Source organism: Paraburkholderia strydomiana (genome assembly GCF_046030495.1).
Lineage (GTDB): Bacteria > Pseudomonadota > Gammaproteobacteria > Burkholderiales > Burkholderiaceae > Paraburkholderia > Paraburkholderia strydomiana_A.
In genome coordinates, this window is sequence record NZ_JAQQCJ010000006.1 from 56,680 (window position 1) to 113,141 (window position 56,462).

Below are 56,462 nucleotides of genomic sequence, written 5' to 3' on the forward strand. Positions count from 1 at the left end.
CCGAAACAACGGAAACGGGACGCGCACCTGGGCGTGCACAGATACAGTTTGGACCGCGGACGTGCCGCATTGCAAATACGACCTTGGTCCGATTGCGCGCCGCATGCCCGCGACGCCATCATGAGAGCGAACCTGCCATTGCTGCACGCACACCACCTCGCGCCCGACTCTGACAGGACCGCAATGATCGGGGCCGGCTAGCACGTCACGATCGCGTTGATGTTCGCGCGAACCGGCAACCGGCGATCTGCATTGGCGTGAGCTCACGCAAGGAGTCACCGTGACAACATGGACAAAGTACTGCCTGATCGCCGCTCTGGCAGGGTCGATGACGCTCGACGGCATGGCGCAGGGCAAACCCATTGCCTATCCCGCCAAGGGACAAAGCCCGCAAAAGCAGCAGCAGGATGACGGCGCATGTTATTCGTGGGCAAAGAGCAATACCGGCGTGGACCCGGCCACGATGGCCAACGCCCCGCCCCCGCCCTCCGGACCCGCCGTGGGCGGCGGTGAGCGCGTTCAGGGCGCCGCGCGTGGCGCAGCCGGAGGCGCGGTGATCGGCGCGATCGCGGGCGACGCGGGTAAAGGCGCGGCGATCGGCGCGACGACCGGAACGGTGGTCGGCGGATCGCGGGCGCGCCAGAACCGGCGTGCGGCCGCGGCCTCGTCGCAATCCCAGACACAGGGTGCCATGGACGCTTTCAATCGCGCCTATGCCGCGTGTATGGAAGGTCGCGGCTACACGATCAAATGAAGCATAGCGGCCAGCCAGGCCGCGAGACAACGCGCACCCAGGCGTTCAAGGAGAGCAGCATGAGAAGCAGCAAAATCATTGTCACGGCCGCGCTCGTGTCTTTCGCGACTGCAGGTTTCGCGCAGACGGAACCGAAAGTGGGCGTCAAGAGCGCCCCCGGCCAGGTCACCGTGACAGGCACGGTGAAGACGACGTCGACGGTGGTGGGTATCGAGCCGGCCACACGAACCGTGTGGCTGAAGAACGCCAAAGGGAAAGTCGTCCAGGTCGTGGTCGGTGAGGAAGCCCGCAACTTCGATCAGTTGAAGGTTGGCGACGTCGTCAACGCGGAGTATTCGGAGGCTATGACGATCACGCTCAAGAAGGGTGGCGCGCCTCTTGGCGCCAGTGAAAATCAGAGCATGGAGCGCACGCCGATGGGCGCCAAACCTGGCGGCACGGCCAGCCGGGAGGTGACGATCCTGGCCAATGTCACCGCCGTCAATCACCAGAGCGGCGTCGTGACGTTGAAGGGTCCGCAAGGCAATTCGGTGGATCTCGTCGTGCAGGACCCCGAACAGCTCAAGCTGATCAAAAAAGGCGATCAGATGGAAGTGCTTTACACCGAGGCCGTGGCCATTTCCGTCGAACCTAAGGCCAAATAGCCGCGCAGGTGGCGCAGGGAGAACGCCGGCCCAATCATCGTCCTCGCCGGGGCGTGCGTCGCATGCGTGCCGATCGAGTGCCGCTCGCCCGGCTTGTCTTCGACGGTTGCGCTCGATCGTGCCGTGCCGCACGCAAGGCGAGCGCTCAGCCCGGCCGTTTCGGCGAGATCTGTGTGCATGAGTTCCTTGCGCCGTTCCTCTGGATCCGAACAGACGATGGATGACCTCGCCCAACCCGTCCCGCAATCGCAGCCGCAACCGCCGCCACCGCACCAGCCCGTCCGACCCACCGTCGATCTAGCCCGGATCGTGCTGGCGGTCAGCGCGCTTGTCCTGCTCGTCGGCGGCAGCCTCTACATCGTGCATCCGTTCGTGCCCGCGTTGATCTGGGGCGGCACGATCGTCGTCACGACCTGGCCGCTCATGCTCGCGATCCAGCAGCGGCTCGGCGGCCGACGCGGCCTCGCCGTCGCCGTGATGCTGTTGCTGGAGATCGTGGTGATCTGCATCCCGACCTACGCTGCCGTGTCGACGCTTGCCGATCATTCGACCGAGATCATGAAGTTCGTCGAAGGCCTGCCCAACTATGCGCTGCCCTCGCCCCCTCGCTGGCTCTCCAGCGTGCCGCTGACCGACCGTTTCACGCAGGAATGGCAACGCCTGTCCGATGCGGGACCGGGCGGCATCCTCGCCAAAGTGGAGCCGTACGCCGCCGTCGTCGCGAAATGGCTGCTGGTTCAGATGGGTCTGGTGGGCGCGTTTGCCGTGCACCTGATCCTGATGCTCATCGTGTGCGGACTGCTCTACGGCAAAGGCGAGGCCACGGTCGGCCTCGTGACCGCATTGGCGTTGCGCGTCGCGCCGGGCAACGGCGCCAACATCGTGCACCTGACGGGTCAGTCGATCCGCGCGATCGCACTCGGTGTGGTGGTCACGGCGCTCGTCCAGGCTTCGCTCGGCGCCGCGGGAATCTGGCTGGCGGGCGTTCCATTCGCCGGTGTGCTGAGCGCGTTGATGCTCGTGATGTGCCTCGTACAACTGGGTCCGCTGCTGCCGATGCTAGGCTGCGTGATCTGGCTGTTCATGCATGATTCGCAGTTGAGCGCGATCGTGCTGCTGGTCTGGACCGTCTGCGTCTCGACGCTCGACAACGTCCTGCGGCCGATCCTCATCCGCCGCGCCGTGGCGCTGCCGCTGGTGCTCATTCTCTCGGGCGTGCTGGGCGGGCTGATTGCCATCGGCGCGGTCGGCCTGTTCATTGGCCCGGTCATTCTCGCCGTTACCTACCATCTGCTGCTGGCGTGGATCGACCAGCCGAACCGGGCGGCGGTGCAGGACAATGCGGCTGGTGTCATCCTGCACAGAAGCGATTGACGCGAGACCGCGCGCGGCTGAATCAACGCAGCGGCATCAGCGCTCATGAACATCTCACGGAAAATCAACTGCCGTGAGCCGGATGCGCTCGCCATGCCGTGGCCGTATGGCCCGGCACACTGCCCCGCGAATTCTGGCGTGTCCCATACCGAACGCCAGCAGGATCTGCCTGGGCGACGGGTCGACGCTCCCGAGCACCTCATGCGCGACGGCGGCCTCCAGCGAAAAAGCGCAATAGCCCCAACCGATGCCGTAGGCGGAAAAACATAGCGTATCGTCGCGGTCGAAGAACGGACGGCCGATTCGAATGAACGTCGAGCCTGGCGCATGATCGCTTACGACGATGCTCACGATGCATTCTCCACAGGGTGCGAACGGCGCTCCGTCAAATCAGCAGGCGCCCGGCTTCCTTCAGCATGTCTCGCGCGGGCAGAAGATCACCACGTTTGAAGCGCACCATCGAAAAGGCGCGCATCGCATGGGGACTCGCCGGCAGGTGCACCATCTGGAACTCTACTTCCCGCGCCGGGCGGGTGTCGCCGTCCTTGACGACGACGTTCATACGGTCCAGCAGAAACGTTTTCTGCTGCACGTACACATGTTGCTCCGGCGAGGACAGGACGTTGCACACCATCTCCAGCGCACGCTCCAGGGCCTCGGTTTTCAGGCCCAGATTCGCCAGTGCCCGATCGTTCTCGTCGATCTGCGACTGTAGTCGCGCCACTTCCGCGAAGCTGCGCGATGCGTCGCCTCCCATCAACGAACGCACCCCCGTGCCCTGCCGTTCGAGGATCGTCAGGCGCGTCCTCAGCAGCGCCCGTTCGTGCTCCAGCGAATCGCGCCGCAGCGTGTCCGCCTCGATCGCGCCGAGTCCTTCGAGCGCGAGCTGATCGACGACCCGCAAAATGATTTCCTCCCGCAACGCTGCTTCCGACAGGGCGCACACACGCACCTGGTGGTCGCTGAAGTTGACTGTCGTCTGGGCTACGTCGGTACGTGTCGTGGCGCCATATTGCGCAACGCCGAGAATGTTCCGCTCGTTGAAGGCCATCCCGAGTACGGCGAAGACCTCGGCCGCCGCGGGATGATCGTTGAAGCACTGGCGTAACGGTTCGGCGTGGCTGAAAACCGGCGCGACATCTTCAGCCGTGGCAAAGAACGCATGAATGTACGGGTCCGTCGCCCATGCCGCCGCGCTGGCTTCGCGCGCGGCCGGCGCCTGCGCGACGAGGCCGCGCAGATAGCCGAGCGTGTGCTGCACGGCGGGCGCCATACGCGCCTCGTAATCGCTCGCGAGACGCAATTGCGGGCTGAGCCGGACGATCCGCTCGACGATCTGCTTCGTCTGCTGGGAATCGCCTGCCTCAGACGCGCCGCGCCTGCCCGACCACCACGACAGCAGACCCATGCCCGGCTCCCGGCGGTCTATGATTCGTCGCGCTCCGGAAGCAGCAGCGCCGTGATCGTGCGGCCCTTCCAGAACAGGTTGTGAACGCGCGGCTGCAGGTTTCGCAACCCATCCGCCGTGACGTCGTCGAAAACCACCAGCGCGGCGGGCCTGGAGCCCGCGCCTGGAATACGCCGGATCGTACTGAATTGAGGGAATCCGTACCGTGTCAGGAACTCGCCGATTTCTTCATCGGAGACACTTTCCTCCACGTTGCCAAGCATCAGTTCTGCCATGATGGCTGCTCCTCGACTGTTACCTTGCCGCGGCGCCGCGGCACGATCCCGACGCAAGCCGCGTCACCGAGCCGGACCCGCTTGCAGCGCCGCCGCGATATCGCGGCTGACCGACGCCAGCGCGCGATCGTGAGCCGCCACCATCGGTTCGAAGCCCGGACCGGACACCGCCTCGCGCGCGACGGAGCGGCCCGTGACGGCGCGGCCTTTCGCGGGCGGGCGCACGGCCCACAGCACGTCGACGGTGACGTCCCGCCCCGGCGCGGACTCGAAGCGCATGACGTCGATGCGCACATGCCAGACACCCAGCGGATCGTGCGTCGTGTCGTACACCGAAATCTGCGGTGAATTCAGCAGCACGGCCAGGTCGGCGGCAATCACACGGCCAATGTCGCCGCTCAACGGTTGCGCCCAGCGGGCGAATTCGTTGACCTCGACCGTATTATCGCCGAGTTGCGTCACGATCTGCGGCCGATCCACGATGTCCGGTATTGTGACAGGACCGATCACCACGGCGATCGACCGGGTCGCGCCCGAGCTGGCGAGCGACCGGTCGGGGCTGAGCGTGTAGAAACTGGCCGAGGGCGACTTGCATCCGCCGAGCCCGCCGACGACGAGCGCAATTAACAGGCATGGGAAACATGCCGCCGCGTACCTCATGGTTTGTCCTCCGACTTGCCGCGCACGAGCGCTTCCGGATGCCGCGACAGATAGTCGGCCAGCGTACGCAGCGTCGCGGCGGTGCGGGTCAATTCGTGCATCGCCTCTTCCGTCGATTGCTGCAGCGACGAATCCGGCTGCAGGGCGGTATTCGCGGAGTCGAGCGTGGATTGCGCCGACGCGAGCGTGTCACGAGCCTTCGGCACGACTTCGTTATTGAGCTGCGAGATCATCGTGTTGGTCGAGCGCAGCATCGTGCGCGTGTCGTTGCCGATCGCTTCGAACGGAATATTGTTGAGCTTGGCCAGCAGGCGCGTGACGGAGTCCTGCAGCGACTGAAGCGTACGCGGTATCGCGGGCAATTCCGGCGGCGTCTTGCTCCAGTCTATCGTCGCCTTGGGGGCATCCGGGAAATGATCCAGCGCGACGTAAAGCTGGCCGGTCAGCGGATTGCCGCTTCTGAGCTGGAACCGGAAGCCGTGTTCGACCAGATAGTTCGCAACCCCGCGCGGGTCGTCACTGATCCGTCCTCCGGTGCGGTCGCCCTGGTAGCGCGACGTAAAGCGCTCCGGATAGATCTGTATTTCGACAGGAATGCTGAAGCGATTGTTCGCGGGGTCGAAGCGCGTATAAATGGCCGTCACTTCGCCGATCACGACGCCGCGGAAATCGACCGGCGCGCCAACGGTCAAACCGCGCACCGAGTCTATGAAGTTCACGATGTATTTGTCGACGATCCGGTCGTGCTGTCTCATCGCGTCGGCGCGCGTGGCGTACAGTTCGAACCGTGTGTCGGCCGGGGCGTCGGCCTCTTCCTGCGATCCCGGCGGCGACTCGAAAGCCACGCCGCCGATGATGATGGAGACGATCGACTGCGTTTCGATCCGCACACCGTTGGTATCGAACGCCATGTCGACCCCGCTTGCGTGCCAGAAGCGCGTGTCGGTCTTCACGAAGCGGTCGTAAGGCGCATTGACGAACACCTTCAGCGTGACGCCGCGGCCATCCGGGTCCAACTGGTAGGAGGCAATCTGACCGACGCGAAGTCGGCGGAAATAGACGGGCGTGCCCACATCGAGCGAGCCGAGACCGCTGCCCTTCAACGTGAATTCGCGCCCCGGCACGTCGCTCGCGAATACCGGGGGCTCTTCGAGTCCGGCGAAACTACGCCGCGCTTTCGTCGCATTGCCGACATCGACATCGATATACGATCCGGAGAGCAGCGTGCCGAGCCCCGAGACGGTGCCGCCCGAAATACGCGGGCGCACCACCCAGAACCGCGTGTTGTCGACCATCAGGCTCGCCGCGTCGCGCGCGACCTCCGCCACTGCCACCACGTTCTTGTGATCCGGCGACAGGCTCACCGCGTCGACCACGCCGATATCGACGTCCTTGAACTTGAGTTTCGTCTTCCCTGCTTCAAGACCCTCGCCGGTCTTGAAGCTGATGGATATCTTCTCGCCGCGTTCCAGCACCGCCTTGGTGGCAAGCCATCCGCCGATCAGCACCGCCACGATCGGCACGAGCCACACCAGCTGCATGCGCCAGCGTGAGCGCGGCACCGGCTCCGCCGCGGGCAGATCAGGAACGTCGGACTCGTCATTTGACCCGGCCATGATCCCTCTCCGCTGCATCCCAGATGAGACGTGGATCGAAAGCCATCGATGCGAGCAGTGTCAACACGACGACCGCCCCGAACGCGATCGAGGCCGGGCCCGCCTCGATCGTCGCCAACGCGTGGAATTGCACCAGCGCGACGAGCATCGTGATCACGTAGATATCGAGCATGGACCAGCGCCCGACCAGTTCGATCGCGCGATAGATCCGGGTGCGCTGCACGGGAAGCCATTGCGAGTGAAGCTGGGTCGACACCGCGAGATACGCGAGGCCCAGAATCTTGAGCATCGGCACCACGATGCTCGCGATGAACACCAGCACGGCGAGCGGCCATGATCCGGAGACCCACAGATAGACCACCCCGCTCATGATCGTGTCTTTCTGTGCGCCGAAGAGCGAACTCGTGTTCATCACGGGCAGCACGTTGGCGGGGATATACAGCACCATGGCGGCGGTCAGAAACGCCCAGGTCCGCGACAGACTCGCGGGCTTGCGCCGATGCAAATGCGCTTTGCAGCGTGGACACGCGTGCACACCCGAGCGCGCCGGATCGCGCAACAGGAGCCCGCACTCCTCGCACAGCACGAGCCCATAGGCGGATGCCGTCACCGCGCTGCGCCGCAGCTTCAGAGGCCGCGGCCGCCACGCGCCGTTGCCGTTTTTGCCGGCGCAGATGCGCGACCATATCTCGTGCGGATCGAACGCCGCCGATGCCGCGGCGAGCAGCAGCATCAGCACGACGAACGACCATAAGGCCGTGCCCGGCACCACCTTCGCGATGTGCGCGAGCTTGACGAGCGCGACCAGCAGACCGAGGATCAGCACCTCCGTCATGCCCCACGGCCGCGACAGTTGAAACAGCCGGAATCCCTCGACCGCGCGCCACGGCACGCGCCCGAAATGCAGGGGGACGAGCAGCCACAGCATCGCCAGGGTCTGCAATACCGGCATCAGCATGGTCGTCATGAGGACCAGCACCGCGAGCGGCCAGGTGCCGTGCGTGTAAAGCATGCGGACCGAGCCGGCCAGCGTGGTTTGAACGAGATTGCCGTTGATCGACAAACCGACGATCGGAAAGACGTTCGAGATGACGAGCAGCACGGCCGACGCGAGGGTAAAGGCGAGTGCATATTCGGGGCCGTTCGTGCGGCTCCTGCCGAGCTCGGCCCGGCAGCGGCGGCAACGCAAGGTGCTGCCGGGCGTGAGCGGCGTTCCGAGCTGAAGCAGGTCGCACTCCTCGCAGGCGATGACCTCCCGCTGGTTCGTCTCGCTCATCTCGCCTCCAGAGCGACCGGCAGGTCGCGCGCCGGAGCCGCGCCGCGCGCGACGGGCGCTTCGGCGGGCGCAGGGGCGGCGGGGGCGCTATCCGGCGGCGTGGCCGATGCGGGCTGCGGATACGACAGTTTTTCGGCGGCGAGCACCCAGCCGCCGCCCATCGCCTTATAGAGGTTGACGAACGACGTCAGCTCCGCGCCCTGCGTCTGCGTATAGTTCAGCTGTGCGTTGAACAGGCTTCGCTCGGCGTCGAGCACTTCGATGTAACTCGTATAACCGCCTTCGTAACGCAGACTCGCGAGCCGCGCGTAGGTGCGCAGCGCTTCGACCTGGTTGCCCACCACGGCCAGCTGCTCATGCGTCTTCTGCACGGAGATGAGCGCGTCCTCGACTTCCTGGAACGCCACCTGAATCGACTTCTCGTACGCGAACAGCGCTTCCTGCTGGCGCGCCTCGGCCTGGTGCACCTGGCCCGAGATATTGCCCGCCGTGAAGATCGGCTGCGCCACGCTGCCGGCAAACGACCACACCCGCGCCGGCCCGGTAAAGAGATTCGAGAACTGCGAGCTGACCGTGCCGAACATCCCCGTCAGCGAGATGGACGGAAAGTAAAGCGCCTTGGCCGCGCCGATCAGCGCGTTTTCCGACACCAGGGTCTGCTCGGCCTGCAACAGATCCGGACGGCGTTCGAGCAGGTCGGAGGGCAGTCCGTCCGGAATCGGTGGCGTGCCCAGCGTCGACAGTTCGCGGCCGCGCAGAATCGCGCCCGGATTTTTGCCGATCAGCACGGACAGCGCGTTTTCCTGCTGACCGATCTGCATTTCGATCTGCGGGATGGTGGCTCTCGCCGCCTCGTACTCGGACTGGCTTTGCGCCAGCTCCATTTGCGACACCTCGCCGCCCTTGAAGCGCAACGTGAAGACCCGCACCGACTCGTCGCGGCTTTGCACGGTTTCCTTCGCGATCTCGAGTTGCCGGTCGAGATTGCGCAGGTTGATGTACGCGGAGGCCACGGAGCCGACCAGCGTCAGAATGGTGGCCCGTCGGCCCTCCTCGCTCGCCAGTAGATTGGCGCGGGCCGCCTCGGTCTGCCGGCGAACCTTGCCGAACAGATCGATTTCCCACGCAACCGACACCGTCGCGTCGAACTGGTTGTAGATGGGACTGACACCGTTCGGAATCGGTATGCCGGCCGCCGCCGACGCACGCTGGCGCGACGCATCCGCGCCCGCGCCGATCTGCGGAAAGAGCCCGGAGCGCGTCGTCACGAACTGGCCGCGAAACTCGTCGACCCGGGCCGCGGCGATCTTCACGTCGCGGTTCTCCTGCAGCGCGGTGGCAATCAACTGGTCGAGCACGGGGTCCTGAAACTGCTCCCACCATGCGACGTTGGCAATCTCGGCGGCCTCGCCCTGCGCGAAGCGATACGTCGCAGGCACGTCGACCTTGGGCCGCGCATAGTCGGGGCCGAGCAGGCACCCGCTCAGCGCAAGAAGCGCAGCGCAAGCCGACAAACGCGCGAGTAGCGTCCCGTCCATGTCAGTTGCTCTCTTGCGACGGCGCTTGCGGCGGCAAGCCGGGCTCCGCCGCTGTCGCGCCCGGCCCCGCTCCGGCCGCGCCCTTGTCCGGCGTCGGCTTGCCGCCGCGCGAGCGCGACGACATCGTTTCGAGCAGGTAATAGAACATCGGAATGAAGAACACGGCGATGGCCGTCGCGCCGATCATCCCGCCGATCACCCCGGTGCCGATCGAATGGCGGCTGTTGGCCGACGCGCCCGTCGCGATGGCAAGCGGCACGCAGCCGAGAATGAACGCGAGAGACGTCATCACGATCGGACGCAAGCGCTCTTCCGCGGCCGTCATGGTCGCGTCGAACACCGACGCGCCGGTCTCCCGGTTCAGCACCGCGAATTCGAAGATCAGGATCGCGTTCTTGGCGGCGAGCGCCACCAGCATCGTCAGCCCGATCTGGAAGTAGACGTCGTTGCTCAGGCCGCGCAGCAGAACGGCGAGCAATGCGCCGAATAGCGCGAACGGAACCGCCATCAGCACGCCGACCGGCAAGCTCCATTTCTCGTACTGCGCGGCGAGGATGAGGAACACCATCACGAGGCCGAACACGAAGACGAGCCCCGACGTGCCGCCCGATTGCCGTTCCTCGAAGGCCTCTCCGCTCCATGCCACGTTATAGCCGGGCGGCATCTGCGCCGCCAGTTCCTCCAGCGTCGAGATCACCTGCCCGGAGCTGAAGCCGGGCGCGGCATTCGCCGTGATCTTGATCGCCGGGAAGTTGTTGAAGCGCGTGACCAGATCGGGCCCGACGACGAACCGGTAGGTCGCCACCGACGTGACCGGCAGCATCGTGCCGGACTTGCTGCGCACGTAGATCTGATCGAGGTCGGCGGGCTTCAACCGGTACGACGGTTCGGCCTGCAGGATCACCTGCCAGAGCCGGCTCGAACGGTTGAACTGCGACACGTACAGCGAGCCGAACATCGTCTGCATGGTGCTATACGCGTCTTCGACCGGCACGCCGAGCGTCTCGGACTTGTCGCGGTCCACCTCGACCAGCAATTGCCGCGACGACGCGTTGAACGTATTGGTCACGCCGGTCAGCTCCGGACGCTGCCGCGCCTTCTGTACGAATGCTTGCGCCACCTCTGCAAGCTGCGCGATGCTCGAATCGCCGGTGCTCTGAATCCACATTTCGGTGCCGCCGGTCGTGCCGAGGCCCGGAATCGACGGCGGGTTGACCGGGATCACCACGCCTTCCTTCACGTCCGCGAAGTGGCGGTACGCATCGAGCAGCACCGTGCGCGCGTTCTGCGTCCTGATGTTCGCCGACGTGTAACGATCTTCGAAACTCTTCAGGCCGACGAAGAACGTCCCCGAATTGTTTTTGTTCTGGCTGTCGAGCAGGCTGAACCCATCGACCACCGTGATACTGCCGACCGCCTCCTGTTTCATGAAGTAGTCGGTCACCTTCTGCGACACCTCTCCGGTCCGATCGAGGCTCGCCGCGTCCGGCATGATTATCGCGCCGAGCAGATAGCCCTGGTCCTCCGGCGGCAGGAAGGCCGACGGAATCGAGCGCACCATGAGTACCGCGAGGACGATCATGCCTACGAAAAACAGCAGCCCGAAAATGAACCGCTTGATCACCAGCTTGACCGCGCGCGAGTAGCCCGCCGTCATTCGGGCGAACTGCTTGTCGAACCAGCGGAAAAAGCCCTTTTTCTCGTGATGGGTGCTCTTCAGCAGCAAGGCGGCGAGCGCCGGCGACAAGGTCAGCGCCACGATGCCGGACAGCACGACCGAGATCGCGATCGTAATGGCGAACTGCTTGTACATTTGCCCCGTGATGCCGCCGAGGAACGCCACCGGCACGAACACCGCGCACAGCACCAGCACGATCGCGATGACCGGTCCCGCCACCTCGTCCATCGCCTTTTTGGCGGCGTCCTTTGGATTGAGCTTGTACACCGTCATGTTTCGTTCGACGTTCTCGATCACGACGATCGCATCGTCCACGACGATCCCGATCGCGAGCACCATCCCGAACAGGGTCAGCATGTTGATCGAGAAGCCCAGCAGCAGCATGAACATGCAGGTGCCGACAATCGACACCGGCACCGCGACGATCGGGATCAGCGTCGCGCGCAGGCTTTGCAGGAATATGAACACGACGATGACGACGAGCACCAACGCTTCGAAGAAGGTGTGAATCACGTCGGAGATCGAGGCCCGGGTGAACTCGGTCGTATCCATGGCGATTTCATAGGTCAGCCCTTCCGGAAACGACTTGTTCAACTCCGCCAGCGTCGCGCGAACCTTCTTCGAGACTTCGAGCGCATTGGCGCCCGGCTGCTGATAAACGGCGAGAACGGTCGCGGGCTTGCCCTGGAACCGGCTGCGAATGGAGTAATCCTTTTGCCCCAGCTCGGCCCGCCCGATGTCCTTGATCCGCACGATCGCCGCCCCGCCGCTCGCCGCGCGCACGATGATGTTTTCGAATTCCGACGGCTCGGCGAGACGGCCGGTCGTCGTGACGGCGAATGACTGTTCGACGGATTTTCCCGTCGGCGACTGGCCGATGCTGCCTACCGCGAACTGCTGGTTCTGATTGGCGACCACCCGCTGCACGTCGGCGGCCGTCACGCCCAGTTGCGCCATCCGGTCGGGTTTCAGCCAGATCCGCATCGCGTAGTCCGGATTGCCGAAAATGCTGGACTGGTTTGCACCCGGAACCCGCTTGATCGCATCGAGTACGTAGATGTTGGTGAAGTTCGCAATGTAGACCGAGTCGTACCGGTCCGTTGGCGAATAGACCGCGATCACCATCATGAAAGCGGACGACTTCTTCTGCACCTGGATGCCCTGCGCCTGCACCGACTGCGGCAACTGCGGCAGCGCGAGGTTCACGCGGTTCTGCACGTCGACCTGAGCCAGTTCCGGGTTCGTGCCGATCTCGAAGTACGCGTTGATGGTCAGGTTGCCGGTGGATGAACTCGACGAGTTCATATAGATCATGTTGTCCGCGCCATTGACCTGCTGCTCGATCGGCGCGGCGACATTGTTCGCCACGACCTCCGCATTGGCGCCCGGATAGGTCGCGGAGATAGTGATCTGCGGCGGCGTGATGTCCGGATATTGCGCGACCGGCAACGAGAACATCGCCAGTGCGCCGCCCAGCGTAATGACGATCGAAATGACCGACGCGAAAATCGGACGATCGATACAGTAGTGCGAAATGCTCATATCGGCGGCCCTTTCATTGGGTCGTACCGCTGTGGGTTCCTTGCGCCGTCCCCGAAGCCTGCGCGGAAGGCGGCGGCGCGGCACTCTCGGACGCGGCCGCCGCGGCGGGCGCGGCACCTGGCACCGGGCCCTGGACGATCTTGAGCTGCTGCCCCGCCGAGACGCGCAGCGCGCCATCCACCACGATGCGCTCGCCCGGTTTGAGCCCTTCCGATATGAACCAGTCCTCGCCCTGCCAATCGCCCACTTCGACGACTCGCTGGTGCGCCTTCGACTCGTTGTCGACGACCCACACGAAGTGGCTCTTCGAGCCTTGCAGCACGGAGCGTTGCGGCACGAGAATCGAGTTGGGCCGGATGGCCCCCGCGACGCGGGCCTTGACGAACTGACCGGGGCGCAACGTCCCCTTCGGATTGGCGAAAACCGCCCGCACGAGGAACGTCCCCGTTTCGGTGTTGAAGGCGGGATTGGCAAAGTCGATCCGACCCGACTGCGAGAACACCGTGCCGTCGGCCAGAATGATCTGCACCACGAAATCGTTGTCCTGGGGGAATTTCAGTTGACCCGCGGCAATCTGGTCGCGGTACTTCAGCATCATGTTTTCGGAGATGCTGAAGTTCACCCACATCGGGTCGAGTTGATAGACGTAGGTCAGCAAGCTGTTGGAGGTGGCCGTGACATAGCTGCCGTCCTGCTGACGCGCAAAGCTCGACAGCCCCGTGAGCGGCGACTTGATCGTCGTGTAACTGAGATTGAGCAGCGCCGTCTGGACCTCTCCCTGCGCGGCGATGACCGCTGCGGCGGACTGTTTTTCGTTGCCGATCGCGTCGTCGAGGTCTTTCTTGCTCAACGCGTTCTGGGCGGCCAGCGGTTCCACGCGCGCGAGATTCGCCCGGGCGACCTGCAGCCGTGCCTGCTGCTGCGCCAGTTGCCCTTTGGCCGTTTGCAGCGCGGCCTCGAACGGCTTGCTGTCCATCTGGAACATCGTCTGACCCGTCTTGACCACCTGCCCTTCGACATACATGCGCTTGTCGAGAAAGCCATCCACCCGGGCGCGAATCTCCACCTCGCGAGAACTCTGGGTTTGAGCGGTAAATTCGAAGTCGACTGGCGTATCGCGCTGGACCACGGTCGTGACGGTCACTTCCGGCGCGGCGGCCGCTGGCGCAGCCGGCTGCTTCCTGCAGGCGACCAGCAGGGTCATGGCCGCCGCCAGAAACAGCAGCGCGCGCCCTGAACGATGGAAACGGCCGGACAGCTCCGCGGGTTCGCGGAGATGCCGCCGCGGCGCGGAGTGGAGGACGGAGACGGTTTTCATTGAGCGACCCGCCTGATCACAAGACCGTACAGTTGCCGAACAGCACCATGGCGTCCTGGCTATTGACGATCGTCAACGTCATCGATCCGTCTGTCGAATCGACGACGAGCGTCCACCCGAAGCCCATCTCCGTGCCGTCCATGATGATCTGGTTGGCGTCCTTGCTGGCGACATGCATGGGCGTCGTTCGCGCGGGTCCGGTGATCACCTTCTTGTCGAAATCGAGCGACAGAAACCGCGGGGCGCCGATGTCGTCCGGCAACGAACGGGTGCAGGCGATGCCCGGATCGCACGCGTGCGCGTCGATCGTCGCGCACAGGAGCGGCTTGCTGCCGTCGAAGCCGGCGGCCCACGTATCGAGTGCGACGACGCTGAGCAGAATCGTGAGTAAAACGGACCCGGATTTCATCGCGTACTCCCGCGTTTTCTTTGAAGGCTGCGCGCGCAGTCAACCCGCGCACGCGCCGTCACCCAGCGAACGCGTCGGGTCAGGTAGCCGCGCATCCACTTCGAAGCGGCCGGCCGCCCGGTTGACGCGCGGACTTAGGTCAGTTTGGTTGTAGCCATACCGGGAGACAATGGGACTTTGGTCTCATATCGCCAGGTGGGGTGAGCGTGCTTCAGGGGCGCAACGGACCGTTTATCGCCAGTTCCACCGCCTTGAGCAGAATCGCCGCATTGAAAGGCTTGCGCAGATACGCTGCGGCGCCCGCCGCCAGCGCCGCCTGTCGAACGACGAGTTCGTCGTGTGCCGTGATCATGATGATCGGCAATCCCAGCGGCGCGAGTTGACGCTGAACTTCCAGGCCGCCGGTTCCCGGCATCTGGATGTCCAGAATGACACACGCAGGCCGATATGACGGAATCGCCGACAGCGTATTCAACAGTTCGTCGCCACTTGAGAATGTCTCCGCCTCGATCCCTGCGGAGTGCAGCAGACGCTTGATGGCCCGGCAAACCGATTCGTCATCGTCGACCACAGCAACGATTTGGTTGGGGTTGACCATATGGCGACGCGAACACGCTGTCGCTCCATGAATAGATCATTGGAGCTTCAGACTAACGGCAGACGGGGAAATGAGATATAGGACTTTGGTCCACTAGCGGCAGCGTGCGGCGGAACCGGGGACGATAGACGTTCCCCGGCCCCTGATCGGACCATGCAGGACTACTTGTCGTCGGCCGGGTACAGGCCGGCTTTTTCCGCGAGCCGAACGAGTTCGACGATCGATCTGGCCTTCATCTTCTCCATCACGCGAGCCCGATGAATCTTGATCGTCTTTTCGGCCGCGCCAAGGTCGCTGGCGACCTGCTTGTTCAGGCGCCCCGTCAGGACGAGCGTCATGACCTCGCGCTCGCGGCGCGTGAGATGGTTGACCCGCTCCTGAAGCTCCGCGGTTTCGTTTCTTTTCGCAAACTCGATGCAGGCCCGTTCGAGCGCGCGATCGATCGCGGCCAGCAGCAGCGATTCGCACACCGGCTTGGGCAGAAAGTCGAGCGCGCCGCCCTTCATGGCTTCGACGCTCGTGCTGACGTCGCCCCGCCCTGTCAAAAAGACGATGGGGAGCAACTGCTTGAGACTGCGCTGCACGTCGAGCCCGGTCATCCCCGGCATCTGCAGATCGAGAATGAGGCAGGCGGGCGTGCTGGCCAGATCGGCTCTGTCCAGAAAAGCCTCCGGACTCTCGAAGGATTCGACGTGATAACCCGACGCGCGCAACAGTCGGGCAAGCGCGCACCGGACCCGCTCGTCATCGTCGACGATGAAAACGCGGGTGGCGGGTTGACTCGCGACTGGCGGAGGCGGCCCTATCGCAGGTCCGCGCCCCGTGGCAGCGTTATGTGAAAGGATGCTCCCTTGCCCTTGTTGTTCTCCGCCCATAACCGGCCTCCGTGCGCCGTCACGATCGTGCGGCTAATAGACAGACCCAGTCCGAGTCCTTGAGGTTTGGTCGTGAAAAATGGCCTGAATATTTTGCTCATCTTGTCGGCGGTCAATCCCTGACCCCGGTCTTTCACCGTAATCCGCACGCCTGCGCCGGATTCTTCCCGCACGGTCGTTTCGACCAGGCGGTCCTTCGGACCGCATTCCTTGACCGCGTCGAAGGCATTCAGCAGCAGATTCAGTACGACCTGCTGCAGTTGAACCTTGTCGCCGAACACCATCGACAGATTCTCGGCAATGTCGAACGTCGTGCTGACCTCGCGCGCCATCGCATCGCTGTGCACGAGCAGCGCGATGTCGCGCACCACGCCGCCGACGTCCACCGGTTGCAACTCCATGTCGCCCTTTCGCACCATCGTGCGGATCTTCTTGATCACTTCGCTCGCGCGACAGCTATCCAGAACGATGTCGTCCACCGCCTCGCGCAGGTCAGCCGTATTGGCCTTATCGGATTCGATGAATTTCTGCGCGGCTTGCGCGTTGCTCAGGATGGCCGTAAGCGGCTGGTTCAGCTCGTGGGCAAGAGAACTCGCCAGTTCTCCCAACGAAGCCACGCGCGCCAGATGCGTCAGCTCCTTGCGGTTGCGATCGACTTCGCGGCATGCATTGCGACTCGATATCGCGATGATCTGCACCTGCTCATTGCCTGCGCTGTAATTCGTCGTATTGGTTTCCACGTGGAAACCTTCGCCGTCGCTGCGCCGCGCGAAGCGCATCCGCGTGGTTTTTCCATGACTCGTGCTGCTTGCGACGTCGTCACCCGCACCCGTCGAATGGCCATCGCGCAGACCACGGATCGGGAACAGCATCTCGCTCGATGCGCCGATCAATTGTTCTCTCGTGTAGCCGAATAGTTCGATCGTGCTGGCGTTCGCAAAAGTGATCTGATTTTGCGGGTCGACCGTGAGGATCGGGACCGGCAACATGTCGAGCGCATCGCGCCACGGAATTCGCTGCTCCAGCATCGCGCGCTTCACGCGCCCGCCACCGCCCAGCCAGGACACGCATGCGCCCGCGTAGCCCCGCCATCGCGACCTGGAACCGGCAAGCTCACGCTCGTCAGCCGCGACGGGCAGCCTGAATCGATTCGTAGCGTCGCGAATGAAAGCGGCCGATCCGGCTTCAGGCGATCCCATACGAGGATCGCCCCCCTCACGAATCGAACCGGTGTTGGGAACTAAGGCGTGTGCATCCCGATGGGAGCATGAGGAAGGACGGCGCTGTTGCACATAGAAGGTCATCGCAAATCCAACCACGCCTTGCATCAGGTCCTTGCCATGCGCGATCAGGTTGATCATCGGGTAGCTCCGTCACCGGTGCTTAGTGCATGTATGGAGTCAGTCAACACCACCGCAACGCTTGGTCTGCCGGATTACACCACTTATGCCGATTCCGTAGCCGATTACGTCTACACCAGTAACTTGGAAACAGTATAGAACCATCAAGCGTCGATTTCATGAGAAAAAGATGCAATTTTTCCCGACTGACGTGCCCACTGTAAGCGAAGGCGTCTGGTACTTTCTGACATATATCAGCTGTTGTCGGAATAATGGCACATATGACTTCGTACCTGGTTAATAATTATCCATACGCTTTTCCAGAAGTTAGATATAACCTGACGACGGCGTCTTTTTTAATATGCAACAGGCATTCGTTCGATGGCGGGGCGCTGAACACCGCATGCAGCATGGTTTTCGAGCGCGACAGAACTTCTATGCAAGCCCTCCGGTGAAATGATTTTTGTCGCGGCTTTCGCTCGTACGAAGCGCGTCTCCCGCTTTCCGCGACATGCTTTTCCCCAACGAATATCATGCCGAAAATTTATAACGACACAATCCACTCGTGGTTAACCCGCTTACCAAAACCGCGATATTTAGAGGACGTTTAATTTGTATTCGGCATTTCTCGATGCGGCTCTTATCATCATGCAGCGGATTTTTAAAATGCATCCCGATCCGGCACTATAATCCACAGCGATGTACTGCGAATCCAGTCAGGAACGCCAATGAATAGGGGCGCCGTTAGCGGCGAAGACATGGCCTGAACTGCGTCGCGAATGACGAGTCATTGCGCTGGCCCGCTGGATAGAGATGACCGCCGCCCCGCCGGGTCGCGGCGAGCCCGGGCCTATGCGCGGGAAGGACAACGATCAGGAGAACGGTGAAATGGCATCGCCGAAGGCCGTCATTCGTCGGCCACGGCTTCGATTCGCCCATCCCGGATCGCGCCGACGAACGCGCGATAGTCGGCCCGGTTCTGTGCGCTGTATTCGGTCGCGAACTCGCTGATGGCGTCATCCAGCGTTCGGCCGGAACCGATGTACCCCGAGATCATGGCTGCGTCGCCGGAGCGGGCGTGCGCGCGTGCCAGCGCATGGGCGCACATTCTCGCGTACTGCCGCAACATCCCCGCGTCCCAGTCCTCGATGAGCGCCGACATCTTCATGTCGCGCAGTTGACGCACATAGAAATCGCGGCCGTTCTTGCCGCGCGTCCATCCGAGGAACATGTCGCTCGCGGTCTGCATGATCCGTTGACCCACTATCACGCGCTGACCATGATTCGTATGCAGGCTTTTGCCGGCATACGGTTCGAGTACCGACGCGCGCGCCTCCTTCACTTGCAGGAAGAGCGGGTCGTTATCCGCCGCCATGAAGAGCCCGACGCTGCACATGGTGCCGACGCTGCCCACGCCGACGACCTTGAGCACCAGATCGAGAAAGTGGAACCGGTCGAACAGAAGCCGGATGTGCTCGGGTAGCGTCTCGCGATAGGACGCGATGGCATCGGCATAGCCGGAATCGAGTCCGGGAGCGAGCTCAGCGTCGGGATGATAGATCAGCGGCGGCTCGTCCTTGATTCTGGGCCGCGCCCCGTCCAGTGCAACCAGCTTCGGATAGAAATAGTCCGGCACCGTCTTCTGTCTCTCGGCTTCGATCCGCTCGGCGAGGCGCTTTCGCACCTGTTCGACGATCTGCGGATCGCCCGTGCGGTCGCTGTATTTCTGCAAGTCGATCCGGTCGTACCAGACATCGAGCGCTCGCATCGACGCGTAGTCGATCATCCGTTCACGATAGGTGCCGACGAGATCGCGCGCCAAACGCGCTTCGTCGCTGCGCGGCAGTCCGAGATGCTGCGCGGCAATCACGGCGCTCGCGGCAAGCCGCTTGAGGTCCCACTCGAAAGGCGCCGGCAGCGTCTCGTCGAGATCGTTGATGTCGAAGATGATATTGCGCTCGGGCGTCGCGAAGCCGCCGAAATTCATCAGATGCGCATCGCCGCACGCCTGCACGCGGATGCCGCTCGTCGGCGTGCCCGCCAGATCGGCGGCCATCAGCACGGCGGAACCGCGATAAAACGCGAACGGAGACGCCGACATGCGCGCGAAGCGGATCGGTATCAACGCCGGAATGCGGCCCTCGTTGGACTTGATGAGCAAGTCGACCGGATCCTGACGATCCGCGGGCGCCCGCCAGCCCGCCTGCGACACGCGTGGCACCGTGTCGCGCAGGAGCCGGCCATCGCGGGCCCGTTCATCGGCGGTCAGATACGTGCCCGCGCTCTGCGACGCCGCGATCATACGCGGAGAGTTGACGGCCTTGCGCATGGTTATTCCCCGTTGTCCGGCTCACGCCCAGCCACGTCATCCATCACGACGCTTTGCGACATCGACTGCAGCGCCTTGCGGTCTGTTCTGACCGACGTCGCCACATGGAGCCAGGCAAACGCCGACTCCGGCAGCGCACCGACGCGCCGGCCGTACCCCACCCCCGCCGCCCGCGATAGTGGGTTCGCCACGCGATTGCACGACCGTCCGTCGGCTACCGTGCCTGATTCAGCGTGGCGGAACAGTCCCGCACGTTTCCCGCTCGCTTGCCCGCTTACAGGTCGAGCCGGTTCACCTTCGTTCCGGAGAGCGAAAGATCCGCCATCAGACCGGCATTGGTCAATACGAGCGCCACGACCTGCGAATTCACGGATGACGTGTCCAGCGCACCGTTGGCGCCGGTTCTCGCGACCGAGACGCCCGCATCGGCGCCGGCGGACCAGCCGTTCGAACTGCGGAACTTGTCCAGCGCATCCTTCGTCATGAAGAGGAAGACAATCGCGGTCGACTGAACGCCGGCCTGAAATCCAAATGATGCGGCGGTCGTACTGTAGTAACCGACGGTCGCACCGCCGACACGCAACGCACCATCGCCGTGAGAGCCACCCACGATGAAGGCCGCCTTCTTCACATCCGGGAAAACCAGAACCCCCTGGGCCTTCGCCATGAGTTCATTCGAACCCTTGACCGCCGTGCCCAGCCGCGACAACGTGCCGTTCACGGCTGCATCGATCTGCTGCCGCTTCGACTCGGCGGTCTCGGGACTCTTGTCGCCACCCGATGTCGTGGTGCAACCCGTCAACGCCAAACTCGCGGCAGCGCCTGAAATCGCGATTGTTTGCACAAAGTTCCGTCTGTTCATTATCGAGCTCCGTTGTGGTTACAGTGCGAATCGCCGGCCCCGGTGTCTGGCCGCTTCGGTCCCTTGCTCTATCGCAATCCGGCAGTTGGCTGCCATGCAGCCTGGCTTGCCGGTCCATCACGCGCCACGGGGGCTGGTGCGCGACACAACCGTGAGGTCCTTACCGCATCTCCCCCTTCTGTCCGCGCAGCACAGACGTCCGGATTGCGCCGGACATATCGAGCCGCCATGCCTTCGGCGACCCAGAACCGCGACTGCAACGCCTCCGCTTACATGATGTCACGGCGCGGCATTTGGGAAATCGGACCTTGGTCTTACAGGGGGCGCCCTGGATGCGCCGCGTGAGCGCTGGAGGGACCGATCGCCCGACGGCACCCATGTCGCCCCAGGCTTCGTGAATGCGCCATCCGCAATCGCCGCCTGTCCATCAACCACCCAGTGCAATGATCGCCATGGTCAGCACGACGCCGAGCGCCGCCATCGCCAGTCCCGCTCTCCATCCGCCGAAGCCGGCGTGGTAGCCCAGCGCCATCCCGCTGCCGAATAGCATGGCAATCGTCAGCACGCGCGAAACGATCAACGCCGTCGAGACGTCCGCGAACAGTACGAACGGCAATGCCACCGGGAAAGTCGATAACACCACGATCACGAAGATGCCTGCCGCGCCGACGACGTCATCGCGCAAAAAGCGCGGACGGCTCGGCAAATCGGGGATGGTGGCAATACGCGCCCGGATCGGTTCCAGCTCCGTATCGGCGATCAGCGGTGAGATCCACGCCGGCAATGCCTTGCGAAGCGCACGAACGCCCGCGGCCGCGTCCTGCTCATGTTTGATGGTCAGCGCGAGGGTCAGCCGGCGGCCGCGGTTCGTCAGCGTGCGGACGAGAAACATCACCGCGTCGGCCAGACCCCACGCGAGGTTGCAGCCGAGTGCCGTGTAGAACATTTTGCGCCCGGCGCCTTCGCCGGCCGTCGCGGCCGACACGGCCCCGACGAACGTGAGCGCCATGAAGAGACCAAAACACAATTCCGATACCCGATCGACGGTATCCAGAATCGGCTCGCGAGCGCCGATGTCCTGCCGATCCATTAGACCAGTAAAGCCCATGAAATCTCCCGCCGAGGTTAGCGTGTGATCGCTCTCACTACCCGGCCGCACGCGCCGATGGCATTCGACACCACTCAGCATACGGCTCGCGAACAGGCGCCGATATTGGACCAAGGTCGTATGGCCTTCCTGCGCGCCGCGCTCTACATTGCAAGAAGATCGTTCGGTAACGACTCAGCTCACGTATGCGCGGAGATAGGGGAATGGCGAAGACCCAGGCGAAAGCAGACTCGTCCGTCGAGGGCAAGTCACTCTCATATAAGGAGTATCGGAAGGCGTTGTTCGATCTGCACGTCGAACTCGTCAAGCTCCAGGAATGGGTGGTGCAAACGGGCAGCAAGGTCTGCATTGTTTTCGAAGGGCGCGATGGCGCGGGCAAGGGTGGCGCCATCAAGGCGCTCACCGAGCGCGTGAGCCCGCGCGTGTTTCGCGTCATCGCACTGCCCGCCCCCACCGAGCGAGAAAAGAGCCAGATGTACGTGCAACGCTATCTGCCGCACTTGCCGGCCGCCGGGGAAGTCGTGATCTTCGACCGAAGCTGGTACAACCGCGCGGGCGTCGAGCGAGTGATGGGCTTCTGTTCCGACGCGGATGCGGTGGCCTTCCTCAAGGCGCTGCCGCTGGTCGAGCGGGCGATCGTCGAGTCCGGGGTGATTCTCCTCAAATACTGGCTGGAGGTCAGTCCCGAAGAACAGACCCGCCGCCTCCAGGCCCGCATCCACGACGGGCGTAAGGTCTGGAAGCTCACGGATATGGACTTGAAATCGTATAGCCGATGGTATGACTACTCGCGTGCGCGCGACGCGATGTTCGAAGCGACGGACACCGGGATTGCTTCGTGGCGTGTGGCGAATTCGAACGACAAGCGGCGGGTGCGACTGAACATCATCAGCGATGTGCTGAGCAGGATTCCTTATGAAACGATACCGCGCAAGAAAGTGACGCTACCCAAAAGGCAGAAACCCGACGGCTATAAGGAACCGGACTATCCGTTCAAATACGTCGCCGAGCGATTCTGAGTTTAGTGGGATCGCGGTGGCGCATATCAGGGTCTCCTGGCCCTGCGTTCGCTCGTGTAAGGCCTGTTTTCGTCAGGGCCAGCGGAGTCAATGCGGCGAGATCCATTCTGCATTTGCGAACGGATGCCGCCCGTTCACATGCCGTGCACCTGAGAGTAACCTCGTGCGTTCGGATCATTCGTGTATGCGGAACCAAGCCGTTCCCGATGCATCGCTACCGCCTCGCCAAGCCTCTTGCAGAGCTGATCCGCGTTGCTGATGCCCGGCAAACGCCTCAAGGGATGAGCGGCGTCGGTGGTCGTCAGGATGACCGTGCCGATGCCGAACGGGCGCTGCCACCATGGGTGGATCGAGGTGATGCACTGAATCCGGGAAAGTTCGAGAGTCGACACACGGCGATGCAGAATGCCCTGCGTCCAGGAAATTCGGGCGGTATCGATGACGATTCGGGTGAACGCGGTCTTGACGAACGGCACAGCGACACCGATCAAAACCGCGCCGGCCTGTGCAAGCAGCACATTCCACTGAAACGGGAAAGAGTTCGACGTGCAGAGATGCACACCGCCAATCATTGCCATGACAACGCCCCCCTTCAGGAGCGCTGGAAGATTGCAGGCCTGCGACGGCGCGCCGCTGAAAATCACCTGATTAGCCATCGCGTATATCCCTTTTTCTGACCGACGGCTCCAGTCGTCCGTCGAAAAAGGCGGCGCCGCCTGATTGGGCTGCGCGTCGGCGAACTGACTGTTGACCGGCGACAATGCCATGACCGTTACGCCAAGCACACTTACATGGGGCGATTGTAACGCAGTGCTCGTTGCAGACCGGCCCACGGCCTCTTTCGGTGCGAGGAACTGTCGTTAGGCGGCCCGTTGCGAAAGGCTGCTGGAGAGCGACCTGCGGCGGTCGTTATCCGGCAAAGTGCGGCAGCGAGAAGCGCCTTAAGGGCGGCATCGCGGCACGAATGCATAAGAGGGGAAATTTGTCGGCGTTGATGTCTCGCTGCAACGAGCGGGATATTCGACTGGCCCGATCCGCGTCCAGAGAACGGGAAATAGCAAAGCATCTATCCCACAGCCGCCCGAGAACGAAAGACGAGCCACCATTGCCGGGCACGCTTTCACCGTATGGCCGCCTTAGCGAGACCTGCGGCCATTGCGGCCATTGCGGTCGGATGCGTGTACGTCGCAAGAGGGCCGAGTGTGCCTCCTTGCGCGTCCATACGCGATCGCCCCATCGCCAATAGTGCTTTCCTGCATATCGTAGAATTACGATATATACTTCGTCCTGTAGCGATGCAGATGCGTCGACGCCATCCGGCGTCCCGGCTGCCTGTTGTCGAATAGCTTGAACGAAACCCAGATGAAACCCGATATCGACGCGATCCACAAAGCGCTTGCCAACCCGGTCCGCCGGGAGATTCTCGGCTGGCTGCGGGAGCCGCACGCGCATTTCGCCGATCAGGAGTTGCCGCTCGATCACGGCGTATGCGCGGGCAAGATCGACGCGCGCTGCGGCCTGTCGCAGTCCACCGTGTCGGCGCACCTCGCGGCCTTGCAGCGCGCGGGGCTCGTCACATCGAAACGGGTCGGTCAATGGGTCTTTTTCAAGCGCAACGAGCCCGTCATCCAGGCGTTCCTCGATCATATGAACTCCCGGCTCTGAACGCTTCGCTCGCGTCGCCGCGCTACCTTCATCACGCAGTTTTTTCAGGCTCGGGCCGCGCCCGTCGCCAAAGGTGAACTCTTATGCCGACTCTTTTCGATCCGCTGCAAATTGGCGACATCACGTTGTCGAACCGCATCATCATGGCGCCGCTGACGCGTCAACGCGCCGAAGAAATCCGCGTGCCGAACGCGCTGATGGCGCGCTACTACGCCGAGCGCGCGACGGCCGGCCTGATCATCAGCGAAGCCACGTCGGTCACGCCGCAAGGTGTCGGCTACGCGGAAACGCCGGGTATCTGGTCGCAGGAACAGGTTGAAGGCTGGAAGCTCGTCACGAACGCCGTGCACGCCGCGGGCGGCAAGATCTTCCTGCAACTGTGGCACGTGGGCCGCATCTCGGACCCGCTGTTCCTGAACGGCGAATTGCCGGTTGCGCCGAGCGCGATCGCGGCACAAGGTCATGTGAGCCTGGTGCGTCCGGAACGTCCGTACGTGACGCCGCGCGCGCTGGAACTCGCTGAAATCGCCGGCGTGGTCGAAGCGTTCCGCCAGGGCGCGGAAAACGCGAAAGCGGCGGGTTTTGACGGCGTCGAAGTGCATGGCGCGAACGGCTATCTGCTCGACCAGTTCCTGCAGGACAGCACGAACAAGCGCACCGATGCCTATGGCGGCCCGATCGAAAACCGCGCGCGTCTGCTGCTCGAAGTGACCGACGCGTGTATCGACGTGTGGGGCGCGAACCGCGTCGGCGTGCATCTCGCACCGCGCCGCGACTCGCACGCGATGGGCGATTCCGACCCGGCCGGCACCTTCGGCTATGTGGCCCGCGAACTCGGCAAGCGCAAGATCGCGTTCGTTGCCGCCCGTGAATCGCTCGGCGACGACCGCCTCGGCCCGCAGTTGAAGAAGGCATTCGGCGGCCCGTACATTGCGAACGAGAAGTTCACGAAGGAGACCGCGCAGCAGGTGCTCGACGCGGGCGAAGCGGACGCGGTGGCATGGGGTCAACTGTTCATCGCCAATCCGGATCTGGTGCGCCGGTTCGAGACGAATGCGCCGTTGAACAAGCCGAATCCGGCGACCTACTATGCGCGCGGCGAAACCGGCTACGTGGATTATCCGGCGCTGGAAACGGTGGAATAAGCGGCCGCGTGTGAATCGCGGGACGCTGTAAAAAACGCGCGGCGGGCGATGAGCGAACGATGCTCGGCTCATCGCCCGCCGCATTTTTTTGCGCGTGATCCGTTCACAACGTTCGCACGTTCACTGCAATCCGTGCGCGCCGAAATCCCGCACGTCACTCAAGATCACGCCGCATGAACACGCGCTTCGATTCGTCGAGTCCTCGCGCGATATGGGCGTCGCGCCGCGCGATCAACGCCGTATCGAGTTCGGCTTGCTCGATATCGCGAAACCCCAGCCGCCGATAGTACGGCGCGTTCCACGGCACCTCACGATACGTCGACAAAACGAGTTGCGGCAATTGCCGCGTGCGCGCGAGTTGCGCGACCTGCTCGATTAGCGCAGCGCCGATGCGCCGCCCGGCATGCGAGGTAAGCACGTCGAGCTCCTGAACATAGACGCGCGCGGGCTGCGGCTCGAACATCACGAAGCCCGCGCACTTTGCATCGGCGTCCACCGCGACGATGATCTCGCACGCGGCGATCTTGCGTTCGACGAGCGCCAGCGCCATCGGCGGCGCATCGGCAATCCCGCTCATGCCGACACTGGCGAAGCGCTGGCCTGCTTCGAATTCGATCGTGCGAATCACGCTCGCCTCGCGCGGCGCGGCAAAACGGAAAGTGACAGTAGGTGCAGGCTGCATGGCGTTTCGAAGCGACGATATCGCCCGATATTTGACATCCCCATCGACAAATACACAAGTGCTTGCGCTGCCGCGGGACTACACTCCTGACATCTGACTCCCCTCCGGCCCAAGATGGATCTCCTGAATGTGTTGCAGGTCGCGCTGCATCTCGACCAGCACCTGAGCACACTGATCACGCAGTTCGGCAACGGCGCATATGTGCTGCTGTTTGTCGTCGTGTTCGTCGAGTACGGCTTCCTGCCCCTGTTCTTCCTGCCGGGCGATCCGCTGATTTTCATCTGCGGCGCGCTTGCGGCCACGGGTGCGCTCAATGCCTGGATCGTCGCTCCCGTGCTGTTCGTGGCGACGGTGGGCGGCAGCATCGTCGGCTATGCGATCGGCCACGCGGTCGGCGAAAAGGTCTATACCGCCGACTATCGCTGGCTCAGCAAGCGCGCGCTGCGTAAAGCGCACGATTTCAGCGAAGCACGCGGCGGCCTGACCTTTCTGCTGTCGCCATTCATCGCCGTGGTGCGCACGTTTGCGCCGTTCGTCGCCGGCGTTTCGCGCATGACGTTCTCGCGTTTCGTGTGGCTCGTGAGCGCCGGCGCGGTCCTGTGGGTCGTCTTGCTGATGGCGGCCGGCTTCCTGTTCGGCAACATGCCGATGGTGCGCGATCATATGAGTGCGATCGTCCTGCTGGGCATTGCGCTCGGTGGCGCCATGTTGATCGGCGGCACGCTATGGCGCCTGGTCCATCGGCGCTTGCGCGCTCCCTGACCTCCGGGCACGGCATGCCTCGCGTGACCTGCGTGGCGGCAGGTCGCGCCAGCGCCCTCAGCTTGACTCGAAGGGTATACGAAGGTAACCTTCGCAGGTAACCTTCACATCTGGCCGCCATCGCATGAGCAGGAATGCCCCTTCGCCTACCCCCGAAGCGCTGCACGCATTGGCTGAAGACCTGCGCGTGGTGGGCGTGAAACTGCGCCGCCGTCTGCGTGAAGAGTCCAATGTGGGCGACTTCACGCCTTCGCAAATGCAGGTTCTCGCCCTGCTGGAGCGCGAAGGTCCGGCTACGGTCACGGCGCTCGCGCGGGCGCGGGGCATGCGCCCGCAATCGATGGGCGAAACGCTTTCGGCGCTGAAAGCCGCGGGATTCGTCACCGGCGCACCCGATCCGAATGACGGCCGGCAGACGGTTCTCTCCCTGACTCCGGCCTTTCGCAAGAAAATCAAGGCCGCCCGGGCCGCACGCGAAGACTGGCTGTTTCGCACCATCCAGACCCACTTCTCGCCGGCTGAGCAGCAACAACTCGCAATCGGCGTCGACCTGCTCAAACGCCTGATCGACTCGTAACGACTCGTACCATCCTGGAGCACACCATGGCACTCACCACTCTCGATGCAAAGACCGCACTGATCGTCATCGATTTGCAGCGCGGCATCGTCGCACTGCCCGTCGTTCACCCGGCGAGCGAAATCGTCCAACGCTCGGTCGCCGTCCTCGACGCGTTTCGCCGCCACGGTCTGCCCGTGGTGCTCGTGAACGTCGCGGCCGGCGCACCGGGCCGCACCGACCAGGGGCGCCACAGCGGCGACTTCCCCGCCGGTTTCGCGGACCTCGTGCCCGAACTGAAGCAGCAGCCGTCGGATCATCTGGTGACCAAGCGCACCTGGGGCGCGTTCACGAACACGGACCTCGAAGCCTATCTGCGCAAGGAAGGTGTGACGCAAGTGGTACTGGTGGGTATCGCAACCAGCATCGGCGTCGAATCCACCGCACGCTACGCGAGCGAACTCGGCCTGAACGTCACGCTCGTCGTCGACGCGATGACCGACATGAACGCGGATGCGCACACCAACAGCATCACACGCATCTTCCCGCGCCTGGGCGAAACCGGCACGACGCAGGAGGTCCTCGCCCTGCTCGACAGCACGCGCGCATGACCATACGCCTGAGCGCGCGCTCGCGCCTGCTCACAGCATGGTTCGCCGCTCGGACGGGAAGCAGGCTGTGACAGGCACTTTCCGTTCGCTGCGAAATTTCAACTACCGGGTCTGGGCGAGTGGCGCAATCGTCTCGAACGTCGGTACATGGATGCAGCGTACGGCGCAAGACTGGCTCGTACTCACGGAACTCACGCATCACAATGCGACTTCCGTGGGTATCGTCATGTCGTTGCAGTTCGGACCGCAAATGCTGTTGCTGCCTCTCACCGGCTATGCGGCCGATCATTTCGACCGCCGCAAGCTGCTGTTCGCCACCCAGGCGGCGATGGGCTCGCTGGCATTGGCGCTCGGTCTTCTCACGATCACCGGGCTCGTGCAGCTCTGGCAGGTCTACGTTTTCGCGGGGCTGCTCGGCTGCGTCACCGCGTTCGATTCTCCGGCGCGTCAAACCTTCGTATCGGATCTGGTCGGCGAAAGCGATCTGGCGAATGCGGTCGGCCTCAATTCGACCTCGTTCAACGCGGCGCGCATGATCGGGCCCGCGGTAGCGGGGCTGCTGATCGCCTCGGTGGGCACCGGCTGGGTGTTCCTGATCAACGCGCTGTCTTTCGTCGCGGTGCTCGGTTCGCTGCGCATGCTGCGCCTGCACGAACTGCATCTGAAGCCGCGCGCCGTCCGCTCGCGCGGCAGTTTCGTCGAGGGCTTCAGGTATGTGTGGACGCGTCCCGATCTGAAAGCGGCCTTGCTGATGCTGTTCCTGATCGGCACGTTCGGACTGAACTTCCCGATTTTCATCTCCACGATGTCGGTCACGGCCTTTCACGCGGGCGCCAGTCAATACGGCGTGTTGAGCTCGACGATGGCGATCGGCTCGGTCACCGGCGCACTGCTCGCCGCGCGCCGCGCGCGGCCCCGGATGGCGCTGCTGCTCGGCGCGGGCGCGATTTTCGGCGTGGGCTGCACCGTGGCCGCGCTGATGCCGAACTACGTGCTGTTCGGCATGGCGCTCGTCGTGATCGGCGTATCGACGCAAACCTTCACGACCTCCACCAACAGTCTCGTGCAGCTCACCACGGAGCCCGCGATGCGCGGCCGCGTGATCGCAATCCTGCTGGCGATCGCACTGGGCGGCACGCCGCTCGGCGCACCGGTGGTGGGCTGGGTCGCGGATCGGTTCGGCCCGCGCTGGGCGCTCGGCGTGGGTGCCGCATCGGGGTTCGCTGCGGCGCTCGTCGGTCTGCTTTATCTGGTGAAGTACCGGCAGTTGCGCGTGTACGTCGAAGGGCGACGGTTGCGCTACAGCATCGACGACCCGCGTCCGGTTGCGAGCGCGGCAACGTCTTACGTCGGTCCCGTCACCGCGGTGCAGAGCGCCGCCGTGAGCGAAGCGGAGGAAGACGCTTCGTCGAGCGTTTAGACAACGCCGCCGATCTGATTCAATGCAAAAAAGCCGCGCCTGATTCGATCAGGCGCGGCTTTTATCTGTACCGCCGTACTGGTGCTGCGCGGCAGCTTACTTGGCGACCGGCATCGTGAATTCCGCGCCCTTCGCGATGCTGTCCGGCCAGCGCTGCATGATGCTCTTGTAGCGCGTATAGAAGCGCACGCCCTCTTCGCCGTACGCATGGTGATCGCCGAACAGCGAACGCTTCCAGCCGCCGAACGAGTGCCACGCCATCGGCACCGGAATCGGCACGTTGATGCCGACCATGCCCACCTGAATCTGCCGGCCGAACGCACGGGCAACGCCGCCATCCGAGGTGAAGAGCGACACGCCGTTGCCGAACTCGTGCGCGTTGATCAACTCGACGGCGCTAGCGAAGTCGGGCACTCGCACCACCGCCAGCACCGGGCCGAAGATCTCTTCCTTGTAGATCTTCATCTGCGTGCCGACGTTGTCGAACAAGGTACCGCCGATGAAGAAGCCTTCCTCCGCCGCCACCGGATGCGCGCGGCCGTCGACGATCAGCTGCGCGCCTTCCGCCTCGCCCGAGGCGATATAGCCGGCCACCTTGGCCTTATGTTCGGCGGTAACCAACGGCCCCATCTCGGCGTCGAGGTGCTCGCCATTCTTGATGACGAGCGATTTGACGCGCGGCACCAGTCTGTCGATCAACTGGTCGGCGACATCGCCCACCGCCACGGCGACCGAGATCGCCATGCAACGCTCGCCCGCCGACCCGTACGCGGCGCCGATCAGCGCATCGACGGCCTGGTCGAGATCGGCGTCCGGCATCACGACGAGGTGATTCTTCGCGCCGCCCAGCGCCTGCACGCGCTTGCCGTGTTTCGACGCTTCCGTGTGAATGTATTCGGCGATCGGCGTGGATCCCACGAACGACAGCGCCGCGACGTCCGGGTGTTCGATCAGCGCATCGACAGCCACCTTGTCGCCGTTCACCACATTGAATACGCCGTCCGGCAGACCCGCTTCCTTCAGCAGTTCGGCGATCCGCAGCGATGCCGACGGATCACGCTCCGACGGCTTCAGCACGAAGGTGTTGCCACATGCGAGCGCGACCGGGAACATCCACATCGGCACCATCACCGGGAAATTGAACGGCGTGATGCCGGCTACCACGCCGAGCGGCTGACGCAGATTCCAGTTGTCGATGCCGCCGCCGATCTGGTCGGTAAAGTCGGTCTTCAACAGGTTCGGAATGCCGCACGCGAACTCGACCACTTCAATGCCGCGCACCACTTCGCCTTGCGCGTCCGTGAACACCTTGCCGTGTTCGCGCGTGATCAGCATCGCGAGTTCGTCGTGATGCTGATTCAGCAGTTCCTTGAATTTGAACAGGATGCGGGCGCGCTTGAGCGGCGCCGTTTCGCTCCACGCAGCAAACGCGGCCTTCGCAGCCTTGACGGCCGCGTCCACTTCTTCGACCGAAGCCAGCGCGACCGAACCGGTCACCTTGCCTGTCGCGGGATTGAACACGTCCTTGAAGCGGCCGCTCGTCGGCTCGACCGGCGCACCGCCGATGTAATGACCCAGTTGCCGCACCGACAGCTGCGCTTCTTTGTTCGCTACATTCATGTTCTGACCTCGTGTTCGGGATAGGCCACGGCGCTTCGCCACCTGGCCGTGAGCAAGAAATATCGGGCTGCGTCGCACAGCGCATGAAAGCGGCGGGCCGCCCGCTGCGCTGGCTTCATGAAGACCCGCCAACTGTATCGACGGCGCCGGTCATACTCCCGATACAGCGCGATAGAACCGCGCCTCACTGTATTGTTTTTTGCGTCGCAACTGTCATGGGGCAGCGCGCGTCGGCAGCGAAGCGATACGCACACGCGGGCGACTCACGACGCGCAGAGCGTCAAAACCCGCCCACGCCCCGCGTGACGAGTGCGTACGGTCCGCACGTCAACTGTTCCCTGAGGAATTCGATGCACACCTGGATCTTCGCCGACGACGACAGCCGCTCCGCCGTCACGGCCCACACATCGGCGGACTGCTGGTAGTCCGGCAGCACGCGCACCAGTTCGCCGGCGCGCAGACTCTCGGCTACATCCCAGATCGACACCATCACCACGCCGTAGCCGTCCTTGGCCCATTGCACGACGATATCGCTGAGATTCGACGCGACCGTGCCCGTCACCTTCACGCTCTTTTCGCCATCCGGTCCGGCCAGACGCCAGACGCCGAAGCGATCGTCGCGGCCGCGAAACAGCAGGCAGTCGTGTTGTGTCAGGTCGCCCAGATCGGCCGGCGTGCCTCGCCGCTCGAGATAAGCGGGCGACGCGCAAAGAATCCGCGCGCTCTCCACCATCTTGTGCGCGATCAGATGCGGCTCCTGCACTTCGCCCACGCGCACGTCGATGTCAAAGTTCTCGCCAACCAGGTCCGCGCGGCGGTCCAGCAACTCCAGCCAGATCTCCAGATTCGGATGACGCTCGCGCAGCATCGCGAGAATCGGCGACACGTGTTTGCGGCCGAGCCGCAGACTCGTGCTGATACGCAGCAGCCCGCGCAACTCGGTACGGCGATCGGCGAACGCATCGGCCATGCCTTGCACGTCGTCGAGTATTTTCTGCGCCCACTGCAAAGCGGCTTCGCCATCGCTCGTCACGCTGACCCGCCGCGTGGTGCGCTGAAACAGCTTCACGCCGAGACTGGCCTCCAGCATCGCGATCCGCTTGCTCACATGCGAGGGCGACAAGCCCATCTCCGTCGACGCCGCGACGAAGCTGCCCCGCCGCGCGATGTTGCAGAACAGCTGGAGATCACGCAGGAAGGACTCATTGCTGGCTGTGAGCGCATTCTGATTTTCCATCTGGGCGCATTGTGTCCGTGCAGAAGCACATTACCCTAGCTCCAACGGATTGATCGGGCAAGCCAGGGCAGACCGGGCGCGATCTTCCGGACACCCAGGTACTGGTTAACCCTGTACCGCAATGCGGCAACGACCGGTAACAGAGCGCCGGCCAGCGCGTCCCGGAAAGTCCTGGCTTGCATAGTTTTGATTTCAGCGCGCCAATGAGTCAGCCATAGAAGCTGACAAAAACATTTCTGTTCAGGAGACGATATGGAAACGAACGCATCGGCGAGCACCCACGGGCATGGCTCGCAAGCTCGCAAAGCAACCGCCAGCGGCTGGATCGGCTCGGCGCTCGAGTACTACGATTTCTTCATCTACGCTCAGGCGGCCGCCCTCATCTTCCCTCAGCTGTTCTTTCCATCCGGCAACCCGAAGATCGCGATCGTCGCCTCGCTCGCCACCTATGGCGTCGGTTACGTCGCGCGGCCGATCGGCGCGGTCGTGCTCGGGCATTGGGGCGACACCCACGGCCGCAAGAACGTGCTGCTCGTATGCATGTTCCTGATGGGCTTCTCGACGATGGCGGTCGGCTTCCTGCCTACCTACCATCAGGTGGGCATGCTGGCGCCGACGCTTCTGGTGATCCTCCGTCTGATTCAGGGCTTCGCCGTCGCCGGTGAAATCTCGGGCGCGAGCTCGATGATTCTCGAACACGCGCCATTCGGACGACGCGGCTACTACGCGAGTTTCACGCTGCAGGGCGTGCAGGCGGGCCAGATTCTCGCCGCCGCCGTGTTCCTGCCGCTCGCCTACTTCATGGACGATAGTGCCTTCAACTCGTGGGGCTGGCGGATTCCGTTCCTGCTCAGCGCGGTGGTGCTGATCGCCGGCTACTACATTCGCCGCGAGGTGGACGAAACGCCCGCCTTCGCCAAGGAAGACGCGAGCGGCAACGTGCCGAAGTCGCCGATCGTCGAAGCCTTCCGCTACAACTGGGGCGATATGCTGCGCGTGGTCGGCTGCTCGCTGATGAATGTGATTCCCGTGGTCGCCACGATCTTCGGCGCGGCGTATGCGGTGCAGCAGTCTTACGGCATTGGTTTTTCGAAGAGCGTCTATCTGTGGATTCCCGTGGTCGGCAACATCGTCGCGGTGCTGGTGATTCCGTATGTGGGCAATCTGTCGGACCGTATCGGGCGGCGCCTGCCGATCATCGTCGGTGCGCTCGGCGCGGGCCTGCTCTCGTTCGCGTATCTCTACGCGATCAGCATCCGCAACGTGCCGCTCGCCATGGTCATGTCGATCCTCATGTGGGGCATCGTCTATCAAGGCTATAACGCGACCTTCCCGAGCTTCTATCCGGAACTGTTCCCGACCCGCTCGCGCGTGTCCGCCATGGCGATCGGCCAGAACATCGGTACGACGATCACCGCACTGCTGCCGGCCCTGTTCGCCTACGTCGCGCCGCCCGGATCGAACAACATCCCGCTCACCATCGGCGCGATCACGTTCGGCATCACGGTCATCGCGGCGGCCACGGCATGGAGTGCGCGCGAGAACTTCCGCGTCAAGCTGAGCGATCTGGGTCAACCCGACGCGGTGCCGATCGACAAGCACAGCTATGAAGCCCTGCGCGCGCAGACCATGGCCGACGCAAAAAAAGCCGTCGCGTGAGCGCCGACACTCACGCATCCGAGCGCAACCGCAGAGGACCCAATTCATGAACAGGACCCGGATCGCCGTGGCCGGTGCGGGCTATATCGGCCGCGCGCATATGGGCGTCGCGCAACAGAGCGGCACGTGCACGCTGTCGGCGATCGTCGATCCTTCGCCGGCGGCCGGGCCGATCGCCGCGCAGGCCGGCGTGCCGCTCTACCGCACGCTCGACGAACTGATCGAACGGGACCGTCCGGACGGTGTGATTCTCGCCACGCCGAACCAGTTGCATGTGGAGCATGCGTTGGCCTGCCTCGCGGCCGGCGTGCCGACGCTCCTCGAAAAGCCGATCGCGCCGACCGTCGATGAAGCCGAGATGCTGGTCGGCGCAGTCGAGCGCAGCGGCGTGCCATTGCTGATCGGCCATCACCGCGCGCATAGTCCGATCATGGCGCGCGCGCGGCAACTGATCGACGAAGGCCGCCTCGGCAAACTGGTCGCGGTGATGGGCAGCGCGGTGTTTTTCAAACCCGACCAGTACTTCGCCGACGCCGAATGGCGGCGCAAGCCAGGCGGCGGCCCGATTCTGCTGAACATGATTCACGAAGTGCACAACCTGCGCATGCTGTGCGGCGACATCGTCGCCGTGCAGGCTTTTTCCTCGCATGCGACGCGCGGCTTTCCGGTCGAAGACACGGTCGCGATCAATCTGCGTTTCGCGAGCGGCGCGCTCGGCAGTTTCATGCTGTCGGACACCGCGGCGAGCGCGCGTAGCTGGGAACAGACTTCGCAGGAAAACAAGGCCTACCCGTCGTATCCGGACGAAGATTGCTACGTGATCGCGGGCACGTTCGGCTCGTTGTCGGTGCCGACCATGCGCCTGAAAACGTATGGCAAAGCCGAGGACCGTTCGTGGTGGAAACCGTTCGACGTGAGCGTCGCCGCCATGACGCGCGACGATCCGCTCAAGCTGCAACTGGCTCATTTCGAACGCGTGATTCGCCGTGATACGGAGCCGCTCGTGAGCGCCCGGGACGGCTTGCAGAATCTGCGTATTACCGAGGCCATCGCCGAAGCCGCGAACGCGGGCTCGGTCGTGGACACCACGCCCGCCGTCGCGTCGGCTCATTAATACCGTGCGGTGCGCCACGCGGGCAAATTCATTCTTCAGGATCCCAGATGAAAACCTTCGTGATGCTGCACGGCATCAACCACAACATGTTCGGCAAACGTGATCCGGCGCAATACGGCACCATCACGCTCGCTGAAATCGACAGCAAGCTGCAGGCGCTCGGCAAGGAACTGGGCGTTCACGTGGAAAGCTTCCAGACCAACAGCGAAGCCGCCATGTGCGAGCGCATTCACCAGGCGTTCACCGACAACGTCGACGGCGTGCTCATCAACGCCGGCGCATGGACGCACTACAGCTACGGAATTCGCGACGCGCTCGCCATTCTGGTGGTGCCGGTGGTCGAAATCCATATGTCGAACATTCACGCGCGCGAAGCGTTCCGGCATCAGTCCGTGTTCGCGGAGATCGTCAAAGGGCAGATTTGCGGCTTTGGCGTCGACAGTTATCTGCTCGGGCTACGGGCGGCTGTGTCGGCGACTGTCTAGCTAGCGGAGCATGCCTGGCGTTGCGTGCGGCCTCTTTTCACGCACGCAACGCCACGTCGCGTGTACTACGCCATTAGCGCCATTGCTCAGTCAGTTCGTTGGCCAGCACCATCTTCTCGCGCACCACGTCCACCAACACGGCATCGACACCGCCCTGCGCTTTCAGGAACTTCAGCGCGGCGGAATGCACCGTGCGCATGGCGCGTCCGTCGATCCCCGCCATGCGTGCCGCGCTGCGCCGCGTTTCTTCGACCAGATCGCGGGCGCTGCCGAAGTCGGGCGACAAACCGCTCTGCGCTTCGAACGCAGCGCGCAAACCTGCCGCGTAGTCGCGCGACTGCCCGAGCCGGTCGATGTCGACCAGCAAATCGACGCCCTCGGCCATTCGCAACGCGCAGAGAATCCACAATGCAACGAACGCCCGATAGGCGTTATTGCCTTCCGCCGTGCGCGCGTATTGCTCGCACGCCGCCGCATAGGCGTCGTCCGGCATCGATCCCACGGGCGGCAAGCTCGCACCGCAAACATCGATCGCCTGCCTGACCAGCGGGTCCGACTGATTCAGACCGAGCACACGAAACGGCGCGGCGACGAAAAACGGATTGCTCCATTGCTGACTGAGCAGCCATCCCGAGGCGAACTGCGACGCGGGATTGCGCAGCACGCCCACGTGCATCGCCTGGGGAAAGGCCTGTTTCAACCAGGGGAGCCGGCCCGACGAGCGGCAAAACTTGAAGACCGGCACGCTGTTCTGTTCGACGGTACGTTCACACAGATTGCGCAAATAGGCCTGTAAGGCAGGGAATTCCGCATCCGGCACGCTCGCGAAACGATCGATGCTGAAGCGTTTGCGATAGCCGGCCACGCCGCGCGCGCTGTCCTGAAGGAACGGGCGGTACTCGTCGAAGTAAGGCGCGGCGAGCGGTGGATGCCCCGAGGTCAGCGTGGGACGGGAGGCGGCCACGTCGGCGAGGCTCAGTTCGGCCAGCACGTTGCTGAGCGGTTCATAAAAGCCGGTTGCCGCGTCGAGTTCACGCAGACGGGACCAGACCCACGTGCCTGCGCTGCGCCAGCCCGTGTGCAGAAATACCGCCTGTTTCAGCGCACTTTTCCGCGCGGCCTCGTTCGATCGGGAAACCGGCCCGTCAGCGGTGCTCGACGGACCATTCGACGGCCCTTGTGACAACGGCATGGGACTTCTCTTCTGAAAGCGACAACGATTCGATGGAAAGCGGACACTGCCCGCGCCGCTGCATGGCGGCTCATACTTTAGCGGGCCGGGCTGTCGGCTTCGTGACGGAAACATCACTTTACCTTGCGAGGCCGCGCCGCGTTCGCCCGGGTGCACAGCCGACGGTCATGGAACAGCGCCGCCAAACGCATTATGCTGCCAGACTTGCGCACTCATCCATTGCTGATATGAACGATTCGGCCGATATCCGGTTCCTGCTGACCCTCCGCGAAAGCGGCAGTCTGATCGCCGCAGCGCGCAAACTGGGGCTGTCGCCGTCGGCTGTCACGCAGCGCCTTCAGCAACTCGAAAAGAAGCTAGGTGCGCAGCTGGTGAACCGCACCGCGCGCCGCCTGCATTTCACCGACGAAGGCACGCTGCTGTGCGAACGCGGCGCCGAACTCGTCGAGCAGTTCGACGCATTGTTCGACGACTTGCAGATGCGCCGCGGCGGCCTCGTCGGTACGCTGAAAATCAACGCCCCGCTAGGATTCGGGCGGCGCCATCTCGCGCCCGCGATCGGCGAGTTCCAGCAACAGAATCCGGATATCGACGTCGCGCTCACGCTCTCCGACCGGCCTTTGACCGACACGCTGGATCGTTTCGACATCGTCGTGCATATCGGCGAGTTGCCGCTATCGAATCTGGTCGGCTACACGATCGCGCCGAATGCGCGTTTCGTCTGCGCGGCGCCCGCGCTGCTCAAGCGGCTGAGGGCGCCGCAGTCGCCGGACGAGTTGAGCAGGCTGCCGTGCATCCTGCTGCGCGAAAACAATGAAGACGTGTCGCTGTGGCAGTTCAGCAAAGGCCGCATGCGCCGCAGCGTGCGCGTATCGGCGCACCTGAGCTGCAACGACGGCGACGTGATCCGCAAGTGGGCCTGCGAGGGACGCGGCGTGATTCTGCGTTCGGAGTGGGACGTCGCCGACGATATCGCCAAAGGAAAGCTCGTGCGGTTGCTGCCGGGATGGAAAGCACCGGACGCGAATGTGATCGCGCTCACACATCAGCGCGCGGGGCTGCCGGCGCGCACACGTCATTTCATGCAGTACTTGCAGAGTCGATTCAGGCCGCTGCCGCCGTGGCGGCGATAGTCCGCGAGCCACGCATCAATTCAGTTTCACTGAATCTATGAGTTACTTCATCTGAACGCCCGGCCACCGACGAAACTTTATAATCGACTCACCGTCCACCGCCGGTTAGATCATGACTCCCCCCGCCTACCCCAAAGCTGTCCTCTTCGACCTTCTCACCGCGCTGCTCGACTCGTGGACCTCATGGAATCACGCGGCGGGCTCCGAATAGGCGGGCCGCGCATGGCGCGCCGCCTATTTGCGTCTGACTTATGGCTGCGGCCGCTATGTCGCGTATGAGCAGCTCGTGCGCGAAGCCGCCGCGCAAGTCGGCCTGCACGACGGCGCCGCGCACGCGCTCGAGGCAAACTGGCTCGACCTGACGCCCTGGCAAGGCGCACTCGACGCGCTGCGCGCACTCGAACCGCACTGCAAGCTCGCGGTCGTCACTAATTGCTCCACCCGCCTCGGCACTCAGGCCGCCAACCTGTTCCCGATCCGCTGGGACGCAATCGTGACCGCTGAAGAAGCCGGCGTGTATAAACCGGACCCGCGTCCGTACCGGCTCGCGCTCGCGAAACTCGGCGTTCAGGCTCACGAGGCCGCGTTCGTGGCCGGTTCCAGCTACGACATGTTCGGCACCGCCGCCGTCGGCTTGCGTACATACTGGCACAACCACGTCGGCCTTCCGCTCGTCGCGGGTGCCGAGGCGCCCGAGATCGAAGCGCCGACGCTCGACTCGCTCATCCCGTGGCTCGGCCGTTTCGGCCTGTGAGCCCACATCACTTCCATCCCCGGTGACAGCATGAAACTCGAACAGATCGAAACTCCGGCCGCGCTGATCGATATCGCGCGAATGCAGAAGAACATCGCGCGCATGCAGGCGCGCATGAACACGCTAGGCGTCGCGTTCAGGCCGCACGTGAAGACCACCAAATGCATCGACGTGGTGCGTGCGCAGATCGCGGCCGGCGCGCGCGGCATCACGGTGTCGACGCTGAAGGAAGCGGAAGCGTTCTTTGCCGCCGGCATCCATGACATTCTCTACGCGGTCAGCATGGCGCCCTCGAAGTTGCCGAGAGCGCTCGCGCTGCGCCGCCAGGGCTGCGATCTGAAGCTGGTGGTGGACAACCCCAACGCCGCGTCGGCGCTCGCCGCATTCGGCGACCAGCATGGCGAAACCTTCGAGGTGTGGATCGAAGTCGACACCGACGGACACCGCTCGGGCATCACGCCTGAAGAGGACACGTTGCTCCAGGTCGGCCGGATTCTGCATGAAAACGGCGTGAAAGTGGGCGGCGTGATGACCCACGCGGGTTCGAGCTACGAGCTCGATACGCCGGCGGCGCTCGCCGCGCTCGCCGAGCAGGAGCGCGCGGGCTGCGTGCGCGCGGCGCAACGGCTGCGCGAGGCCGGCATCGCGTGCCCGGCGGTCAGCGTCGGCTCGACGCCCACCGCGCTCGCCGCCGCGCAACTGGACGGCGTCACCGAAGTGCGGGCCGGTGTCTACGTGCTGTTCGACCTGGTCATGCACAACGTCGGCGTGTGCGCGCTCGACGACATCGCGCTCAGCGTCCTCGCCACGGTGATCGGTCATCAGGCGGACAAAGGCTGGGCGATTCTCGACGCGGGCTGGATGGCGATGAGCCGCGATCGCGGCACGTCGAAACAGTCGCACGATTTCGGCTACGGCCAGCCGTGTCTGCTGAACGGCACGCTGCTGCCCGGTTATGTGGTGAGCGGCGCGAATCAGGAGCACGGCATTCTGTCGTCGACTGAAGAAGCCGCGCAGCTCGACGATATCGCGGAGCGCTTTCCGATCGGCATGAAGCTGCGCATTCTGCCGAATCATGCATGCGCGACCGGCGCGCAGTTTCCCGAGTATCACGCGGTCGCGCCGGACGGCCACAGCGTGGAGTGGCGACGCTTTCACGGCTGGTAGGCACACGCGGCCCCAGGCCTTCAGCAGCCCCGCTCACTCACCCTCTTCTCCCAGCCCCGCCAGCAGATCGTCGACCGCGCGATACACGCGCTCGACGATCTCCGGCCCCACCTTGCGCTCCAGTTCGCGATAGTGCGCTTCGAGATCCTTCGAAATCACGCGCACCAGTTCCACGCTCGTGTCCGTCAGCGACACCAGCACGCGGCGCTGATCCTCCGCAAAACGCTCCTTGATGACGAGGTCCATGCTCTCCATGCGCGCGAGCACGCCGGCCATGCTCGGGCTCGAAATCGTACAGATATCGGAAATGTGGCGCGGCTCCATCGGGCCGTGCTCGTCGAGCGCGCGAATCACGCGCCATTGCTGCTCGGTCAGTCCGTGAGCGGTAATGAGCGGACGGAAACGCTCCATCATCTTTTCTCGGGCGCGCAACAACAGCATCGGCAGGTTGCGGTGCAAAACTCGGGTGGCAGCGGACATGTGGGAAAAGGAATAAAAGCAGCCGGCGAAGCTTAAGGGAAAACCCGCGATCAATCGACAGCCTATTGACCATGAATCATATCAAGCGCAATACTACTAACATGTTAGTGTTTTCGCTGAGTTTTTTCCCGAGAGTCTGCCTTTATGTTCGCCCTTGCCGATCACCTGCTGCATCCCGAAGGCGACCCACTGCCTCGCGACGTGGACGCGCGCACCGCGGCCGCATTGCTTGCACGCGGCATCGCCTGCCGCGCGCCGGTGCATGGCGCGGTGTATGGAACCCTGCTGAACGATCGTGCCGCGCTGGACGCGTTAGGCGACGCGGTGCATGAGGCTCCGTATAAAGCGCCGCCGAAAGCGCCGGTTCTTTATCTGAAGCCCCGCAACACGCTCGCCGGACATCGCGCGAAAGTTGTCGTGCCGGACGATGCGTTGGGGGTGGAAGTCGGCGCGTCGCTCGGTATCGTGATTGGCCGCACTGCAACATGCGTCGACGCGAATCGCGCGGCCGACTATATCGCCGGCTATACGCTGATCGCCGACCTGAGCGTGCCGCATGCGAGCGTGTACCGGCCTTCGGTGCGGTTTCGCGCGCGCGACGGCTTCTGTGTGGCTGGACCGGTGGTGGTCGCCGCGCGCCACGTTGCAACGCCGGACGATCTCACCATCGAAGTCGCGCTCAATGACGCGGCGGTCTTTGCGGCAAGCACCGCGTCGTCGGTGCGCAAGGTCGCGCAATTGCTCGCCGACGTCACCGATTTCATGACCCTGGGCGCAGGCGACGTGATCACGCTCGGCGTGCGTCACGGCTCGCCGATCGCGCATATCGGCGACACGGCCACGCTGACGATCGGCGCCATGCCGCCACTCACGGTGTCGTTTGTCGGCGCGCCCGAACACGATGGAGAACAACGATGATGCGCGGCCGTGTTGCGTACGCGGGAGCGATTCACGAGGCCTATCCCGACGCCTATGGTGTGCGCCTCGCGGACGGCCGCGTGCGTCGCGAAGATGAGGTGGTCTGGCTTGCACCGATCGAAGTCGGCACGATCTTCGCACTCGGGCTGAACTACGCCGAGCATGCGAAGGAATTGCAGTTCAGCAAGCAGGAAGAACCGCTTGTCTTTCTGAAGGGGCCGGGCACGGTGCTCGGTCATCGCGGCGTCACGCGCCGCCCCGCCGATGTCACCTTCATGCACTACGAGTGCGAGCTGGCGGTCGTGATCGGCCAGAGCGCGCGGAACGTGACGCGCGAAAACGCGCTGCAGCATGTGTCAGGCTACATGATCGCCAACGACTACGCGATCCGAGACTACCTCGAAAACTACTACCGCCCCAACCTGCGCGTGAAGAATCGCGACGGCGGCACGGTGCTCGGCCCCTGGTTCGTCGACGCGGCCGACATCGGCGACGTCACGCGGCTGGAATTGCGCACGTTCGTGAACGGCACGCTGCAACAACGCGGCAACACGCGCGATCTCGTGACCGGCATCCCGGCGCTGATCGAATACCTGAGCGGCTTCATGACCCTCGCATCCGGCGACGTGATTCTTACCGGCACGCCCGAAGGCATCGTCAACGTGAATGCGGGCGACGAAGTGGTCTGCGAGATCGACGGCCTGGGCCGTCTCGTCAACACGATCGGCTCGGATGCGGACTTCGGCCGCGCCTGAGCGACTGAAAAATATAAAGGACTACGCAATGCGAATCGACCATCTGATCAACGGCGAAGCGTGCGCCGCGCAAGACTATTTCGAAACGGTCAATCCGGCCACACAGGACGTACTCGCCGAAGTGGCCCGTGGCGGCGCGCGAGAAGTGGATGCCGCCGTGCGCGCCGCCAAAGACGCATTTCCCGCCTGGGCCGGGAAGCCCGCCGCGGAACGCGCGAAGCTCGTGCGCAAGCTCGGCGAACTGATCGCGAGGCATGTGCCGGAAATCTCGGAGACCGAAACAAAGGACACCGGCCAGACCATTTCGCAAACGCGCAAGCAACTCGTGCCGCGCGCCGCCGACAACTTCAGCTACTTCGCCGAGATGTGCACGCGCGTCGACGGTCACACGTATCCGACCGACACGCATCTGAACTACACGCTGTTTCACCCGGTCGGCGTCTGCGCGCTGATCTCGCCGTGGAACGTGCCGTTCATGACCGCCACGTGGAAGGTCGCGCCGTGCCTCGCATTCGGCAACACGGCCGTGCTCAAGATGAGCGAACTGTCGCCGCTCACGGCGTCGATGCTTGGGCAACTGGCGCTCGAAGCCGGCATTCCCGCCGGGGTGCTGAACGTGGTGCACGGCTTCGGCAAGGAAACCGGCGAGCCGCTGGTCGCGCATCCCGATGTGCACGCGGTGTCGTTCACGGGATCGACGGCGACCGGCAACCGCATCGTGCAAACCGCGGGGCTGAAGAAATTCTCGATGGAACTCGGCGGCAAGTCGCCATTCGTCATTTTCGACGACGCCGATTTCGAACGCGCGCTCGACGCCGCCGTGTTCATGATCTTCTCGAACAACGGCGAGCGCTGCACGGCGGGTTCGCGCATTCTGGTGCAGCGCTCGATCTACGCGCGCTTCGCCGAGCGCTTCATCGAGCGCGCGAAGCGTTTGACCGTCGGCGATCCGCTGGCGGACAGCACCATCGTCGGGCCGATGATCAGCCAGGGGCATCTGGCGAAAGTGCGCAGCTATATCGAACTGGGCCCGCAGGAAGGCGCCACGCTCGCGTGCGGCGGCCTCGATACGCCGGACTTGCCCGACGCGATGCGCAAGGGCAACTTCGTCGTGCCGACGGTATTCGTCGATGTGGACAACCGCATGCGCATCGCGCAGGAAGAAATCTTCGGCCCAGTCGCGTGCCTGATTCCATTCGACGACGAAGCCGACGCGATCAGGCTCGCCAACGATATCTCGTACGGCCTGTCGAGCTACATCTGGACCGAGAACACGGGCCGCGCGCATCGTGTCGCCGCCGCCGTCGAAGCGGGCATGTGCTTCGTCAACAGCCAGAACGTGCGCGATCTGCGCCAGCCGTTCGGCGGCACCAAGGCATCGGGCGTGGGCCGTGAAGGCGGCACATGGAGCTACGAAGTGTTTCTCGAACCGAAAAACGTCTGCGTATCGCTCGGCTCGCATCACATTCCGCGCTGGGGTGTGTGACGCCGCCGAGGCGGTGAGAACCGAAGCGCGAACGTAACGTGCCTCGCGCCATACACAGAACAGCAACTATCTTGCATCGGGCCGCAGTCAGCGCTAACGCGCCAGTTGCAGCCGACACGGAGACCACGATGGGCAAACTCGCATTGGCAGCAAAAGTGACTCACGTCCCGTCGTTATATCTGTCCGAACTCGACGGCCCGCACAAAGGTTGCCGTCAGCCCGCCATCGACGGCCATCATGAAATCGGCCGGCGCTGCCGCGAACTGGGTGTCGATACGATCGTCGTGTTCGACGTGCACTGGCTAGTGAATAGCGAATACCACATCAATTGCGCACCCAGATTCGAGGGCGTGTACACCAGCAACGAGTTGCCGCATTTCATCAGGAACATGCCGTACGCGTATCCGGGCAATGCCGGGCTCGGGCATCTGATCGCCGAAGTCGCCAACGAAATGGGCGTAAAGAGCCGCGCGCACAGCGAAACCACGCTCGAACTCGAATACGGCACGCTGGTTCCGATGCGCTATATGAATAGCGATCAGCATTTCAAGGCCGTTTCGGTGGCGGGCTGGTGCATGTGGCACGACCTGGACACGAGTGCGCGCTTCGGTCTCGCGGTGCGCAAGGCGATTGAGGAGCGTTACGACGGCACCGTCGCGATCCTGGCGAGCGGCTCGCTCAGTCATCACTTCGCCAACAACGGCACGGCCGAGCAGTTCATGCACAAGGTGTGGAACCCGTTTCTCGAACAGATGGACCGCAGCGTCGTCGAGTTGTGGGAAGCCGGCGACTGGAAGACATTCTGCGCCATGCTGCCGCTTTACAACGAGAAATGCTGGGGCGAAGGCGGCATGCATGACACCGCGATGCTGCTCGGTGCGCTCGGTTGGGACCGATATGACGGCAAGGTGGAGGTCGTCACGCCGTATTTCGGCAGTTCGGGCACCGGCCAGATCAACGCGATCTTTCCGGTCACGCCGCTGCCTGCCTGAATAGTGAGGAGATCAACGTGCCGCATCTGACACTCGAATACAGCGCCAATCTCGCCGGTGCAGAGCGCATCGGCCAACTGTGCAACGCGCTCGCGCAATGCCTCGACGCGCAGCGCGAAAACATCGACGAAAGCGAACAGCGGGTCTATCCGCTCGGCGGCATTCGCGTGCGCGCTTTGCGCTGCGAGCAGTACTGCATCGCCGACGGCCGCCCCGACGCCGCATTCCTGCATGCGAACCTGAAAATCGGCGCAGGCCGCTCCGACGCCACGAAAAAGGCTACTGGCGATGCGCTGTTCGCCCTGATCAAACAGCACTTCGCGACCGAGTTCGAACAGCAGGGCCTGGCGTTGTCGCTGGAGATCGGTGAATTCAGCGAAGCAGGTACATGGAAGCACAACAATCTGCACGCGCGGCTCAAGGGCTGATACCCGAAGCCGCGCTGCGGTTCATAGAGATCCATCATGCTAGACGAACAGACTATCCGCGACCTCGCGTCGCAACTCGATCGCGCCGAAAAGACCCGTACACAACTGCGCCACTTCTCCGCGCAATATCCGCAGATGACCGTACAGGACGGCTACGCGATTCAACGCGAGTGGGTCAAGCTCAAACTGGCCGAGGGCCATGTGATCAAAGGCCGCAAGATCGGGCTGACGTCGCGCGCGATGCAGCGTTCGTCGCAGATCGACGAACCCGACTACGCCCCGCTGCTCGACAGCATGTTCATCGAAAACGGCCAGGACATTCGTGCAGACCGCTTCATCGCGCCGCGCGTCGAAGTGGAACTCGCGTTCGTGCTGGGCAAACCGCTGAAGGGCCCCGGCGTCACGCTATTCGACGTGCTCGACGCCACGGCCTACGTGAGCCCTGCGGTGGAAATCATCGACGCGCGCATCGAACAGTTCGACCGCGAGACCCACGCGCCACGCAAGGTCTACGACACGATCTCGGACTTCGCCGCGAATGCGGGCATCGTGCTCGGCGGCCGCCCGGTGCGTCCGCTCGATGTCGACCTGCGCTGGGTCGGCGCATTGCTCTATAAAAACGGCACCGTCGAAGAAAGCGGCCTTGCCGCGGCGGTGTTGAATCATCCGGCAACGGGCGTGGCGTGGCTCGCCAACAAGATCGCGCCGTACGACGAAGCACTGAACGCGAACGACGTGATCCTGAGCGGCTCGTTCACGAGCCCGATTGCGGCGCGCGCGGGCGACACCTTCCATGTCGACTATGGTCCGTTGGGCGGCATCGGTTTGAATTTCATCTAAGTGGAGCGATATGTCTTTACCGCACAACCCCTTCAAACGCGCGCTGGCGGAAGGCCGGCCGCAATTCGGCCTGTGGGCCGCGCTCGCCGACGCGTACGTGACCGAACTGCTGGCCACCGCCGGTTTCGACTGGCTGCTGATCGACAACGAGCATGCGCCCAACGACGTGCGCAGCACGCTCTCGCAATTGCAGGCAGTGGCCGCATATGCGTCGCATCCGGTGGTGCGCCCGGTGCGCAGCGACAGCGCATTGATCAAGCAGTTGCTCGACATCGGCGCGCAAACCCTGCTGCTGCCGATGATCGACACGGCCGCCCAAGCCGTCGATGCCGTGGCGGCCACGCGCTATCCGCCGCAAGGCATTCGCGGTGTAGGCAGTGCGTTGGCGCGGGCATCGCGCTGGAACCGGATACCGGACTATCTGAACACCGCCGCCGACGAGTTGTGCGTACTGGTGCAGGCGGAAACCGTGCAAAGCATGGAGAACCTGGCCGCGATTGCGCGCGTCGAGGGCGTCGACGGCGTGTTTTTCGGGCCGTCGGATCTGAGCGCGTCGATGGGCCTGCTCGGCAAGCCGGGCGACGCGAGCGTGCGCGCTGCGATTCGTCACGGCATCGACACCGTGCGTGGTACGGGCAAAGCGGCGGGCGTGCTGGCGCCCGATCCGGCGATCGCCGCCGACTATCTCGCGGCGGGCGCGAGCTTCGTCGCGGTCGGAACGGATACGGGTCTGCTGAGCCGCGCGGCGGCGGAGCTGGCCGCGTCGTATAAGAAAACCGCGGAAGTCGCCGCGCCGGTCAAAGACAAAGGCGGTTATTGAACCAGGCCATTTACACGCCCACGTCGTGTACGCAGCAAAGCACTACTCCCCCGCGGGCCACGGCAACCCCAGTTCCGACCAGTCCAGCTCCACGCCGATCACCGAGCGTCCGGCCGCGAATTGCACGGCCACCGTCACCGCTACGCAAGGCCGTCCGCTCGCCAGAGAAAGATAAGGATTACTGGCGACCGCCACGCCCGGCAACAGCACCGCATTGCGGAAATAAGGCCGATGATCCCATCGCGCATCCCGCGGATCCGCGACCGGATGCAGCGACGCGCCCTCCTTGCTCCAGGACGGCCCCTGCACCTCGTGACCGATCTGCCGTCCTGAATCGTCGAGGATGAAGCAACTGACGCAGCGCTCGAACGTCGCGAGCGTCGCAAACGCGTCGTCCGTCACGGCGCCGGCCAGCAACGCGTCGGCGGCGAGCCTCAACGCGACCCGGTACGGCTCCACTTCGGATTCGAACAACGCATGCTGATGCGCGTGCCCTTGGGCAATCACGTCGAAGGCGTCGTCGATCTGCTGGTGCATGGACTCCGGCGGCGCGATCTCCACCGCCGGCCGCCCGAGCAGATAGCCCTGCGCGAAATCCACATTTGATTCCACCGCGAGTATCAGCTCCTCGGTGGTTTCCACGCCTTCGACCACCACCAGCATCCCTGCCTGGTGCAGCAGCGAGACGAGCTTGGGCAGGATCGGCTGTTCGGTGCCGTGGGTGGTCGCGCGAATCAGTTCGCCGTCGAGCTTGACGAGGTCCGGGCGGATGCGCAGCAAGCGGTCCAGATTCGACTGCCCGGCGCCGAAGTCGTCGACAGCGATCAGGAAGCCGTGCTCGCGGTACACGGCCGCCGCCCGCGACATATCGTCGACACTGCCGCCGTGCGATTCGAGAATCTCCAGGATTACGCGCTCGGTGTCGAATCCCGAACTCCGCACGATAGTGGCGAGCTGATCGGCGTAACCGTCGGCGATGAAGGTGGCCGGCAGGATGTTGAGGAACAGCCACGCATCGCCCGGCAGCGACCGGCACGCGTTGCCCAGATGCACGGCATGGCTCGCCCGGTCGAGCGCGCCTTCGTCGTTGGACGGCTTCGGCGCGAACATGACCACGGGCGGCACCAGCGTCCCGTCCTCCTGCTCGCCGCGCAGCAGCGCCTCGAACCCCACCTGCTTCTGATGCGACAGGCTGTAGAGCGGCTGGAAGTGCGAGATCAGGTAAAAGTCGTCCCACCGATGCCGCCGCCCCGCGCTGCCCCCGATGGCCTGCGCCTCGGCGGCGAACGGCTGCGGCGCTTCGAGCGGCAACGCGCGTTCGGCGCACACGCGGTTCCTGCCTGAGTGCTTCGCGCGCAGCAACGCTTCGTCCGCGCGGTCGAGCAGCACCATGATGCTTTCGCCGCGCCGATGCTCGGCCACACCGAAGCTCGCGGTCAGATTGCCGTCCGGGCGTTCGATCGCTTCGATCGCGCCGCGCAGCCGTTCGGCCAGATGCAGCGCGCCCGCCAGGCCGTCGTGCAGCAGCACCGCGAACTCCTCACCACCAATCCGGCTCACGCTGTCTTGCGTGGTGGTCTCGTCCATCAGCACCTGGGCGACCCGGTGCAGCGCCTGGTCGCCGAGCGCATGGCCGAACCGGTCGTTCAAGGACTTGAAGTTGTCGATGTCGACGAAGATCGCGCTGATCCGCGCCTCGGGCGCAAGCGCGCCGAGGCGGCGTTCCGCCTGCTTGAGGAAGGCGCGGCGGTTTTGCAGGCCAGTCAGCGGATCGGTCGCCGCGAGTTGCGCGAGCTGGCTTTCGAGCAGGAAGTGATTGCGCCTGAAGCGGTAAAAGCCGAAGTGAAACACCATCGAAGTCGGCACGCCGATCGCCAAGATCCACATCCACACGGCGATGTCGACGTCGTGCGCAAGCGGCTCGCCGAGCAGCAGCACGAACGCCGCCGCATAGAAGAGCACGCTGCCTGTGAAGAAGTGAGTCGGCGTGAGCCACAGCGGCGCCGCGCAGACCGGGATCACCACCAGCGCGGGCAGCACCCATAGCAGCGGCTGCGCGAGGCCGGCGGTGTTCAGCGCGAGGCCCGCTACCAGCACCTGCATGTACGCGACGCCGATCGCGCCGAACACCCAGGTCGATTTCGCATTCGGGATCGCCAGCACCAGCAGGACGAGCAGCAGCGCGCAGAACAGCCGGTAGGCGAGCGGCGTCGCCGGGCCGTCGACGAGGTTGCGCGCGCCGACCATGCACAGGAACGCGACCACCGTGAATGCCATTGTCACCGTGGACAGTGGGCGCTGATGCTCCAGCGAGCGCCGGTGAAAGCGCTCGCGCAGACCGGGCTCGGGCAGATGCTGCGTTGAGGTGGCAGACATATCGATGGTTATCAGGCTGGTTCCAGTCACTCCGCCAATGGTTATCGGCAAATGTCTTACGAATATTTATGCCTGTCGCGCAAATGGAGGTAAAAATTCCCTTGATGCCCGAGCTGGTGCCAGCGTTGGGTGCCCGCGTTGGTGCCCCGTCGGTGCCCATTACGCCGCCGCCATCACGCGATCGCGGCCCGATTGCTTGGCCGCATAGAGCGCCCCGTCGGCGCGCGCCATAAACTGGGCGAGCGATTCGGCGCGTCGATGCTGATCCACCCCCACGCTGAAGGTGTACCGCAGCCCGCGCGGCAAGCCGGCCGGCGCGGACGTGGGCAGCCGCCCGCGCAGGCGCTCGAGCAACGCGACCGCGTCGGCGGTGGTGGTGGCCGGGCACAGCACACCGAACTCCTCGCCGCCCAGCCGGCCGAACACGTCGCCGACCCGCAGGTTGTCGGCGACGAACGCCGCAAAGTGGGCCAGCACCTGATCGCCGGCGGCGTGGCCGTAGGTATCGTTGACGGCCTTGAACGAGTCGATGTCGATAATCGCCATTGTCAGCGGCGAGCGGGCCCGCAGCGACGCCTTCAACAGCGTGTCGCCGATCGCCAGGAAGGCGCGGCGCGTCAGCGCACCCGTCAGGTCGTCGACGTTCGCGAGCCGCTCGAGCCGTTCAGCGAGGCGGTCGTGCGCCAGCATCACGACGCCGATAGACAGACACGGCGGCGCGAGAATGCCGAGCGCGAGGAAGAGGATGTTGGACGGCGTGACCTGCATCAGGCCGTTCTGCATGAGGACGCCGAAGCCGTACATCACGCCGCGCGACGCATGCCCCGCGCATAGCAGCATGGCCGCCACCGCGAGGAAGTAGTAGCTGTAGCGCGGCCGGTGCGACGGGCGGCCGCGCAACATCAGCGCGGCGAGCACTGCGTAGAGCCCCGCGTGATACGCCGACACCAGCGTGACGCGCGCATTGAAGTCCGGCACAACGAAGGTCCAGTACGAAATGCCGATCAACACCGCGACGAGACCCGCGTAGGCCGCCCATGGCCGCGTGCGGCGGCCGAGAAAACGCAGACAGCCTTCGATCACGAGCAATAGCGACATGGCCAGCAACTCGTTGGCCGCGACGAAGGTCAGCCAGCGCGATGCATGTCCTTGCAGCGCGAACGCGAACAGCGCCACGATCGCGACCGCGTTGGCCGCGATCCAGTAGCCGACGCCGGGAATCGCCGCGCGCCATAACGACCCGAGCACGGCCATCGCCATCGCGCTGGATAAAACGGTGACGAGCAGAATGCTGAGTGGATTGAGCATGGCAAGTGAATGACTCGAACGACGTGACAGCGGCACGACCCTGTAACGCGTACCCGTGCACGCGCTTGATCCGGGTGATGAATACCGAACTTCACGCACACGCCTGCGCCATTGCATGCGCGGCGAGTGGTGCGCGCTTTCGTCAGCTTATACGTTCTGCGTAAAAATTACTGCACGCCATAGCAAGGGAAGATTTTGTAAGCATCCGCGACGGCAAATCCCTGTACTGTCCGCCAAGCGTTGCATTTACCACGAAATGGCAATGCAAAAAGAGCCGCGCAATTATCCGTTAATGCATCTGGGCCTGACGAATTCACGTGCTGTATAGGCCGCGGGGGCGTGCTCCCCGCGATGGCATCAGCAAAAATTACGTAATCGCCATGCATCCACTAGACGCAATTTTGCGTATAAGCTGACGAATGGAAAGTGGCTAAAAGTTAATGTCTTAAGTAGACTTCCCCCCGAAGTGTGCCGGGCTGACTGGACAGTTTTTTAAAGGTCACTTTATGGACGCGTGCAACGCGCGATTTTCCCGAACACTTCGATATTCACCCGGCCGTCGCGTCCTTTGTGCGAATCGGAGCAACGGCCATCCCCCGGAAACCATGGTCCCCATTCTCGATTACCTGCTGGAACGCCAGCTCTCGCCACAGTGGCGCGGCATGCTGACCGCGCTGGCCTCCGAGTTTGAAGCGCAGATCGGCCGCGACGAACTGCGGCAACTGATGCATCGCGTCGGCAGCCGGTTCGCGGCGGCGCATCCGCTGCCCGCCTGCGGATCGACGGCCGAGCTTGCGCACGCGTTGAATTTGTACTGGCAGGAGATGGATTGGGGCTACATCGAACTGGCCGACGAAGCCGAGTCGCTGCGCATCGTCCACTACTGTGCACCGCTGCAGGCATTCGGCGACGCCGCGCTGACATGGACCCCAGCGTTTCTCGAAGGGGTCTATCAGACGTGGTTGAGCGCGCTCGGCGCGCAAGGTCTGTCGGTCGCGCAAACGAGTGCGTACGGCGAGGACAGCGCGATCGAGTTTCGCCTGGGCCGTCATCCTGCATGACCGGCGTGAACGATGCGGCTGGCGGATCGAGCGGGCGCGACGTGTGCGCGTGCCGGGCACGCGCCGCGCAACTCGCGCTCGCGGCCGGTGCACCGGGCGAGGCAACGCAACAGGTCGAGGCACCCGGGAAGGAAGCAACGCAGTAAGCAGACGCGTCTGACCGGTACGCGTGCAGTGGCGGCGGTAAGAAGGGTTGAGCGCCGCGAGCAGGTAAGGATGGGGGCAGGACAAGTCATGAATAAGACGGCGGCATTATGAGTTCATCGAGCGACATCGAAAAACTATTCGATCATTTTGGCGGCGACGCCAACGCGTACCAGGAAATCGGCCGCGAAAACGAAGCGCGTTCGGCGCGCACGCGTTGGCCGCTTCTGGTGACGCTGGATCTGACGCAACCGGCGATTCCGGCGATCGGGCAAGCTCGGGAGGCGAAGCCGCAGGCGCCGGTGAGCGCCGCGCCGACAGCCGTCGATCGTCAGGACACGGCGCCCAGAGACGTCGCCGCGGTGACGCGTGCGAAGGCGCCGTTGTTCACGCGCTCGCATCGACGGGACATTCCGCCGGTGGCGGTGGCCGCCGCAGCGCCGGCTGCGCCGAGCGGCGCATCGCGATTCGGCGCGCCTGAAGCGGAAACTGAAAGCACGGTGTGGGATGCGTCCGGTGGCGGGAGGACCGCTGCTGCACAACATGCGGCTTCCGCGCCGATTGCGCCTGTGGCGTCCGCTGCTTCGGCTGCGTTTGCGCCGGCTACACCGGTGACACCCATTGTGTCCGCGCCTGTCGCGCCGGTTCCTCATTCGGCTGCGTTTGCGCCCGTTGCCGCCGTGCCTGCAGTTCCGCTCGCCGCAGCGGCCGCGCCGGTTGCCGGCGCGTCGCCCGCGTTCCCTTTCCCGTTCCGGACGCCGGTTACGCAAACGCCTTCGGCCGCACCGGCCGTCGCGCCCATGTGGGCGCAAGCGCCGGCACGCGCAGTCGCTTCCACGCCGGCATTCGCACCGACACCGGCATTCGCAGCCACTTACGCACCCGCCACCCCGGCCGCCCAACCCGCCCCGCCCGCATCCATCCTCGGCAAACTCTTCGCCGCGGACCCGCAACCCGCGCCGCCGCAACCCGCCGCGCCCGCTAACGAATCCGCGCCGCTGCAATCGGTCTTCGACCGTCTGCGCGGCGCACCCGCTCCCACTCCCGCCACGCCGGCCGACGCATCGCGCGCCGCCGCGCCCGGCATTGCCCATTCGTGGCTGGTCAACGGCCCGCGTCGCTCATGAAAGTCATTGCAGTGGTGTCCGCCAAGGGCGGCGTCGGCAAGACCACCCTCGCCGCCAATCTCGCTTCCGTGCTGGCCGCCAGCGGCCGGCGCGTGATCGCCCTCGACCTCGACCCGCAAAACGCCCTGCGCCTGCACTTCGGCGTGCCGCTCGACAGCATCGACGGCCTGTCGCGCGCGACGCTTACCGGCGACCCGTGGCAAACCGTGATGTTCGACGGCGTCGACGGCGTGACCGTGCTGCCCTACGGCGCCGTGCTCGAAGACGACCGCCGCCGTTTCGAAGCGTATATCGACCAGGAACCGCGCTGGCTCGCGCAGTCGCTGCAGAACCTGCGGCTCGACGCATCGGACATCGTCATCATCGACACGCCGCCGGGTTCCTCCACTTATGTGCGCACCGCGTTGTGCGCGGCCAACTTCGCGTTGAACGTGGTGCTCGCCGACGCCGCCTCGTACGCGGCGATTCCGCAGATGGAGCGGCTGATCGCGACCTACGCGGCGCCGCGCGCCGAGTTCGGCGGTGACGGCTACGTGATCAACCAGATCGACCAGTCGCGCCAGTTGACCAAGGACGTGCTCAAGGTGCTGCGCCAGATGCTCGGCGCGAAGGTCTTTCCGGGCGTGATCCATCTTGACGAAGGCGTGAGCGAAGCGCTCGCGTGCGACACCACGCTGCTCCATTACGACCCGCTCAGCCAGGCCGCCGCCGATTTCCGCGCATGCGGCACATGGCTGACGGCGGCGCTCGATGCAATCGCCGTCTCGCCGAGGAACGTCGCATGAGCACGCAGGAATCGCCGCCGGCGCAAGGCGCCGAAGGCGCCGAGCCGTCGCGCTTCGAGCGTTTCGTCGATGCCGGCTTCTGGAACAGCCGCATCGTCACCGTGTTCGTGACGGCGTTCGCGCTCGGCATGCTGTACTTCGTGTTCACGGTGCCGCTCGAGTTCTACCAGCAACTCGCGTTCGCGACCTGCTGCTTCCTGATCGCGCTGCTGTTCCGCCGCCTGCAAGGCCGCTACGCGACCATGGTGATGATCATGCTGTCGGTGGTCACGTCGGGCCGCTACATGTACTGGCGGCTCACCGCGACCACCTACTGGGAGCATCCGCTCGATGCCGCGTGGGGTCTGCTGCTGGTGTCCGCCGAAGTCTATTCGACCATCGTGCTGCTGCTCGGCTACTTCCAGACCGCCTGGCCGCTCAAGCGCACGCCGCTGCCGCTGCCCACCGCGCGCGACGAATGGCCGAGCGTCGACGTGTTTATTCCGACCTACAACGAGCCGCTGTCGGTGGTGAAGCCGACCATCTACGCCGCGCTCGCACTCGACTATCCGCCCGAGAAAATCTCGATCCACGTACTCGACGACGGCCGCCGTCCCGAGTTCAAGGCGTTCTGCGAGGAAGTCGGTGTCAACTGGACGATCCGCACGCACAACCGCCACGCGAAAGCCGGCAACATCAACGAAGCGCTGAAGATCACGAGCGGCGAGTACATCGCGATCTTCGACTGCGATCACATTCCGACCCGCTCGTTCCTGCAGGTCGGCCTCGGCTGGTTCCTGCGCGACAAGCTGCTGTCGATGCTGCAAACGCCGCACCATTTCTTCAACGCCGACCCGTTCGAGCGCAATCTCGGCACCTTCCGCAAGGTGCCGAACGAAGGCGAGCTGTTTTATGGGCTGGTGCAGGACGGCAACGACCTGTGGAACGCGACTTTCTTCTGCGGCTCGTGCGCCCTCCTGCGCCGGACCATGGTCGAAGAGATCGGCGGCATCGCGGTCGAGACCGTGACCGAAGACGCGCACACCGCGCTCAAGCTGCACCGCCTCGGCTACACCACCGCGTATCTGGCGATTCCGCAAGCCGCGGGACTCGCCACCGAAAGCCTGTCCGGCCACATCGGCCAGCGGATTCGCTGGGCGCGCGGCATGACGCAGATCTTCCGGATCGACAATCCGCTGACCGGCAAGGGCCTGAAGTTCGGCCAGCGGCTGTGCTATCTGAACGCGATGATGCACTTCTTCTACGGCATCCCGCGTCTGGTGTTTCTCACCGCGCCGCTTTCGTATCTGTTCTTCGGCGCGCACGTGATCGAAGCCGCCGCCAGCACGATCGCGATCTACGCGCTGCCGCACATGATGCACGCGAGCATCACCAACTCGCGCATGCAGCGCTCGTTTCGCCATTCTTTCTGGGCCGAAGTGTATGAATCGGTGCTGGCGTCGTACATCACCGCGCCGACGCTGCTCGCGCTGATCAACCCGAAGCTCGGCAAGTTCAACGTGACGGCCAAGGGCGGCCAGATCGAGAAGAACTATTTCGACTGGGCGATCTCGCGGCCGTATCTGTTCCTGCTGTTGCTCAACCTGATCGGCTTCTGCGTGGGCCTCGCGCACATCTATCTGAACTGGCACGTGCGCAGCGTGGTCGAGACCACCGTCCTGAATCTGGCGTGGACCACGTACAACATGCTGATTCTCGGTGCGAGCGTGGCCGCCGCGAGCGAGCGCCGGCAGATTCGCGCGGTGCACCGCGTGGCGATGAAGATGCCGGTGATGCTCAAGTTCTCGACCGGCCGCACGCTCGCCTGCGAAACCATCGACTACTCGGAAGGCGGCGTCGGCGTGGCGCTGCCGGCCGCGATCCAGGTGCCGATGCACGAGCGCGTGACGGTGTCGCTGTTTCGCGGCGACGAGGAATACGCGTTTCCCGCGACTGTCGGCTTCACCGCGCCGGGGCGCGTGGGCCTGCGTTTCTCGGCGCTGACGCGCGAGCAGGAGTACGAGTTCGTCAAGACCACTTTCGCGCGCGCGGACGCCTGGACCGGCTGGGCCGAAGGCCGTCAGCAGGACACGCCGCTGCGCGGTCTGTCGCACGTGCTGAGGGTCGGCGCGCGCGGCATCGGCGGGCTGTTCGAACATCTTTACGCCGACCTTCGCAGTTCGATGAAAAGCCGTCCGGTGGACGTCAAGAAGCTAAAAACCAAAGACTGATCAATGGGCAACAGGATGGCGAAGGACAAGATCGAACGCTCGAATCACGAGCGCGGCAGGACCGGATTGCACAGGTTGGTAACGCGCAACGTCGGACGCTCCGGCTCGCGACGGCTGATGCGCGGCCTCGCCTGCTGGCTCGCGTTGCAGACGGCGCTGGCCGCGCCGCTGGCGTCGGCGGCTGAAGTGGTCGCGGCGGCTGGCGCAAGCGCCGCGCCGGCCGCCGGCGTCGGCAGCGTGCCCGCCCCCAGCCCCGCTATGCTCTTCGACCCGAACGCGATCCAGCAGCCGCAACTCGCCACGCCGACGCCCGCGCTCACCGCGGCCACGGTGAAGGCGTTGGGCGTCAGGACGCCGACCACCGCCGAACCCGGCACGCTGGTGCCGGGCGGCCGACGCCAAACGCTGACCTTCGCCGACCTCGGCGCACTCGACCCGCTGCAACTGCGCGGCACCGACGGCCAGAACGGCGTGGCGTTCTCCGTGCGCGGCGACGAAGTGGTGACCGGCGCGGTGCTGCATCTGATCTACAGCTACTCGCCCGCGCTGCTCGCCAACCTTTCGCAACTCAAGGTGCTGGTGAACGGCGAAGTCGCCGCCACGCTGCCCGTGCCGAAGGAACAGGCGGGCATGCTGGTGGCGCGTGACGTGTCGATCGATCCGCGCTTCATCACCGAATTCAACCACCTGAACGTGCAGTTGATCGGCCATTACACGACGAGCTGCGAAGACCCGGCGAATTCTTCTTTGTGGGCCACGGTCAGCAATGCGAGCTCGCTCGACCTGACCTATGCGTCGCTCGCCAGCGCGCCGGATCTGGCCGCGCTGCCTGCGCCCTTCTTCGACCGCCGCGACGTGCGCCGGCTCGAACTGCCTTTCGTGTTTGCGCAGAAGCCCGGCGCGGGCA

At 64.1% G+C, this 56,462-nt stretch carries 53 protein-coding genes and 1 pseudogene (1 of these 54 running past the window's edge); 29 read left to right on the plus strand and 25 right to left on the minus strand.

Annotation, left to right across the window (positions count from 1 at the left end):
- Positions 1–328: 328 nt before the first annotated feature.
- From PQQ53_RS10165 to ydiK, 3 genes are all read left to right on the plus strand, one after another.
- The gene (locus PQQ53_RS10165; protein ID WP_408142489.1) at positions 329–754 is read left to right on the plus strand and encodes a glycine zipper family protein; all 426 of its coding nucleotides are present in this window, start codon (positions 329–331) and stop codon (positions 752–754) included.
- 59 nt (positions 755–813) lie between these two features.
- Positions 814–1,398: a hypothetical protein gene (locus tag PQQ53_RS10170; protein WP_408142879.1), complete on the plus strand. Its 585-nt coding sequence runs from the start codon at positions 814–816 to the stop codon at positions 1,396–1,398.
- A gap of 216 nt (positions 1,399–1,614) precedes the next feature.
- Positions 1,615–2,772, plus strand: coding sequence for an AI-2E family transporter YdiK (gene ydiK, locus PQQ53_RS10175; protein ID WP_408153020.1), 1,158 nt, complete (start codon positions 1,615–1,617; stop codon positions 2,770–2,772).
- 54 nt (positions 2,773–2,826) lie between these two features.
- On the opposite strand, the gene PQQ53_RS10180 is transcribed toward ydiK, so the two are convergent.
- The 17 genes from PQQ53_RS10180 to PQQ53_RS10260 form a co-directional block, all read right to left on the minus strand.
- Positions 2,827–3,123: a hypothetical protein gene (locus PQQ53_RS10180; RefSeq protein ID WP_408153021.1), complete on the minus strand. Its 297-nt coding sequence runs from the start codon at positions 3,121–3,123 to the stop codon at positions 2,827–2,829.
- A 34-nt stretch (positions 3,124–3,157) separates the two neighbouring features.
- On the minus strand, positions 3,158–4,180 hold the full coding sequence (locus tag PQQ53_RS10185) for a hypothetical protein (RefSeq protein ID WP_408323937.1): 1,023 nt from the start codon (positions 4,178–4,180) through the stop codon (positions 3,158–3,160).
- A gap of 17 nt (positions 4,181–4,197) precedes the next feature.
- On the minus strand, positions 4,198–4,455 hold the full coding sequence (locus PQQ53_RS10190) for an RNA recognition motif domain-containing protein (protein ID WP_408153023.1): 258 nt from the start codon (positions 4,453–4,455) through the stop codon (positions 4,198–4,200).
- A 63-nt stretch (positions 4,456–4,518) separates the two neighbouring features.
- A complete protein-coding gene (locus tag PQQ53_RS10195; protein ID WP_408142498.1) occupies positions 4,519–5,115 on the minus strand; it encodes a PqiC family protein in 597 nt (198 codons plus the stop codon).
- Positions 5,112–6,731: a PqiB family protein gene (locus tag PQQ53_RS10200; RefSeq protein ID WP_408323938.1), complete on the minus strand. Its 1,620-nt coding sequence runs from the start codon at positions 6,729–6,731 to the stop codon at positions 5,112–5,114. Before PQQ53_RS10200 ends, PQQ53_RS10195 begins: the two co-directional genes overlap by 4 nt.
- Positions 6,715–8,007 carry a paraquat-inducible protein A gene (locus PQQ53_RS10205; RefSeq protein WP_408323940.1) on the minus strand — a complete coding sequence of 431 codons (1,293 nt, stop codon included), beginning with the start codon at positions 8,005–8,007 and terminating at the stop codon, positions 6,715–6,717. Before PQQ53_RS10205 ends, PQQ53_RS10200 begins: the two co-directional genes overlap by 17 nt.
- Positions 8,004–9,545: an efflux transporter outer membrane subunit gene (locus PQQ53_RS10210; protein ID WP_408323942.1), complete on the minus strand. Its 1,542-nt coding sequence runs from the start codon at positions 9,543–9,545 to the stop codon at positions 8,004–8,006. Before PQQ53_RS10210 ends, PQQ53_RS10205 begins: the two co-directional genes overlap by 4 nt.
- Before the next feature lies 1 nt (position 9,546).
- On the minus strand, positions 9,547–12,765 hold the full coding sequence (locus PQQ53_RS10215) for an efflux RND transporter permease subunit (RefSeq protein WP_408142506.1): 3,219 nt from the start codon (positions 12,763–12,765) through the stop codon (positions 9,547–9,549).
- Between the two features lie 13 nt (positions 12,766–12,778).
- Complete coding sequence (locus PQQ53_RS10220) at positions 12,779–14,083, minus strand: efflux RND transporter periplasmic adaptor subunit (RefSeq protein WP_408153029.1); 1,305 nt, start codon at positions 14,081–14,083, stop codon at positions 12,779–12,781.
- Between the two features lie 16 nt (positions 14,084–14,099).
- Positions 14,100–14,492 carry a hypothetical protein gene (locus PQQ53_RS10225; RefSeq protein ID WP_408153030.1) on the minus strand — a complete coding sequence of 131 codons (393 nt, stop codon included), beginning with the start codon at positions 14,490–14,492 and terminating at the stop codon, positions 14,100–14,102.
- A 211-nt stretch (positions 14,493–14,703) separates the two neighbouring features.
- Entirely contained in the window at positions 14,704–15,090 is a 387-nt protein-coding gene (locus tag PQQ53_RS10230; protein ID WP_408142511.1) for a response regulator transcription factor, read from the minus strand.
- Between the two features lie 161 nt (positions 15,091–15,251).
- Positions 15,252–15,896, minus strand: coding sequence for a response regulator transcription factor (locus PQQ53_RS10235; RefSeq protein ID WP_459252108.1), 645 nt, complete (start codon positions 15,894–15,896; stop codon positions 15,252–15,254).
- Positions 15,893–17,326, minus strand: coding sequence for a PAS domain-containing sensor histidine kinase (locus PQQ53_RS10240; RefSeq protein WP_408323944.1), 1,434 nt, complete (start codon positions 17,324–17,326; stop codon positions 15,893–15,895). Before PQQ53_RS10240 ends, PQQ53_RS10235 begins: the two co-directional genes overlap by 4 nt.
- Positions 17,327–18,212: 886 nt before the next feature.
- Positions 18,213–19,634 carry a DUF2252 domain-containing protein gene (locus tag PQQ53_RS10245; protein ID WP_408323946.1) on the minus strand — a complete coding sequence of 474 codons (1,422 nt, stop codon included), beginning with the start codon at positions 19,632–19,634 and terminating at the stop codon, positions 18,213–18,215.
- Between the two features lie 2 nt (positions 19,635–19,636).
- Positions 19,637–19,825, minus strand: a complete 189-nt coding sequence (locus tag PQQ53_RS10250; RefSeq protein WP_408142517.1) for a hypothetical protein — start codon at positions 19,823–19,825, stop codon at positions 19,637–19,639.
- A gap of 83 nt (positions 19,826–19,908) precedes the next feature.
- Entirely contained in the window at positions 19,909–20,496 is a 588-nt protein-coding gene (locus PQQ53_RS10255; RefSeq protein WP_408142519.1) for a BPSL1445 family SYLF domain-containing lipoprotein, read from the minus strand.
- A 427-nt stretch (positions 20,497–20,923) separates the two neighbouring features.
- On the minus strand, positions 20,924–21,604 hold the full coding sequence (locus tag PQQ53_RS10260) for a hypothetical protein (protein WP_408142521.1): 681 nt from the start codon (positions 21,602–21,604) through the stop codon (positions 20,924–20,926).
- A gap of 203 nt (positions 21,605–21,807) precedes the next feature.
- Here PQQ53_RS10260 and ppk2 point away from each other — a divergent pair, with 203 nt between their 5' ends.
- Positions 21,808–22,623 (plus strand): polyphosphate kinase 2, encoded by an 816-nt coding sequence (ppk2, locus tag PQQ53_RS10265; protein ID WP_408142523.1) that lies wholly within the window; start codon positions 21,808–21,810, stop codon positions 22,621–22,623.
- Between the two features lie 134 nt (positions 22,624–22,757).
- Here ppk2 and PQQ53_RS10270 read toward each other — a convergent pair whose 3' ends face one another.
- Positions 22,758–23,390 carry a PH domain-containing protein gene (locus tag PQQ53_RS10270; protein WP_408142525.1) on the minus strand — a complete coding sequence of 211 codons (633 nt, stop codon included), beginning with the start codon at positions 23,388–23,390 and terminating at the stop codon, positions 22,758–22,760.
- A 595-nt stretch (positions 23,391–23,985) separates the two neighbouring features.
- Between PQQ53_RS10270 and PQQ53_RS10275 the strand changes: the two genes are divergently transcribed.
- The gene (locus PQQ53_RS10275) at positions 23,986–24,288 is read left to right on the plus strand and encodes an ArsR/SmtB family transcription factor (protein ID WP_121321401.1); all 303 of its coding nucleotides are present in this window, start codon (positions 23,986–23,988) and stop codon (positions 24,286–24,288) included.
- Between the two features lie 83 nt (positions 24,289–24,371).
- Entirely contained in the window at positions 24,372–25,433 is a 1,062-nt protein-coding gene (locus tag PQQ53_RS10280) for an alkene reductase (protein WP_408323948.1), read from the plus strand.
- 154 nt (positions 25,434–25,587) lie between these two features.
- On the opposite strand, the gene PQQ53_RS10285 is transcribed toward PQQ53_RS10280, so the two are convergent.
- A complete protein-coding gene (locus tag PQQ53_RS10285) occupies positions 25,588–26,115 on the minus strand; it encodes a GNAT family N-acetyltransferase (RefSeq protein ID WP_408323950.1) in 528 nt (175 codons plus the stop codon).
- 114 nt (positions 26,116–26,229) lie between these two features.
- Between PQQ53_RS10285 and PQQ53_RS10290 the strand changes: the two genes are divergently transcribed.
- The 4 genes from PQQ53_RS10290 (at position 26,230) to PQQ53_RS10305 (ending at position 29,464) form a co-directional block, all read left to right on the plus strand.
- On the plus strand, positions 26,230–26,877 hold the full coding sequence (locus tag PQQ53_RS10290; RefSeq protein ID WP_408142531.1) for a VTT domain-containing protein: 648 nt from the start codon (positions 26,230–26,232) through the stop codon (positions 26,875–26,877).
- 124 nt (positions 26,878–27,001) lie between these two features.
- Positions 27,002–27,454, plus strand: a complete 453-nt coding sequence (locus tag PQQ53_RS10295) for a MarR family winged helix-turn-helix transcriptional regulator (protein WP_408142533.1) — start codon at positions 27,002–27,004, stop codon at positions 27,452–27,454.
- 26 nt (positions 27,455–27,480) lie between these two features.
- Positions 27,481–28,044, plus strand: coding sequence for an isochorismatase family protein (locus tag PQQ53_RS10300; RefSeq protein ID WP_408153040.1), 564 nt, complete (start codon positions 27,481–27,483; stop codon positions 28,042–28,044).
- A gap of 67 nt (positions 28,045–28,111) precedes the next feature.
- Complete coding sequence (locus PQQ53_RS10305; protein ID WP_408323952.1) at positions 28,112–29,464, plus strand: MFS transporter; 1,353 nt, start codon at positions 28,112–28,114, stop codon at positions 29,462–29,464.
- Between the two features lie 96 nt (positions 29,465–29,560).
- Here the strand turns inward: PQQ53_RS10305 and PQQ53_RS10310 are convergent, their stop codons facing one another.
- Together PQQ53_RS10310 and PQQ53_RS10315 are read right to left on the minus strand one after the other, a co-directional pair.
- Positions 29,561–31,084 (minus strand): CoA-acylating methylmalonate-semialdehyde dehydrogenase, encoded by a 1,524-nt coding sequence (locus tag PQQ53_RS10310; protein WP_408153042.1) that lies wholly within the window; start codon positions 31,082–31,084, stop codon positions 29,561–29,563.
- Positions 31,085–31,364: 280 nt separating this feature from the next.
- Positions 31,365–32,321: a LysR family transcriptional regulator gene (locus PQQ53_RS10315; protein WP_408323953.1), complete on the minus strand. Its 957-nt coding sequence runs from the start codon at positions 32,319–32,321 to the stop codon at positions 31,365–31,367.
- Positions 32,322–32,573: 252 nt separating this feature from the next.
- Between PQQ53_RS10315 and PQQ53_RS10320 the strand changes: the two genes are divergently transcribed.
- The 3 genes from PQQ53_RS10320 to aroQ are packed head-to-tail and all read left to right on the plus strand — an operon-like array spanning position 32,574 to position 35,579.
- Positions 32,574–33,980 carry an MFS transporter gene (locus PQQ53_RS10320; RefSeq protein WP_408142543.1) on the plus strand — a complete coding sequence of 469 codons (1,407 nt, stop codon included), beginning with the start codon at positions 32,574–32,576 and terminating at the stop codon, positions 33,978–33,980.
- Positions 33,981–34,026: 46 nt separating this feature from the next.
- Positions 34,027–35,094, plus strand: coding sequence for a Gfo/Idh/MocA family protein (locus PQQ53_RS10325; protein ID WP_408142545.1), 1,068 nt, complete (start codon positions 34,027–34,029; stop codon positions 35,092–35,094).
- A 47-nt stretch (positions 35,095–35,141) separates the two neighbouring features.
- Entirely contained in the window at positions 35,142–35,579 is a 438-nt protein-coding gene (aroQ, locus tag PQQ53_RS10330; protein WP_408323955.1) for a type II 3-dehydroquinate dehydratase, read from the plus strand.
- A gap of 73 nt (positions 35,580–35,652) precedes the next feature.
- Here aroQ and PQQ53_RS10335 read toward each other — a convergent pair whose 3' ends face one another.
- Complete coding sequence (locus PQQ53_RS10335) at positions 35,653–36,771, minus strand: hypothetical protein (protein WP_408323957.1); 1,119 nt, start codon at positions 36,769–36,771, stop codon at positions 35,653–35,655.
- A 227-nt stretch (positions 36,772–36,998) separates the two neighbouring features.
- Between PQQ53_RS10335 and PQQ53_RS10340 the strand changes: the two genes are divergently transcribed.
- The 3 genes and pseudogenes from PQQ53_RS10340 to PQQ53_RS10350 all read left to right on the plus strand — a co-directional run bounded on the left by PQQ53_RS10340 (position 36,999) and on the right by PQQ53_RS10350 (position 39,825).
- Positions 36,999–37,904 (plus strand): LysR family transcriptional regulator, encoded by a 906-nt coding sequence (locus PQQ53_RS10340; protein WP_408323959.1) that lies wholly within the window; start codon positions 36,999–37,001, stop codon positions 37,902–37,904.
- Positions 37,905–38,016: 112 nt separating this feature from the next.
- A pseudogene (locus tag PQQ53_RS10345) lies at positions 38,017–38,658 on the plus strand (HAD family hydrolase).
- Positions 38,659–38,688: 30 nt separating this feature from the next.
- Positions 38,689–39,825: a DSD1 family PLP-dependent enzyme gene (locus PQQ53_RS10350; RefSeq protein WP_408323961.1), complete on the plus strand. Its 1,137-nt coding sequence runs from the start codon at positions 38,689–38,691 to the stop codon at positions 39,823–39,825.
- A gap of 33 nt (positions 39,826–39,858) precedes the next feature.
- Here PQQ53_RS10350 and hpaR read toward each other — a convergent pair whose 3' ends face one another.
- Positions 39,859–40,266, minus strand: coding sequence for a homoprotocatechuate degradation operon regulator HpaR (gene hpaR, locus PQQ53_RS10355; RefSeq protein WP_408324117.1), 408 nt, complete (start codon positions 40,264–40,266; stop codon positions 39,859–39,861).
- 183 nt (positions 40,267–40,449) lie between these two features.
- Here hpaR and PQQ53_RS10360 point away from each other — a divergent pair, with 183 nt between their 5' ends.
- The 7 genes from PQQ53_RS10360 to hpaI all read left to right on the plus strand — a co-directional run bounded on the left by PQQ53_RS10360 (position 40,450) and on the right by hpaI (position 46,544).
- Positions 40,450–41,223 (plus strand): fumarylacetoacetate hydrolase family protein, encoded by a 774-nt coding sequence (locus PQQ53_RS10360; RefSeq protein WP_408323963.1) that lies wholly within the window; start codon positions 40,450–40,452, stop codon positions 41,221–41,223.
- Positions 41,220–41,978: a fumarylacetoacetate hydrolase family protein gene (locus PQQ53_RS10365; RefSeq protein ID WP_408323965.1), complete on the plus strand. Its 759-nt coding sequence runs from the start codon at positions 41,220–41,222 to the stop codon at positions 41,976–41,978. Before PQQ53_RS10360 ends, PQQ53_RS10365 begins: the two co-directional genes overlap by 4 nt.
- Positions 41,979–42,006: 28 nt before the next feature.
- Positions 42,007–43,464 carry a 5-carboxymethyl-2-hydroxymuconate semialdehyde dehydrogenase gene (hpaE, locus tag PQQ53_RS10370; RefSeq protein ID WP_408323967.1) on the plus strand — a complete coding sequence of 486 codons (1,458 nt, stop codon included), beginning with the start codon at positions 42,007–42,009 and terminating at the stop codon, positions 43,462–43,464.
- 128 nt (positions 43,465–43,592) lie between these two features.
- A complete protein-coding gene (gene hpaD, locus PQQ53_RS10375; protein WP_408142562.1) occupies positions 43,593–44,456 on the plus strand; it encodes a 3,4-dihydroxyphenylacetate 2,3-dioxygenase in 864 nt (287 codons plus the stop codon).
- Positions 44,457–44,473: 17 nt separating this feature from the next.
- A complete protein-coding gene (locus PQQ53_RS10380; protein ID WP_408142564.1) occupies positions 44,474–44,884 on the plus strand; it encodes a 5-carboxymethyl-2-hydroxymuconate Delta-isomerase in 411 nt (136 codons plus the stop codon).
- Between the two features lie 36 nt (positions 44,885–44,920).
- Positions 44,921–45,724: a 2-oxo-hept-4-ene-1,7-dioate hydratase gene (gene hpaH / locus PQQ53_RS10385; RefSeq protein ID WP_408142566.1), complete on the plus strand. Its 804-nt coding sequence runs from the start codon at positions 44,921–44,923 to the stop codon at positions 45,722–45,724.
- 10 nt (positions 45,725–45,734) lie between these two features.
- The gene (hpaI, locus tag PQQ53_RS10390; protein ID WP_408323969.1) at positions 45,735–46,544 is read left to right on the plus strand and encodes a 4-hydroxy-2-oxoheptanedioate aldolase; all 810 of its coding nucleotides are present in this window, start codon (positions 45,735–45,737) and stop codon (positions 46,542–46,544) included.
- 42 nt (positions 46,545–46,586) lie between these two features.
- Here the strand turns inward: hpaI and PQQ53_RS10395 are convergent, their stop codons facing one another.
- Together PQQ53_RS10395 and PQQ53_RS10400 are read right to left on the minus strand one after the other, a co-directional pair.
- Positions 46,587–48,920: an EAL domain-containing protein gene (locus PQQ53_RS10395; RefSeq protein WP_408323971.1), complete on the minus strand. Its 2,334-nt coding sequence runs from the start codon at positions 48,918–48,920 to the stop codon at positions 46,587–46,589.
- Positions 48,921–49,079: 159 nt separating this feature from the next.
- Positions 49,080–50,228 carry a GGDEF domain-containing protein gene (locus tag PQQ53_RS10400; RefSeq protein ID WP_408142572.1) on the minus strand — a complete coding sequence of 383 codons (1,149 nt, stop codon included), beginning with the start codon at positions 50,226–50,228 and terminating at the stop codon, positions 49,080–49,082.
- 605 nt (positions 50,229–50,833) lie between these two features.
- On the opposite strand from PQQ53_RS10400, the gene bcsD reads away from it, so the two are divergent.
- The 6 genes from bcsD to bcsB all read left to right on the plus strand — a co-directional run.
- Positions 50,834–51,289, plus strand: a complete 456-nt coding sequence (gene bcsD, locus PQQ53_RS10405; RefSeq protein WP_408153056.1) for a cellulose biosynthesis protein BcsD — start codon at positions 50,834–50,836, stop codon at positions 51,287–51,289.
- Positions 51,286–51,435 (plus strand): hypothetical protein, encoded by a 150-nt coding sequence (locus tag PQQ53_RS10410; protein ID WP_408323972.1) that lies wholly within the window; start codon positions 51,286–51,288, stop codon positions 51,433–51,435. The genes bcsD and PQQ53_RS10410 overlap by 4 nt, the downstream gene beginning before the upstream one ends.
- A 108-nt stretch (positions 51,436–51,543) precedes the next feature.
- A complete protein-coding gene (gene bcsP / locus PQQ53_RS10415; protein WP_408323974.1) occupies positions 51,544–52,560 on the plus strand; it encodes a cellulose biosynthesis protein BcsP in 1,017 nt (338 codons plus the stop codon).
- Positions 52,557–53,345 carry a cellulose biosynthesis protein BcsQ gene (gene bcsQ / locus PQQ53_RS10420; protein WP_408153060.1) on the plus strand — a complete coding sequence of 263 codons (789 nt, stop codon included), beginning with the start codon at positions 52,557–52,559 and terminating at the stop codon, positions 53,343–53,345. Before bcsP ends, bcsQ begins: the two co-directional genes overlap by 4 nt.
- On the plus strand, positions 53,342–55,555 hold the full coding sequence (gene bcsA, locus PQQ53_RS10425) for a UDP-forming cellulose synthase catalytic subunit (RefSeq protein WP_408142581.1): 2,214 nt from the start codon (positions 53,342–53,344) through the stop codon (positions 55,553–55,555). The genes bcsQ and bcsA overlap by 4 nt, the downstream gene beginning before the upstream one ends.
- A gap of 3 nt (positions 55,556–55,558) precedes the next feature.
- Positions 55,559–56,462: the start of a cellulose biosynthesis cyclic di-GMP-binding regulatory protein BcsB gene (gene bcsB / locus PQQ53_RS10430; RefSeq protein WP_408323977.1), read on the plus strand. 1,616 nt of this gene lie beyond the right edge of the window; 904 of the gene's 2,520 nt are visible here — the first part of the coding sequence; it begins with the start codon at positions 55,559–55,561; its stop codon lies off the right edge, out of view.

Excerpts from the sequence above, each read along its gene's own strand:
- PQQ53_RS10325 (WP_408142545.1), top strand. The coding sequence starts at position 34,027 with ATGAACAGGACCCGGATCGCCGTGGCCGGTGCGGGCTATATCGGCCGC.
- ppk2 (WP_408142523.1), top strand. The coding sequence starts at position 21,808 with ATGGCGAAGACCCAGGCGAAAGCAGACTCGTCCGTCGAGGGCAAGTCA.
- hpaI (WP_408323969.1), top strand. The coding sequence starts at position 45,735 with ATGTCTTTACCGCACAACCCCTTCAAACGCGCGCTGGCGGAAGGCCGG.
- PQQ53_RS10210 (WP_408323942.1), bottom strand. The coding sequence starts at position 9,545 with ATGGACGGGACGCTACTCGCGCGTTTGTCGGCTTGCGCTGCGCTTCTT.
- PQQ53_RS10320 (WP_408142543.1), top strand. The coding sequence starts at position 32,574 with ATGGAAACGAACGCATCGGCGAGCACCCACGGGCATGGCTCGCAAGCT.
- PQQ53_RS10315 (WP_408323953.1), bottom strand. The coding sequence starts at position 32,321 with ATGGAAAATCAGAATGCGCTCACAGCCAGCAATGAGTCCTTCCTGCGT.
- PQQ53_RS10230 (WP_408142511.1), bottom strand. The coding sequence starts at position 15,090 with ATGGTCAACCCCAACCAAATCGTTGCTGTGGTCGACGATGACGAATCG.
- PQQ53_RS10360 (WP_408323963.1), top strand. The coding sequence starts at position 40,450 with ATGTTCGCCCTTGCCGATCACCTGCTGCATCCCGAAGGCGACCCACTG.
- PQQ53_RS10310 (WP_408153042.1), bottom strand. The coding sequence starts at position 31,084 with ATGAATGTAGCGAACAAAGAAGCGCAGCTGTCGGTGCGGCAACTGGGT.
- PQQ53_RS10280 (WP_408323948.1), top strand. The coding sequence starts at position 24,372 with ATGCCGACTCTTTTCGATCCGCTGCAAATTGGCGACATCACGTTGTCG.
- PQQ53_RS10290 (WP_408142531.1), top strand. The coding sequence starts at position 26,230 with ATGGATCTCCTGAATGTGTTGCAGGTCGCGCTGCATCTCGACCAGCAC.
- PQQ53_RS10225 (WP_408153030.1), bottom strand. The coding sequence starts at position 14,492 with ATGAAATCCGGGTCCGTTTTACTCACGATTCTGCTCAGCGTCGTCGCA.
- PQQ53_RS10165 (WP_408142489.1), top strand. The coding sequence starts at position 329 with ATGACGCTCGACGGCATGGCGCAGGGCAAACCCATTGCCTATCCCGCC.
- PQQ53_RS10270 (WP_408142525.1), bottom strand. The coding sequence starts at position 23,390 with ATGGCATTGTCGCCGGTCAACAGTCAGTTCGCCGACGCGCAGCCCAAT.
- PQQ53_RS10295 (WP_408142533.1), top strand. The coding sequence starts at position 27,002 with ATGAGCAGGAATGCCCCTTCGCCTACCCCCGAAGCGCTGCACGCATTG.
- ydiK (WP_408153020.1), top strand. The coding sequence starts at position 1,615 with ATGGATGACCTCGCCCAACCCGTCCCGCAATCGCAGCCGCAACCGCCG.
- PQQ53_RS10400 (WP_408142572.1), bottom strand. The coding sequence starts at position 50,228 with ATGCTCAATCCACTCAGCATTCTGCTCGTCACCGTTTTATCCAGCGCG.
- PQQ53_RS10260 (WP_408142521.1), bottom strand. The coding sequence starts at position 21,604 with ATGGGCTTTACTGGTCTAATGGATCGGCAGGACATCGGCGCTCGCGAG.
- PQQ53_RS10395 (WP_408323971.1), bottom strand. The coding sequence starts at position 48,920 with ATGTCTGCCACCTCAACGCAGCATCTGCCCGAGCCCGGTCTGCGCGAG.
- PQQ53_RS10410 (WP_408323972.1), top strand. The coding sequence starts at position 51,286 with ATGACCGGCGTGAACGATGCGGCTGGCGGATCGAGCGGGCGCGACGTG.
- PQQ53_RS10350 (WP_408323961.1), top strand. The coding sequence starts at position 38,689 with ATGAAACTCGAACAGATCGAAACTCCGGCCGCGCTGATCGATATCGCG.
- hpaD (WP_408142562.1), top strand. The coding sequence starts at position 43,593 with ATGGGCAAACTCGCATTGGCAGCAAAAGTGACTCACGTCCCGTCGTTA.
- PQQ53_RS10200 (WP_408323938.1), bottom strand. The coding sequence starts at position 6,731 with ATGGCCGGGTCAAATGACGAGTCCGACGTTCCTGATCTGCCCGCGGCG.
- PQQ53_RS10300 (WP_408153040.1), top strand. The coding sequence starts at position 27,481 with ATGGCACTCACCACTCTCGATGCAAAGACCGCACTGATCGTCATCGAT.
- aroQ (WP_408323955.1), top strand. The coding sequence starts at position 35,142 with ATGAAAACCTTCGTGATGCTGCACGGCATCAACCACAACATGTTCGGC.
- PQQ53_RS10335 (WP_408323957.1), bottom strand. The coding sequence starts at position 36,771 with ATGCCGTTGTCACAAGGGCCGTCGAATGGTCCGTCGAGCACCGCTGAC.
- PQQ53_RS10185 (WP_408323937.1), bottom strand. The coding sequence starts at position 4,180 with ATGGGTCTGCTGTCGTGGTGGTCGGGCAGGCGCGGCGCGTCTGAGGCA.
- PQQ53_RS10240 (WP_408323944.1), bottom strand. The coding sequence starts at position 17,326 with ATGATCAACCTGATCGCGCATGGCAAGGACCTGATGCAAGGCGTGGTT.
- PQQ53_RS10205 (WP_408323940.1), bottom strand. The coding sequence starts at position 8,007 with ATGAGCGAGACGAACCAGCGGGAGGTCATCGCCTGCGAGGAGTGCGAC.
- PQQ53_RS10215 (WP_408142506.1), bottom strand. The coding sequence starts at position 12,765 with ATGAGCATTTCGCACTACTGTATCGATCGTCCGATTTTCGCGTCGGTC.
- bcsP (WP_408323974.1), top strand. The coding sequence starts at position 51,544 with ATGAGTTCATCGAGCGACATCGAAAAACTATTCGATCATTTTGGCGGC.
- PQQ53_RS10190 (WP_408153023.1), bottom strand. The coding sequence starts at position 4,455 with ATGGCAGAACTGATGCTTGGCAACGTGGAGGAAAGTGTCTCCGATGAA.
- bcsQ (WP_408153060.1), top strand. The coding sequence starts at position 52,557 with ATGAAAGTCATTGCAGTGGTGTCCGCCAAGGGCGGCGTCGGCAAGACC.
- PQQ53_RS10340 (WP_408323959.1), top strand. The coding sequence starts at position 36,999 with ATGAACGATTCGGCCGATATCCGGTTCCTGCTGACCCTCCGCGAAAGC.
- PQQ53_RS10245 (WP_408323946.1), bottom strand. The coding sequence starts at position 19,634 with ATGCGCAAGGCCGTCAACTCTCCGCGTATGATCGCGGCGTCGCAGAGC.
- hpaH (WP_408142566.1), top strand. The coding sequence starts at position 44,921 with ATGCTAGACGAACAGACTATCCGCGACCTCGCGTCGCAACTCGATCGC.
- PQQ53_RS10195 (WP_408142498.1), bottom strand. The coding sequence starts at position 5,115 with ATGAGGTACGCGGCGGCATGTTTCCCATGCCTGTTAATTGCGCTCGTC.
- PQQ53_RS10170 (WP_408142879.1), top strand. The coding sequence starts at position 814 with ATGAGAAGCAGCAAAATCATTGTCACGGCCGCGCTCGTGTCTTTCGCG.
- bcsA (WP_408142581.1), top strand. The coding sequence starts at position 53,342 with ATGAGCACGCAGGAATCGCCGCCGGCGCAAGGCGCCGAAGGCGCCGAG.
- PQQ53_RS10365 (WP_408323965.1), top strand. The coding sequence starts at position 41,220 with ATGATGCGCGGCCGTGTTGCGTACGCGGGAGCGATTCACGAGGCCTAT.
- PQQ53_RS10275 (WP_121321401.1), top strand. The coding sequence starts at position 23,986 with ATGAAACCCGATATCGACGCGATCCACAAAGCGCTTGCCAACCCGGTC.
- PQQ53_RS10285 (WP_408323950.1), bottom strand. The coding sequence starts at position 26,115 with ATGCAGCCTGCACCTACTGTCACTTTCCGTTTTGCCGCGCCGCGCGAG.
- hpaE (WP_408323967.1), top strand. The coding sequence starts at position 42,007 with ATGCGAATCGACCATCTGATCAACGGCGAAGCGTGCGCCGCGCAAGAC.
- PQQ53_RS10255 (WP_408142519.1), bottom strand. The coding sequence starts at position 20,496 with ATGAACAGACGGAACTTTGTGCAAACAATCGCGATTTCAGGCGCTGCC.
- PQQ53_RS10220 (WP_408153029.1), bottom strand. The coding sequence starts at position 14,083 with ATGAAAACCGTCTCCGTCCTCCACTCCGCGCCGCGGCGGCATCTCCGC.
- hpaR (WP_408324117.1), bottom strand. The coding sequence starts at position 40,266 with ATGCTGTTGTTGCGCGCCCGAGAAAAGATGATGGAGCGTTTCCGTCCG.
- bcsD (WP_408153056.1), top strand. The coding sequence starts at position 50,834 with ATGGTCCCCATTCTCGATTACCTGCTGGAACGCCAGCTCTCGCCACAG.